Annotated in this window: 62 protein-coding genes, 1 tRNA gene, 1 pseudogene and 1 riboswitch (2 of these 65 running past the window's edge); of the genes and pseudogenes, 19 read left to right on the forward strand and 45 right to left on the reverse strand. The window is 44.2% G+C overall.

Annotation, left to right across the window (positions count from 1 at the left end; genetic code table 11):
• The 4 genes from SNR28_RS15570 to SNR28_RS15585 all read left to right on the forward strand — a co-directional run.
• A protein-coding gene (locus SNR28_RS15570) for a CFI-box-CTERM domain-containing protein (RefSeq protein WP_375753582.1) crosses the window boundary here: on the forward strand, positions 1–809 show its 3' portion. 256 nt of this gene lie to the left of the window's left edge; 809 of the gene's 1,065 nt are visible here — the last part of the coding sequence; the start codon falls outside the window, past its left edge; its stop codon occupies positions 807–809.
• Positions 806–1,639: a tetratricopeptide repeat protein gene (locus tag SNR28_RS15575; RefSeq protein ID WP_375753583.1), complete on the forward strand. Its 834-nt coding sequence runs from the start codon at positions 806–808 to the stop codon at positions 1,637–1,639. The genes SNR28_RS15570 and SNR28_RS15575 overlap by 4 nt, the downstream gene beginning before the upstream one ends.
• 204 nt (positions 1,640–1,843) lie before the next feature.
• Positions 1,844–2,341 (forward strand): hypothetical protein, encoded by a 498-nt coding sequence (locus tag SNR28_RS15580; protein ID WP_375753584.1) that lies wholly within the window; start codon positions 1,844–1,846, stop codon positions 2,339–2,341.
• Positions 2,338–3,387, forward strand: coding sequence for a KTSC domain-containing protein (locus SNR28_RS15585; protein ID WP_375753585.1), 1,050 nt, complete (start codon positions 2,338–2,340; stop codon positions 3,385–3,387). Before SNR28_RS15580 ends, SNR28_RS15585 begins: the two co-directional genes overlap by 4 nt.
• Positions 3,388–3,439: 52 nt before the next feature.
• On the opposite strand, the gene SNR28_RS15590 is transcribed toward SNR28_RS15585, so the two are convergent.
• Complete coding sequence (locus tag SNR28_RS15590; protein ID WP_375753586.1) at positions 3,440–4,408, reverse strand: nucleoside hydrolase; 969 nt, start codon at positions 4,406–4,408, stop codon at positions 3,440–3,442.
• Positions 4,409–4,590: 182 nt separating this feature from the next.
• Between SNR28_RS15590 and SNR28_RS15595 the strand changes: the two genes are divergently transcribed.
• A complete protein-coding gene (locus SNR28_RS15595) occupies positions 4,591–4,731 on the forward strand; it encodes a hypothetical protein (protein ID WP_375753587.1) in 141 nt (46 codons plus the stop codon).
• 2 nt (positions 4,732–4,733) lie between these two features.
• On the opposite strand, the gene SNR28_RS15600 is transcribed toward SNR28_RS15595, so the two are convergent.
• The 12 genes from SNR28_RS15600 to SNR28_RS15655 form a co-directional block, all read right to left on the reverse strand.
• On the reverse strand, positions 4,734–5,864 hold the full coding sequence (locus tag SNR28_RS15600) for an HNH endonuclease (RefSeq protein ID WP_375753588.1): 1,131 nt from the start codon (positions 5,862–5,864) through the stop codon (positions 4,734–4,736).
• Between the two features lie 3 nt (positions 5,865–5,867).
• Positions 5,868–6,476, reverse strand: a complete 609-nt coding sequence (locus tag SNR28_RS15605) for a class I SAM-dependent methyltransferase (RefSeq protein WP_375753589.1) — start codon at positions 6,474–6,476, stop codon at positions 5,868–5,870.
• A gap of 88 nt (positions 6,477–6,564) precedes the next feature.
• Entirely contained in the window at positions 6,565–7,035 is a 471-nt protein-coding gene (locus tag SNR28_RS15610; RefSeq protein ID WP_375753590.1) for a GNAT family N-acetyltransferase, read from the reverse strand.
• A gap of 28 nt (positions 7,036–7,063) precedes the next feature.
• Positions 7,064–7,576, reverse strand: coding sequence for a GNAT family N-acetyltransferase (locus tag SNR28_RS15615; RefSeq protein ID WP_375753591.1), 513 nt, complete (start codon positions 7,574–7,576; stop codon positions 7,064–7,066).
• Positions 7,577–7,617: 41 nt separating this feature from the next.
• Positions 7,618–8,175 (reverse strand): nucleotidyltransferase family protein, encoded by a 558-nt coding sequence (locus tag SNR28_RS15620; RefSeq protein WP_375753592.1) that lies wholly within the window; start codon positions 8,173–8,175, stop codon positions 7,618–7,620.
• A 3-nt stretch (positions 8,176–8,178) separates the two neighbouring features.
• Positions 8,179–8,595, reverse strand: a complete 417-nt coding sequence (locus SNR28_RS15625; protein ID WP_375754099.1) for a GNAT family N-acetyltransferase — start codon at positions 8,593–8,595, stop codon at positions 8,179–8,181.
• Between the two features lie 39 nt (positions 8,596–8,634).
• A complete protein-coding gene (locus SNR28_RS15630; protein ID WP_375753593.1) occupies positions 8,635–9,429 on the reverse strand; it encodes a class I SAM-dependent methyltransferase in 795 nt (264 codons plus the stop codon).
• A 59-nt stretch (positions 9,430–9,488) separates the two neighbouring features.
• The gene (locus SNR28_RS15635) at positions 9,489–9,776 is read right to left on the reverse strand and encodes a hypothetical protein (RefSeq protein WP_375753594.1); all 288 of its coding nucleotides are present in this window, start codon (positions 9,774–9,776) and stop codon (positions 9,489–9,491) included.
• 158 nt (positions 9,777–9,934) lie between these two features.
• Entirely contained in the window at positions 9,935–10,285 is a 351-nt protein-coding gene (locus tag SNR28_RS15640) for an SH3 domain-containing protein (RefSeq protein ID WP_375753595.1), read from the reverse strand.
• 4 nt (positions 10,286–10,289) lie between these two features.
• Complete coding sequence (locus tag SNR28_RS15645) at positions 10,290–10,676, reverse strand: DUF4440 domain-containing protein (RefSeq protein WP_375753596.1); 387 nt, start codon at positions 10,674–10,676, stop codon at positions 10,290–10,292.
• 36 nt (positions 10,677–10,712) lie between these two features.
• On the reverse strand, positions 10,713–11,489 hold the full coding sequence (locus SNR28_RS15650; protein WP_375753597.1) for a class I SAM-dependent methyltransferase: 777 nt from the start codon (positions 11,487–11,489) through the stop codon (positions 10,713–10,715).
• A gap of 17 nt (positions 11,490–11,506) precedes the next feature.
• A complete protein-coding gene (locus SNR28_RS15655; protein ID WP_375753598.1) occupies positions 11,507–11,932 on the reverse strand; it encodes a VOC family protein in 426 nt (141 codons plus the stop codon).
• Between the two features lie 193 nt (positions 11,933–12,125).
• Here SNR28_RS15655 and SNR28_RS15660 point away from each other — a divergent pair, with 193 nt between their 5' ends.
• Positions 12,126–12,560 (forward strand): ribonuclease HI, encoded by a 435-nt coding sequence (locus SNR28_RS15660; RefSeq protein ID WP_375753599.1) that lies wholly within the window; start codon positions 12,126–12,128, stop codon positions 12,558–12,560.
• A gap of 23 nt (positions 12,561–12,583) precedes the next feature.
• On the opposite strand, the gene SNR28_RS15665 is transcribed toward SNR28_RS15660, so the two are convergent.
• Positions 12,584–13,501: a LysR family transcriptional regulator gene (locus SNR28_RS15665; RefSeq protein ID WP_375753600.1), complete on the reverse strand. Its 918-nt coding sequence runs from the start codon at positions 13,499–13,501 to the stop codon at positions 12,584–12,586.
• A 117-nt stretch (positions 13,502–13,618) separates the two neighbouring features.
• Between SNR28_RS15665 and SNR28_RS15670 the strand changes: the two genes are divergently transcribed.
• Together SNR28_RS15670 and SNR28_RS15675 are read left to right on the forward strand one after the other, a co-directional pair.
• Positions 13,619–14,542 carry an SDR family NAD(P)-dependent oxidoreductase gene (locus SNR28_RS15670; RefSeq protein ID WP_375753601.1) on the forward strand — a complete coding sequence of 308 codons (924 nt, stop codon included), beginning with the start codon at positions 13,619–13,621 and terminating at the stop codon, positions 14,540–14,542.
• A gap of 29 nt (positions 14,543–14,571) precedes the next feature.
• Positions 14,572–14,946 (forward strand): DUF4345 family protein, encoded by a 375-nt coding sequence (locus tag SNR28_RS15675; protein WP_375753602.1) that lies wholly within the window; start codon positions 14,572–14,574, stop codon positions 14,944–14,946.
• 103 nt (positions 14,947–15,049) lie between these two features.
• On the opposite strand, the gene SNR28_RS15680 is transcribed toward SNR28_RS15675, so the two are convergent.
• From SNR28_RS15680 to ribB, 5 genes and pseudogenes are all read right to left on the reverse strand, one after another.
• Positions 15,050–15,907 carry a substrate-binding periplasmic protein gene (locus SNR28_RS15680; protein ID WP_375753603.1) on the reverse strand — a complete coding sequence of 286 codons (858 nt, stop codon included), beginning with the start codon at positions 15,905–15,907 and terminating at the stop codon, positions 15,050–15,052.
• Positions 15,908–16,132: 225 nt separating this feature from the next.
• Positions 16,133–16,666, reverse strand: a pseudogene (locus SNR28_RS15685) (adenylate kinase).
• A 16-nt stretch (positions 16,667–16,682) separates the two neighbouring features.
• A complete protein-coding gene (locus tag SNR28_RS15690) occupies positions 16,683–17,390 on the reverse strand; it encodes a Fic family protein (RefSeq protein WP_375753604.1) in 708 nt (235 codons plus the stop codon).
• A gap of 96 nt (positions 17,391–17,486) precedes the next feature.
• A tRNA-Ser gene (locus SNR28_RS15695) sits at positions 17,487–17,574 on the reverse strand.
• Between the two features lie 135 nt (positions 17,575–17,709).
• Positions 17,710–18,366: a 3,4-dihydroxy-2-butanone-4-phosphate synthase gene (gene ribB / locus SNR28_RS15700; protein ID WP_375753605.1), complete on the reverse strand. Its 657-nt coding sequence runs from the start codon at positions 18,364–18,366 to the stop codon at positions 17,710–17,712.
• Between the two features lie 108 nt (positions 18,367–18,474).
• Positions 18,475–18,626: riboswitch (FMN riboswitch) on the reverse strand.
• A gap of 130 nt (positions 18,627–18,756) precedes the next feature.
• Here ribB and SNR28_RS15705 point away from each other — a divergent pair.
• A complete protein-coding gene (locus tag SNR28_RS15705; protein ID WP_375753606.1) occupies positions 18,757–20,283 on the forward strand; it encodes a DUF2235 domain-containing protein in 1,527 nt (508 codons plus the stop codon).
• A gap of 328 nt (positions 20,284–20,611) precedes the next feature.
• Here SNR28_RS15705 and SNR28_RS15710 read toward each other — a convergent pair whose 3' ends face one another.
• Together SNR28_RS15710 and SNR28_RS15715 are read right to left on the reverse strand one after the other, a co-directional pair.
• Positions 20,612–21,370: an MBL fold metallo-hydrolase gene (locus SNR28_RS15710; protein WP_375753607.1), complete on the reverse strand. Its 759-nt coding sequence runs from the start codon at positions 21,368–21,370 to the stop codon at positions 20,612–20,614.
• A gap of 123 nt (positions 21,371–21,493) precedes the next feature.
• Positions 21,494–21,853 carry a DoxX family protein gene (locus SNR28_RS15715; protein WP_375753608.1) on the reverse strand — a complete coding sequence of 120 codons (360 nt, stop codon included), beginning with the start codon at positions 21,851–21,853 and terminating at the stop codon, positions 21,494–21,496.
• 79 nt (positions 21,854–21,932) lie between these two features.
• Between SNR28_RS15715 and SNR28_RS15720 the strand changes: the two genes are divergently transcribed.
• A complete protein-coding gene (locus SNR28_RS15720) occupies positions 21,933–22,844 on the forward strand; it encodes a LysR family transcriptional regulator (RefSeq protein WP_375753609.1) in 912 nt (303 codons plus the stop codon).
• Here SNR28_RS15720 and SNR28_RS15725 read toward each other — a convergent pair.
• On the reverse strand, positions 22,841–23,953 hold the full coding sequence (locus tag SNR28_RS15725) for a tetratricopeptide repeat protein (protein ID WP_375753610.1): 1,113 nt from the start codon (positions 23,951–23,953) through the stop codon (positions 22,841–22,843). The genes SNR28_RS15720 and SNR28_RS15725 overlap by 4 nt on opposite strands.
• 231 nt (positions 23,954–24,184) lie before the next feature.
• On the opposite strand from SNR28_RS15725, the gene SNR28_RS15730 reads away from it, so the two are divergent.
• The 3 genes from SNR28_RS15730 (at position 24,185) to SNR28_RS15740 (ending at position 27,081) form a co-directional block, all read left to right on the forward strand.
• Positions 24,185–25,048, forward strand: coding sequence for a helix-turn-helix domain-containing protein (locus tag SNR28_RS15730; RefSeq protein ID WP_375753611.1), 864 nt, complete (start codon positions 24,185–24,187; stop codon positions 25,046–25,048).
• Between the two features lie 177 nt (positions 25,049–25,225).
• The gene (locus SNR28_RS15735; protein ID WP_375753612.1) at positions 25,226–26,773 is read left to right on the forward strand and encodes a reductive dehalogenase; all 1,548 of its coding nucleotides are present in this window, start codon (positions 25,226–25,228) and stop codon (positions 26,771–26,773) included.
• Entirely contained in the window at positions 26,773–27,081 is a 309-nt protein-coding gene (locus SNR28_RS15740; protein WP_375753613.1) for a hypothetical protein, read from the forward strand. Before SNR28_RS15735 ends, SNR28_RS15740 begins: the two co-directional genes overlap by 1 nt.
• A gap of 63 nt (positions 27,082–27,144) precedes the next feature.
• Here the strand turns inward: SNR28_RS15740 and SNR28_RS15745 are convergent, their stop codons facing one another.
• The 16 genes from SNR28_RS15745 to hpaH all read right to left on the reverse strand — a co-directional run bounded on the left by SNR28_RS15745 (position 27,145) and on the right by hpaH (position 42,159).
• Positions 27,145–28,017, reverse strand: coding sequence for a helix-turn-helix transcriptional regulator (locus SNR28_RS15745; RefSeq protein ID WP_375753614.1), 873 nt, complete (start codon positions 28,015–28,017; stop codon positions 27,145–27,147).
• An 83-nt stretch (positions 28,018–28,100) separates the two neighbouring features.
• Entirely contained in the window at positions 28,101–28,409 is a 309-nt protein-coding gene (locus tag SNR28_RS15750; protein ID WP_375753615.1) for a hypothetical protein, read from the reverse strand.
• Positions 28,409–29,923 carry a reductive dehalogenase gene (locus SNR28_RS15755; protein WP_375753616.1) on the reverse strand — a complete coding sequence of 505 codons (1,515 nt, stop codon included), beginning with the start codon at positions 29,921–29,923 and terminating at the stop codon, positions 28,409–28,411. The genes SNR28_RS15750 and SNR28_RS15755 overlap by 1 nt, the downstream gene beginning before the upstream one ends.
• Positions 29,924–29,938: 15 nt before the next feature.
• On the reverse strand, positions 29,939–31,042 hold the full coding sequence (locus SNR28_RS15760) for a tetratricopeptide repeat protein (RefSeq protein WP_375753617.1): 1,104 nt from the start codon (positions 31,040–31,042) through the stop codon (positions 29,939–29,941).
• Between the two features lie 212 nt (positions 31,043–31,254).
• The gene (locus tag SNR28_RS15765) at positions 31,255–31,914 is read right to left on the reverse strand and encodes a nitroreductase family protein (protein WP_375753618.1); all 660 of its coding nucleotides are present in this window, start codon (positions 31,912–31,914) and stop codon (positions 31,255–31,257) included.
• A 190-nt stretch (positions 31,915–32,104) separates the two neighbouring features.
• On the reverse strand, positions 32,105–32,734 hold the full coding sequence (locus SNR28_RS15770; protein ID WP_375753619.1) for a class I SAM-dependent methyltransferase: 630 nt from the start codon (positions 32,732–32,734) through the stop codon (positions 32,105–32,107).
• 220 nt (positions 32,735–32,954) lie between these two features.
• Positions 32,955–34,406, reverse strand: a complete 1,452-nt coding sequence (locus SNR28_RS15775; RefSeq protein WP_375753620.1) for an NAD-dependent succinate-semialdehyde dehydrogenase — start codon at positions 34,404–34,406, stop codon at positions 32,955–32,957.
• A 41-nt stretch (positions 34,407–34,447) separates the two neighbouring features.
• On the reverse strand, positions 34,448–35,656 hold the full coding sequence (locus SNR28_RS15780; protein WP_375753621.1) for a multidrug effflux MFS transporter: 1,209 nt from the start codon (positions 35,654–35,656) through the stop codon (positions 34,448–34,450).
• Positions 35,657–35,659: 3 nt separating this feature from the next.
• Complete coding sequence (locus SNR28_RS15785) at positions 35,660–36,097, reverse strand: heme-binding protein (protein WP_375753622.1); 438 nt, start codon at positions 36,095–36,097, stop codon at positions 35,660–35,662.
• A gap of 2 nt (positions 36,098–36,099) precedes the next feature.
• Positions 36,100–36,951, reverse strand: coding sequence for a 3,4-dihydroxyphenylacetate 2,3-dioxygenase (gene hpaD / locus SNR28_RS15790; RefSeq protein ID WP_375753623.1), 852 nt, complete (start codon positions 36,949–36,951; stop codon positions 36,100–36,102).
• Between the two features lie 70 nt (positions 36,952–37,021).
• Complete coding sequence (locus SNR28_RS15795) at positions 37,022–37,411, reverse strand: 5-carboxymethyl-2-hydroxymuconate Delta-isomerase (RefSeq protein ID WP_375753624.1); 390 nt, start codon at positions 37,409–37,411, stop codon at positions 37,022–37,024.
• Between the two features lie 87 nt (positions 37,412–37,498).
• Positions 37,499–39,019 (reverse strand): 5-carboxymethyl-2-hydroxymuconate semialdehyde dehydrogenase, encoded by a 1,521-nt coding sequence (hpaE, locus tag SNR28_RS15800; protein WP_375753625.1) that lies wholly within the window; start codon positions 39,017–39,019, stop codon positions 37,499–37,501.
• 13 nt (positions 39,020–39,032) lie between these two features.
• On the reverse strand, positions 39,033–39,803 hold the full coding sequence (locus SNR28_RS15805) for a fumarylacetoacetate hydrolase family protein (protein ID WP_375753626.1): 771 nt from the start codon (positions 39,801–39,803) through the stop codon (positions 39,033–39,035).
• A gap of 2 nt (positions 39,804–39,805) precedes the next feature.
• Positions 39,806–40,471, reverse strand: a complete 666-nt coding sequence (locus tag SNR28_RS15810) for a fumarylacetoacetate hydrolase family protein (RefSeq protein WP_375753627.1) — start codon at positions 40,469–40,471, stop codon at positions 39,806–39,808.
• 48 nt (positions 40,472–40,519) lie between these two features.
• Positions 40,520–41,323 carry a 4-hydroxy-2-oxoheptanedioate aldolase gene (gene hpaI, locus SNR28_RS15815; protein WP_375753628.1) on the reverse strand — a complete coding sequence of 268 codons (804 nt, stop codon included), beginning with the start codon at positions 41,321–41,323 and terminating at the stop codon, positions 40,520–40,522.
• 11 nt (positions 41,324–41,334) lie between these two features.
• A complete protein-coding gene (hpaH, locus tag SNR28_RS15820; protein WP_375753629.1) occupies positions 41,335–42,159 on the reverse strand; it encodes a 2-oxo-hept-4-ene-1,7-dioate hydratase in 825 nt (274 codons plus the stop codon).
• Between the two features lie 419 nt (positions 42,160–42,578).
• On the opposite strand from hpaH, the gene hpaC reads away from it, so the two are divergent.
• The 4 genes from hpaC (at position 42,579) to deoC (ending at position 46,082) form a co-directional block, all read left to right on the forward strand.
• Entirely contained in the window at positions 42,579–43,091 is a 513-nt protein-coding gene (hpaC, locus tag SNR28_RS15825) for a 4-hydroxyphenylacetate 3-monooxygenase, reductase component (RefSeq protein WP_375753630.1), read from the forward strand.
• Between the two features lie 162 nt (positions 43,092–43,253).
• The gene (locus SNR28_RS15830) at positions 43,254–44,156 is read left to right on the forward strand and encodes a LysR family transcriptional regulator (RefSeq protein WP_375753631.1); all 903 of its coding nucleotides are present in this window, start codon (positions 43,254–43,256) and stop codon (positions 44,154–44,156) included.
• A gap of 49 nt (positions 44,157–44,205) precedes the next feature.
• Positions 44,206–45,138 carry a LysR family transcriptional regulator gene (locus SNR28_RS15835; RefSeq protein ID WP_375753632.1) on the forward strand — a complete coding sequence of 311 codons (933 nt, stop codon included), beginning with the start codon at positions 44,206–44,208 and terminating at the stop codon, positions 45,136–45,138.
• Positions 45,139–45,305: 167 nt separating this feature from the next.
• Positions 45,306–46,082, forward strand: a complete 777-nt coding sequence (deoC, locus tag SNR28_RS15840; RefSeq protein WP_375753633.1) for a deoxyribose-phosphate aldolase — start codon at positions 45,306–45,308, stop codon at positions 46,080–46,082.
• Positions 46,083–46,184: 102 nt separating this feature from the next.
• On the opposite strand, the gene SNR28_RS15845 is transcribed toward deoC, so the two are convergent.
• From SNR28_RS15845 to SNR28_RS15855, 3 genes are all read right to left on the reverse strand, one after another.
• Positions 46,185–49,019 carry an FAD-linked oxidase C-terminal domain-containing protein gene (locus tag SNR28_RS15845; protein WP_375753634.1) on the reverse strand — a complete coding sequence of 945 codons (2,835 nt, stop codon included), beginning with the start codon at positions 49,017–49,019 and terminating at the stop codon, positions 46,185–46,187.
• A 186-nt stretch (positions 49,020–49,205) separates the two neighbouring features.
• A complete protein-coding gene (locus SNR28_RS15850; RefSeq protein WP_375753635.1) occupies positions 49,206–50,558 on the reverse strand; it encodes a diguanylate cyclase in 1,353 nt (450 codons plus the stop codon).
• Between the two features lie 78 nt (positions 50,559–50,636).
• On the reverse strand, positions 50,637–51,515 hold the full coding sequence (locus SNR28_RS15855) for a LysR family transcriptional regulator (protein ID WP_375753636.1): 879 nt from the start codon (positions 51,513–51,515) through the stop codon (positions 50,637–50,639).
• Between the two features lie 145 nt (positions 51,516–51,660).
• On the opposite strand from SNR28_RS15855, the gene SNR28_RS15860 reads away from it, so the two are divergent.
• Both SNR28_RS15860 and SNR28_RS15865 read left to right on the forward strand, forming a co-directional pair.
• A complete protein-coding gene (locus tag SNR28_RS15860) occupies positions 51,661–52,629 on the forward strand; it encodes a haloalkane dehalogenase (protein WP_375753637.1) in 969 nt (322 codons plus the stop codon).
• Between the two features lie 28 nt (positions 52,630–52,657).
• Entirely contained in the window at positions 52,658–53,278 is a 621-nt protein-coding gene (locus SNR28_RS15865; RefSeq protein ID WP_375753638.1) for a short chain dehydrogenase, read from the forward strand.
• A 57-nt stretch (positions 53,279–53,335) separates the two neighbouring features.
• On the opposite strand, the gene SNR28_RS15870 is transcribed toward SNR28_RS15865, so the two are convergent.
• From SNR28_RS15870 to SNR28_RS15885, 4 genes are all read right to left on the reverse strand, one after another.
• On the reverse strand, positions 53,336–53,791 hold the full coding sequence (locus SNR28_RS15870; protein ID WP_375753639.1) for a prepilin-type N-terminal cleavage/methylation domain-containing protein: 456 nt from the start codon (positions 53,789–53,791) through the stop codon (positions 53,336–53,338).
• Between the two features lie 123 nt (positions 53,792–53,914).
• Positions 53,915–54,565 carry a cupin domain-containing protein gene (locus SNR28_RS15875; protein ID WP_375753640.1) on the reverse strand — a complete coding sequence of 217 codons (651 nt, stop codon included), beginning with the start codon at positions 54,563–54,565 and terminating at the stop codon, positions 53,915–53,917.
• Positions 54,566–54,591: 26 nt separating this feature from the next.
• On the reverse strand, positions 54,592–55,377 hold the full coding sequence (locus SNR28_RS15880) for an alpha/beta fold hydrolase (RefSeq protein ID WP_375753641.1): 786 nt from the start codon (positions 55,375–55,377) through the stop codon (positions 54,592–54,594).
• Between the two features lie 152 nt (positions 55,378–55,529).
• On the reverse strand, positions 55,530–55,860 hold the 3' end of the coding sequence (locus tag SNR28_RS15885; protein ID WP_375753642.1) for a TRAP transporter large permease. Its footprint extends 968 nt past the window's final position; 331 of the gene's 1,299 nt are visible here — the last part of the coding sequence; its start codon lies off the right edge, out of view; its stop codon occupies positions 55,530–55,532.

Consider the following 55,860-nt stretch of genomic DNA (forward strand, 5'->3'; position numbering starts at 1 on the left):
TCTCAGATACCTTTCCCATCTTCGATCTTAAGGCTGAGTTCACTGTTAAATTTGAACTGGTTGTAGAAGCTGTTCCTCACTATATTCAGTTCAACGATACCTACTACGAAGTGAACAGCGTTGATGATGTTCATGTGTATAAAAAACTGGTTGGGCCGAATGAGTACGCCGATGCTGATATTCAGATTGAGCTCAGCAGAGGTAGCACCAAACATAAGATGAAGCTGACTCAGGGGGATTGGGGAACAGACGCCTTCCTGATTTTATCTGAAAGTGCTGCGAATAAGTTCTTAGGCTATGGTAGCGATCCGGTTTATGTCACCTTGCTAATTGATGGTAAGTCTGTTGTGTCACGTCGATACGACTGTAACGGTATTATGTCGGCATACTCAATGGCGAAAGATGCGTACGACAAAGAAAATGCCAAAGCAGATGCAGGCAAGTGTGAGCCCGAAGGATGTTTCCTGACAACGGCAACATGCGGCAACCTTGGGTTGTCGGATGACTGCTGGGAGCTGGAAACATTAAGAAACTTCCGTGATAACTATATGATGAAAACAGAAGCCGGACAAAAGCAGATTCAGGAGTATTATCAGGTAGCTCCGGCCATTGTCTCCGCGCTGAATCAGGCTAAAAATACGAACGCTCTGTATCTGAAAATGTACTGGCGCTACATCCTTCCATCTGCATTACTTATCAAGCTTGGAATGAAAAAACAGGCGCACCAGAAATACATGGAATTGCTTAAATGGGTGAAACACCACTCGAATCAGACGATAAATGGAAGCAATCAGGGAGCGATATCATGAAGAGAACCATTCTGGCACTAATTGTCGCATCACTCAGCTTTTCTGCATTTTCATCGGATGAGAAGGTCACCGTTTCCAAGTGGAAAGGAACAGAGGCGGTAACCAGCTCAATAAAAACCATCGAGGGTGTCAAGCATGAACAGAAGTTGTACACCACTATCTTGAACATCGATTCAATCAATAAAGGCATTGATAAAGCGAACAGCTCATTCCCGAAGGTTTACCTCTACTTCACCGGTGAAAGACACGGAGAATATACTCAGCCACTAGATGCGTGTAATCGTTCCGATTTCAGAGCCAAAGATGGCCACTATGGCACTAGAGAAAACTGGGATATTGGCGGAACGACAATCGGCATGTATACCGAGTGTTACTACTCAAAACAATCGATGAGTTGGATTGCAGCGGGCACGCCACTGACTACAGATGGTCAGGCATACCTTTATAAGACCTTCAAAGAATCAGCGGTTCCCGTTGGTGTGAAAAGAAACGACAAACAGTGGATGGAAGCCAGTGCTTCGGGTTTTTCAAAGGCCTGGGCATCCCGAGTGGCTGAAATTACCAAAGCCGCAGAAAAGGGTAACTCCGGAGCGATGTTCGCTCTGGGATACGGTTACTTCAATGTAGAAAAGAACAGCAAAAAAGCATCGCCATGGTTCTTAAAATCCGCAAGGGCAGGAGTGGTTGTCGGACAGGAGTGGATGGGACACATCTACCTGAATGGTTTGGGTGTAAAACAGGACAAATCCAATGCCGCTTACTGGTTCCAGAAAGCCGCAGAGCAGGGCAGCCAATTTGCTAAGGATAAGTTGATTGAGCTAGCTCAGTAGCTCTAACTCAAAATAATTTCTATTCAATTTAACGTCGCCGCAACGGGCGACGTTTTTTGTCTGTTTATCTTCGGGGCAGATTAATTCTAGGTTTTGATATTTATTCTTTTCGTCTCTTCTCACCAGTTCTCAGAAAATAATCACGCTTATTAAGAACACTTATTTCTCACTATAGAAACTCCATAAAGTAAGCTGGAGCGCGAGATGAAGAAAAAATATCTACTATTACTGGTTTCTATTTTAACGTTAGCAGGTTGTGATGACGATTTACCACCTGATCCGGGACCGCCCGGAACTGAAACCCTAGAGGGTATTGATTCAGATGGCGATGGTGTAAGAGATGATGTTCAGCGATATATACACCAGAACTACCTAGGGAAAGATGACCGCGATGCACTTAAAAGCTTAGCCATTTCTTATCAAAAAGCGATCATATTGCATGAGAATGAAGAAGAATCATTAAACCAGTGGAGCTATACTTCTCGCTCCATTCATTGTTTGTTTGAAGTAGATGTAGAAACAGCGCATATAAAAATACGAGAGCTTCGTAGTGAAGTTTTGAACACGCGAGCGAGAGTAGAAGCTTATTTTCGATCTCAAAAGCATTTATCAGGACGAACATTTTCAGTTGCAGATATCGAAGACAGTAAAGCCATTTGTAATGGTGAGCTACCTGCTTCAAAGGTTAGGGAGCTACCATGATTAGAATCATAACATGTGTGTTGCTATTGACTATTCCTAGGCTCAGTGTTGCATCGGAGTGTTTTGATAATAACGTAGGTACTAAGGTCTTTTACGCTAATGGCATGTTTAACGTATCTTCTGATATATATGCCAGTATTGCTGAGCTAAATAGACAGTTAGGTTATCGAGGATATAAGTTTGAGATTGACGCATCCTACAACCAAAGCGAAGTGTGGTATCAACAGTTAGTAGAAGTCTTTGCACACAAAAATATCGATAACTGGAGCTTTTTCTGGCAATACCTGAATGGAATAATTGAAGCGCCAGACTGGTTTCAGGAGGCAATTCAGGATATATCAGCGAACTCCCACGGAGTTATAAATGACAGTGATTTGGCAGCATACGTTGGAATGTATCGTAAGGCAATAGATGAATGTTATAGAGTCCTAATTGTTGCTCACTCTCAAGGGAATTTTTACGGTAACCATGCTTGGAGTGCAATATATTCAGGACTGACAAAAAATGAGCTTCCACAAACAAAGTTCAAATCTCTTGGGTTACTGTCAGTTGCATCTCCAGCAAGTTACGTCGGTAGCTATCTGCAACAACCAAATGACCATAAATCAATTACTGACTATGTAACGTTAACGAATGACAGAATTATGGTTTTTGTTCGCTTGTTTTTTCCTTCGACGTTGTTGGGAAATATCACGAATAGTCACGATGATCCCGATTTTTGGCACCACAATTTTATAGACTCTTATCTGAGAGGTAACCATAGCGGGCCGAGAATGACGTCGGCTATAACGGAGATAATCGACGAACTTGAACCAATTCTTTTAGGAAGAAGAGAGGTTGAATCATCTTCACTGAAGTCTGCTGGGTATAGCAACTCTACAGAAATCCTGGACGTTGAGTTTGTAAGCGATGGTAGTGTGTATCGGTATTATCAGGTTCCTGAATCTGAATATCGGGGACTTATAGAGGCGGAATCCCATGGACGTTACTTCTATTTTAATATCCGAAGCAAGTACTCTTATCGAAAGCTAATTGAGGGTGTTTAATGCCATAATTAGCGCAATAGGCTCGGATGTAATGCCGAGCCTGTTGAAGGGATTACTTTTTACTGTATTCAATGATCGTTTGACGATAGAGCTCCAGTAGTCTTTTATCTTTAACGTCTACACCGACACGTTGCGAAGCTTTAATACTCCACTCATCATGCATGTATTGACGCTTATCGAACTTCTGGATTGTCATACCTTCTGCCGGGCCGTCTGTGATGACACGAACAGGACCTTCTCGAAATGTAAATAGAGTCGGGTCGATAACATAGGCAATAGCTGAAGGATCGTGGACATGGCAGCCATCCATGCCAACTTTTTCTGAGTAGAATTTTAGATAGTAACGGCTCACATCCCAGATAAATTGGCCAACTTCACCTGCATCATCACGGAGATCATCAAGATACTCTTTAGTGAAGAAGCTCTCTTCGGTTACATCCAATCCGATGATAACCACAGGCCATGAAGCGCCAAACACCATATCTGCAGCGTGTGGGTCGTCATGAATATTTGCTTCAGCAAAAGGGCAGACATTACCTCTGTGGCCGTTCTCACCAAAAGCACCACCCATAATGACCACCTCTTTAACCAGGTTAACGATCTCAGGTTCGGCTTGTAGCGCCAATGCTAGGTTAGTAAGGGGACCAACCGCAACTAAGGTTATTTCATTCGGTTCAGCTTTAACAGCATCAATAATGTATTGGTAAGCAGGGCGAGGATCTGCGACTACATCCAGCTTTTCTGGTGCTTTTACATCACCAAAACCAGCTTCACCATGTACTACGACTGTTGGACCAACCGGTGGCCGAACTAGGGGCTTATCCGTACCCATGACCACATCTGCTTTCATGCCATATTTTTGTTTAAGGTACAGGGCGTTGTGAGTCGCGTTCTCTATCGTCGCATTACCATAAACACAGGTAATCGCCTTTAATTCGATATCCGGATGCGCCTCGGCAAACAAAATTGCCATCGCATCATCAATCCCCGGATCGCTATCTAAGATAATCTTCTTTTTCATGTTTTTTGCTCTTATTAAATTACCGGATAAAGATACGCGAGCAATTGGGAAATAAATGTGACTGGCGTGGCAGGATTCGTTCTAGTAATTTATGTGAGCGTATAAGTGAACTGTATCTGTTTAATTCCAGTTTTCGTTAGGTTAATTTGTAACTCTGTGGCCTGACTATATATGGTAAAACAATGACAAACAGAAACCGTAAACGCTTTATGGAGCTTGGTGCTGAAGAACTGATCGATGCTTTTTTGAATTTTCTGAGCATCTCAAAGAGAAGCATGGTCGAAAAAGCAGTTTCTGGGGTAGATATGAGCAGTAAAAAATAACGCTACAAGCTTCCTTTAAAAAGTTCATATCGATGGTAACGGAGATACGGTTTATGCTCTGGGTAGATAGAGAAAGACATATCTTCGTTTAATCCAATCATTTCAGGATCTTCCAAATAGTCAGAAATTAGAACTTTTCCTGAGTCATCAAATGATATGAACCCAAGATCAAACGCTTTGTCTAAATTTGCTAACAGCAGTAACCCATTGAACTTATCAAGACGCTCTACATTACTTGAGTTTCGCCAAGGCTTTATATGAGAAGCTAGTAATAATTGAGTATTGCTATAGCCAGTGACGGCACAACCACCCCACATGTCAATTAACTTGGTTCTGAAGTGCCCTTGGCCCATTCTTGTATTCACTAAAATGGTTTTTTCTGTATCAGTCAGCTGTTTATCGGACATGACCTGTCGAACATCTGCGTTAATATCTATTTGGGATAAGTCAGCTAAAAACTTATTGTAGTGAGATAGAGCGGCACTATACATTCCTTTACCTTTGTGATCTCTAATCTTAAAAGTTTCCAGTTGTCGGGCTGTCTTCTCGTATTGAATGAACTGGTGATAAGATTTTATGTCTGTGAGTGGTTCGTTGATTTCACCTGCTTCGAATAGCCAGTTCGAAATCGAACCACGAACCGCACCAAGGTAGTTTTTAGCAGTTTTATCCGTTTTACCTATATCTATTAACCACCTATGGTAAAGAGATGCTAAGTCGGACAAATTGGTAACAAGTGCATCTTTTAGCTCATTAGACACGATTGGACTTTTCATAAACTCAAAAAGATCAGTGTCTAAGTAAGCATGAGCTATAGCTTTTCGAGAGTAGCGACTGATATTAATTTCTTCAAACCCATCTTCATATGACAAGTGCCAAAATCCTTCACTGCGCAGGTGGAAAAACGGGTTTTCAGGTGTGTTTTTGTCTCTTCCTTGAGCAAAGCTCTTGAAGTGAAATGAGAACCTTTCTCTCAGTGGGTTGTTAAGCTCAATTTTGTTTGTTGGGATAACGCCACTGCTTATAAGATCCATTACAGCTAGCAACATGCACACTTTGTGAGGACTCTTTTTACCACCAGAACTGTTCATATTTAAGTTTTGGAACTTGTCCAAATAATAATCAAGAGACACAATTTACCCCTCAGCAGGACTGGCTTTGCTTAATACTACAGTCTTCCATTTGATTTCATTTCTTTGAAACGAATCTTCATCAGTAGAAACATGATTGACTAAAAGCCCAACCTTGAGGCAGAGTTCTTCTAGCTCTGTTACTGAGACTCCGAAGGTTTCACGACCATCATCGAACTCGCCGTAGCGCAATGTAATCACCAATCTTCCTTTGTCTGACAAAAGTTCAGAAATATTAACTATTGCTTTTGGTCGTTGATGTACTGGAACGTGCTGCCAAATCGCTGACAGAACAACCAAGTCAAATAGTTGCGAAAGTTGTTTTACCGATTCTAAAGTAGGTAGAGAGTCGTCAATCCAAGTAAGTTTATTTGAACAGTCTTTCTGCCCTATATGACGTAGCGTTTTTGAAGGCTCAACCGCAACGACTGAGCACCCTTGAGCAATATACCAGCGAGCATCTCTCCCTGAACCCGCACCTACATCAAGTACAGTATCACCGGACTCAGGCCAATATTTTTTCCACGAGGAGTGAACCGATTCAAAAGAAACGGAGTTGTATTGGTCAGCAAGTTGCTGAGCATTTTTATCGTAAAAAGAAGATGTTGCGGACATAATCCAAACCATATACTAACCTGTTTAGATGATATATGGATTGGACTAATAAGGCGAGAGGGAGCTATAGGGAAATGTTAAGGTTAACTCATTCAACCAAATACTTCTGCCAATGCAGTAACCCTTTCAGTACTACCTGATGGTCCTCAAAGCCGCATCTTGAGTAGAGCTTTTGTGCTGAATGGTTGTCGTCGTCGACTTCTAGGGTGATTTTGAGATAGTCATTCTCTCTAGCGAATGCTTCAACCCCTTTTAAAAGTACTTTGCCGTAGCCTTTGCCACGATATGCTTCAGAGATCATAAAGTCGTGGATGTTGAGTACTTTTTTACAACGGTAGGAAGAAAAGGACTCAAAACATACGGCAAAGCCTGCTGGCTTTTCTCCTAGATAGGCGATAAAACCAATGAAGTAGAGGAGTTCGCAGAGTTTTTCTACGATGTTTTCTTTGATATTGGCATCCGCATTTGAACTGTATTCGACAAACAGCTTTTGCATATCGCTGCGCTGCTGGTGGCTTTCTATGTCTAGCCGGAACACTTTCGGTTTGACTTCTGACATTGGTTTTCTCGGTATAAGATTTTTAAAATTAGGTGCGCTTTATAGACATGGTAATCAAATCATCGCTGTCGTAAAGTCTGGTGGAAGTAGGGTGCATGCCAAGCTTTTCCAACAGTTTTGCCGAGGGAAGATTTTCTGTTACCGCGACACCATAAATCTCATTCAGATTGGTGTTATCAAAGGTAAAATCAAGAGCCGCTTTTGCGGCTTCTAGTGCATAGCCCTTGCCCTGGCTCTCAGGAGTCAGAGCATAGCGAATATCGTTCAAGCCTTTATTGGGTATCGTTTCTACTCCAGCATAGCCAATCTTGGTGTTCGGAGAATCGGCCAGGGGAACAATAAAAGTGCCGTAGCCTTTGTTCCAATGTGCAATTTTATCTTGCACATAGTTAGCAATGTATTCCTCGCTAAACGGTTTTCCACCGGGGAGGTATCGTGTGGTTTCTGGGCTCATCAAAAGCGCTTTGTAGATATCCAGATCGTCGGTTGTCACTGGTGTCAGAATAAGGCGTTCAGTTGTTAGTACTATCGGTGTGTTCATTATTATTTGGACTGTATTTTTACTGTTGTTTGATCGTTATCTTAGCTGACAATAGTGAGGTTAGGCCATGTTGCCAGCCAGTCCTTTGAGTGGACACGAAGATTAAACACTTCTAGCTTTCGTCTAGGGTTGTGAGTGACTTGCATAGCAAACAAAGACTCAAAACCAAATGCTGAAATACATTCAAATTGGTTTTGGTTGATTTTCCGTACAGCCAATGCTGTTTCTTTTTCGGGCCAATAGCCTATCGCATCAAGGGTACTATTGTAGGGCTTGTCACCATTTCGGGTATGCATGAAAGCCTGATTTCGAACCTGCCAATTGTACTTAGGGGCAATTGAATGAAGTTTGGTTTCGTATTCTTGATATTTGTCTTTTTGTTGTTCGGATGCATCAAAGTAAATCACATCGATGTCATTCAACGGTGTAGGTGTGGTTTTACTATGCAGATGATCCCAAACCAGATTCCGAACAAAACCTGCAGCGATAAAGCATTGGGGGAGATTTAACTGGGCTATCGTGTTTAGCGCTTGTAGCCTGAACGGATCCTGAAGAAGCAGCTCATGGATTTTTCGCTCGTAATGCGAGGTTGCAATCATCTATTAAATATTCTGGTTGTCTGATGCATTGAAAGAGTACATGCGGACTTCGTCACGAGGGTACCAGCCGAGGGACTGATAAAACTCTTGTGCGTTAATATTGTCGTTCGCCACGAACAAGTGAGTTTTGGATATGCCGTTACTCTCCAGAGCTTCTATAGCTCGATTTATCAATTGCTTACCAATACCATTACCACGCACCGATTTATGAACGGCAAGGTGTTGGACGTAACCTCTACGGCCATCGGTTCCTACTAAAATCGCACCAGTAATTGTCTGTGAGTTCTCTGCGACATAACTTAATCCTGGATTAAGTTTGAGATAGCGTTCGATACTTTCTCTTGAGTCAGCGTCCCTCAGTAGCATCGCTTCTGTTGTGGACCAGAGCTTTATTACCTGATCGTAGTCACTGATGGTCATTTCTCGAATGTTGATGTCCATATCGATTTTGTGGTGTCCTTAGATTCGCGTTGCAATAATAAGTCCGTGATTACTTGAACCTAACAAAGAAGACTCGTCACAGGTTTGTAAATGGTTTTGAAGCCAGGTGTCATATTGTGCTGGAGTAAAATGGTTTACACCATTAGCTATGTATCTGGAGAATCCGTCGGTTGCCAAATGCCTTATTGGTTCGAAGCCATTTTGAATTATCAGAGACTCAATTTCAGCAGGAGAAGAAAAATAACCGACTCTGAAAAAGCTATCGGCATCTGAGTCTGAAACCAGTCCAGTTTCCAATAATTCACTTAAGACTTCGGGTTTGATTAGCTTAGGAAACTTTTGAGCGAACATACCAGCCACGAAGAAACGGGATATATAGGCAACCGCCACTATGCCTCCGGGTTTCACAATGCGCTTGGCCTCTTGCATAGCCTGATGTCGCTCTTCTTCGGTTTGAAGGTGATACAAGGGGCCGAGAATGACGCAAACGTCTTGAGAGGAATCGGCTACGAATGGAACAGAGCAGGCGTTCCCCTGAAAGAGTTTGATATCAAGTTGAGCATCTTTTGCTTTTTGTGAGAGGATTTTTACTTGTTCAGGGGCAAGTTCCACCGCTGTGACATCGCAGCCCATTTGAGCAAATTTTAATGAGTAACGACCAGTTGCCGCACCAAGTTCGCAAACGCGTTTCCCCGGTTGGAGGTAGTTGCCTAAAACATGCATCGTAGTGTCGTATTCAAGCTGTGCGATGTACTGGCGAGTCAGACGGCTATCTTCGTCGGCTCCCGTATATTGTGCGATCAGTTCTTCCATTAAATGATTCCGATATTAATATATTTAATAGGGCTCTCTTAGTAACCCTCGATAGTGTTTTAGTTCGATGCTTTTTTGCGAACCCATTTTGACAGTGCCATCAACGCACCAAACAAAACGCACATGAGGTTTCCTTTGGCTTGCTCCTGAGTAACGCGAGAGAAATCTCGATTGTATTTTTTCACCGCTTCTTTGGGATTTTCTGCCGTAATCGGGTGGCCATCTAATTCGAAGTTTTGTTCTAGTAAGGCTTGCTTATCTTGCAAGTAATCCTCTGCACTCATATCAAGATAAGTAAAGTCTGCGGTTTGGTTATGCGGAAAAGTAAAGAACTGGTACTTAGGCATATGGCTCTCCCCTTGTACAGTTAACTAAAGATAAATTATCTATATATCAATAAATTAACTAGTTTAATAAATGTATATTAATTAGTTATGGGAGAGAAAGGAACTGTAATCTTATATTTCAAGATGGCTTGTTTTTTCGTCAATATAGCAAGTGCTTTCTACAACACCTTTTGGAGATGATTTAAGGGAGCCCAGGCAGAGTTATCAGATTCGCCTTCTTTCGTTCCCCAGATCCACCCATTAAGCGAGTATTCTGCTATTAGGGTTTCACCCAAAGCAAGATGATGTTCTTTCGCGTAGTAGTCCTGATTGGTAACCGCTTGTTCGCCTTCAATGTCTAAGATTTGTTTGGGTACCCAGCCTTGTTTACCTATGCCTTTACAGTTCACCCAATTAGGCCATGGACCATTGGGATCGGATTGTTCAACGACTTTGAGTACTTCGCCTTTTTCAATTTTAATTGGGTGTTCGGGAGCATCGTTATAAGGGTCGATAACTTTGTATTTCATTTACTTAATAATCCTTTTCTTTAGTGAGTACGAATGGTTTACAAGGTGTTCCTTGATGGTATCGCATTTGCCATCCAGCCTCGTTATTAACCCAAATAGAAGAGCGTTTAGAGAATAGAGATACATTTCCAGCATCGTCAATCCATGCTGTGTTATACAAAAGAAGGTAAACGGACTGTTCAAGCTCTATCGCGTTGTAGCCCTGCGAATGGATGTGTCCTGTACTAGGTTCTTCTGCTGCCATCATTTCCACTATCATTGGATAATCGAAGCTTTCACCAGATTTCCCGACTTCATAAAAATCTGGGCTCAGTAATCGCGCTACTTCCTGCTTGTTTTTCCTGACCTCAAATTGGTGCAGTGCTTTTTCCTGCTGGATTAAGATATCCATCTAACCATCTCCTTCATTAAGCTTATTGGCAAAGATCTATTTATATCCGATGCATACGAAATCTTGTCCAAGGATAGGTTCCGACTCCAATAGCTCAGAAACTCGTAAGATTTTGTCCTGAGCCGCAGGATCTAAGAGCGTGTTTTCTATGTCTGGAAGCATCCAGATAGGGCTTACCACTCCTTTCGCGTTAATATTTATGAAATTAGATTCCGCTACTTCCTGCTCTAACTCATTAGGTAAATGAAAGTGCCAACCCGGTTCCTTATCTCTGTAGCCACTGGATACCTCTGTGCGGATTATTTTGAAGTAGTCATCATCCAAAATTTTTCCGGTGTGAATACCATAATTAATCCCGGCATATCTGTTTATAGCGAATGCAAACAAAACGCCACCATTCCGCAATACTCGGTAAGCTTCTTTAAGAACTTTTAGACGCTCATTCCTCTTTGTTATGTGATAGAGCGGCCCATGAATAATGACAGCATCAAAAGAGTGATCTTCAAAATTCAGTTTGCGAGCGTCTCCTACATGATATCCGCTTAAGTTGATGCCTTGCTCGAAACTTATTTGTTGAGCTTTGCTGATATGAGAAGGAACAATGTCGAGTAAATGAACATGGTGTCCATTTTTAGCCAGCTCGAAAGAGTAGGTGCCAGTGGCTCCACCGATATCAAGAACGTTTTGTTTAGGTGTTAAGTACTGTTTAAGAACCTGAAGAGTGCGCTTGTGTTGAATCGTGCCGAATCCGTCAAGGTGACGCTCGTGCTCATTAAACTGATTTGTATAATATTCAATAACTTCGCTACTCATTTCAGTCCTCTCATTCGTTAATAGTCCGTTCTTTTGGCCATAGGATGTTCTGGATTTAACTGGAGTAAGTCCCAGAGGTTGCCATAGAGATCTTCAAAGACGGCAACGGTGCCATAGTCTTGTTCTTTTGGTTCCCGGATAAACTTAATGCCAATAGAGCGCATACGTTCATAGTCGCGCCAGAAATCATCCGTGTTGAGAAACAGAAAAACGCGTCCACCGGCCTGATTTCCAATGAAGTCGTGCTGTTCTGGTTTAGAAGCCTTGGCTAACAGCAGAGCGACGCCTTGTGAGTTTGGTGGTGCAACAACGACCCAGTGTTTGTCTTGTTCAGGCTGATAGGTATCTTCAATCAGCTCGAACTTCAGTTTGTCCACATAGAACTCGATGGCTTCGTCATAATCTTTTACTACCAAAGCGATGTGTACGATGTTTTGCTTCATTGGGCGCTACCTTTCTTCTAAGAATTCAAAACAGTATAAGGCAAAATTGTAGGTAGCAAGCAATTAATTAATCACATTTATATCAATGCTTTACAATGTGGTTTCCTCTTGCTAGTTTTCTCCATCAGTTGTTGCATGTGTTGATTTAAATCATTCGGTTTAATACAGAGCAACAGGAAAGGGTTTCCTTGATATGAGAGCAGTTACCAAGGCTATTGGTTCAGATTTAACGGTCAATGTGTACACCTATGGATATTGTTGCGAGACGAGTAGCACTGGCGGATGGGGATATGTTTTAGTCTCTGGTGAACACTATGTTGAAAAAACCGGTGTGCAGCAACAGACCACACCAACACAGATAGAGCTCAAAGCTGCAGTGAATGCTTTAGAAGACGTTTTGGTCAGGTATCCGGATAGTCAGGTTATTGTCCGCACCGATAGTCAGTATGTTGTTGATGGTATAAACGGGAAATTATCAGTGAACCAATTATCCGATCAAACTAAGGAACTATGGACTCAGTTAGATGAGTTAAATCAAATACTCGATGCAACCTGGGTATTCACGCAAGCACAAGAAAACGATCAAGAAGCGGGATTGTCTGAGCCGCTAGATGTTGAAGTTGCGTAAAATGTCGCTTGCGAGAATTTGGGCTATTTTGCCACCGTGCCCGTAACCCAGAACTCATTTCGTCTTTCCTGAATACGCTCAGCCAAAAAATCAACAAAACAGCGAATACGTGCAGTTCGACGCAAATCTCGATGGAGGAGGAGCCAGATACTTCGGTAAGGGAGCGGTTTTTGAAAAGGGGCTCGAATAAGGTCTGGATGCCGGTCACCAAGATTGCAGGCAAGATAGGCCATTCCTAAACCTGAAGCTGCAAGGGACACAAGCGGGACTAACTCGGATACCCGATGTTTTAGTTCAGCTTTAGGATAGTAGCTTTCCATAAGCCATTTTGCCGTTACATCATCTTCTGGTTCATGCCAGCCAATGAAGTTTAACCCCTCACCTTCATTGTCTTTAATACGTTGTGCGTATTCTCTAGTGCAGTAAGCCGCTTGTGACATCTGAACCAGTCTGCGTCCTACCACATCATCAGTAACTTCATTGGCAACCCGCAGAGATACATCAGCTTCCCTACGGGTAAGATCCGCGATGTCATTTCCAAAACTCAGATTGAGTATGATGTCAGGGTAGCGCTCTGAAAATGCGGCTAAATCATCCATTATGGAAGTCATCGCCATACCGTGAGGCATCGATACATATACGGTGCCGGAAGGTTCCGCATCCCTGCCGACAATCATACGTGACGCTGAGGTCATCTCCTCTTCAACTCGCTCAGCATAAGGCAACAGTTCTTCACCGAGTTGCGTCAGCACTAACCCCTGTTTTGAGCGGTCAAACAAACGGGTGCCAATACGCTCTTCCATTATGGATAGCCGTCTTGTCAATGTGGTGTGATTGACATGGATGCTTTCTGCTCCACCACGAATGGTTCCAGATCGAACGACCGCCAGAAAGAATTTCAAATTGTCCCAGTTAAACGCATGGCTTTCGTTACCTGACATTTAATTCACCTTGTGGTTCAAAATTGACACATTGTGTCCACTTTTACCTATATACAAAGCAATTTTCAACCATGCTAATTTGTCTGCACGTGATGAGTCACACTACTGGAGAAAGAGATGAATACGATTCGAACCGTTCTAATCACTGGTGCGAATGCAGGGTTGGGATATGAAGCAGCAAGGCAGTTAGCTAAACAAGAAGGTATTAAAAAGATCTACCTCGGTTGTCGTAATCTTGCGAAAGCTGAAGCTGCTAAAGCAAAACTGATTAGGGAAACAGGTAAACACATCTTCCATATCATACTAATGGATGTGTCGGATTCAGGTTTGGTGAGAAATGCTGTGAGCAAGTTCACCAGTCCGATTGATGCAGTTGTACTTAACGCTGGTGGAACAGGAGGTCAGACACCAAACAAACTGACCAACGATGGAGTAACCAACATTTTTGCATCTAACGTTCTGGGTCATGCTGTGTTAGTTGATGAGCTAATCAAACGTCAGCTTGTCACTTCTACCATCCTTTACGCAGGTTCTGAAACAGCACGAGGTATTCCTAAAATGGGGGTTGCTAAGCCAGAGCTCAGTAATAAGTCTATTGAAGAATTTTCCTCTGTCGCTAACGGGAGTAAGTTTGGGCCAAAAGCTGACCCGCTGGATATCTACGGTACGATAAAGCTGATGGGGGCACTATGGATGGCTTCTATGTCAAGGCAACACCCACATATCCGGTTTATCACGATGAGTCCTGGAGGAACAACAGGGACCAACGGTATGGACGATTTGCCGTTTGGGAAAAAACTGTTCTTCAAGTACATCGGTGGTCTGTTTATGCCGATGATTGGAATGATGCACAGCGTAGAAAAAGGGGCAAGACGATATTTGGACGGTTTATTTGATCCTCGTTTCGAAACCGGAAGATTCTATGCAAGTCATCAGGGGTCACCAACAGGTCCAGTAGTTGATCAGGTCACCATTGAGCCGACAATCGATAACATCATTGCTCAAGACAATGCCCGTCTTGCCATTCAACAGTTTTCATAGAACCGCAGATAACTTATAGGGAGAAAATTATGGAACTTACTATACAAATACTTGTAGGGTTGGTGACTCTGATGCTTCTGGGACTTGGATTAATGTCCATGTTCGCACCCAACAAAATGCTCGCCAATTTTTCTGTGGAACCGATAGGAATCTCGGGGCTAAATACCATTCGCTCAGTCATTGGCGGGTTGTTTTTGGCTAGCGTAGCAATACTCGTTATCAGTCAGATGACAGGGCAAACAATGGGTTATCTCGCTGTTGCTATTTTGATGGCTGCTATTGCAGTAGGACGTGTTGTAGGGCTCGTAATGGATGGATTTGAGAAAGCGGTTGTTCCGCCACTTCTATTGGAGCTGGTTATCGCTTCGATATTAGTGGCCGCGCATTCCCAACTTATATCCTGAGTATTATCGAACTATTAAAATAAAAGTTAGAGAGCCGAACAGGCTCTCGGACTTGTAAATATATCCAAATTTCAGTCATAGTATTTATTCAAAAAAGACTTGTTTACTTCGAATGGCTACTCTCTTTTCTGTTTGGGCTAAACCTAACCAAATAAGGGAAAGTACCTTCATCATAGTGCGAGTAAACCGCTTCAAAATAGCCATCTTCTTTCATTTCAGCCATCGCGCGATCGAGCTTTTTCACGTATTCAAGGGGAACGGTTTCTTTGTTAAATAGCAAGTAGGTAGGCCAGGTCAAAACCTGAAAATTTTCTCCGGGCTTAGAGCTTAGCTTGACGATATCTATCTGATCTTCAAAGCCGTGACGTTTAATGTAAGACATCACTGGCATGTAGTCGCCCACAAACATGTCCATACGTTTTCCAAGTAGCATATCGACACTTTGTTTCGTAGATTTGGTGTATTCAACACGCGCAAACTTATTATGATCGATGGCTTGGCGAAAACTTCCTGAGCCATATAAATATCCGAGTCGTATGCCTATAGATTTGCTTTTAACGTTGCTAAAATCAGAGTTTACGGTAAATGCCTCTTCACGCCTCTTGAACAGATAGTAGCTTTGCAGAATTAATACGCACTCGCCATAACGCCCCCATACCTTCCGCGCATCATTTACTCCGGCATTAAAGAGGATATCAGCCCGTCCTGCTTCCGCTTTGAAAACGGCTCTACTCCATGGAAGGAACTCAAATTCAACATTTAAATGAGCTCTTCTTGTCGCCTCGTTGATAAGGTCTATGGCAATGCCTCTGGGTTCTCCATTGTGCAAAAACTCATAGGGAGGATAATCCAAAGTAACAGCATTTAAGGTGCGTTCAGAGGCTGGAGTGCTAATGGCCGTAAGGAGTACGCTCAAAACAATTGACAATTTTACGAGCCGAAAACAGGTGGCTTGCTCCATACCTTCCTCCTTTAACACAATACCTAATCTCTACCTTCTAACCTCAGATAAAGATTATTGCTGGCACATCGAACGACTAAACACAGTTACATCGCGATGGATATGGGTTAGCAATTATGTCTACGAAGAGAAGGTGTTTTTGGATCACAATTTGTTCTAAAGCGGGTTCTCCAACTCTAATCGATCAGAATTGCTTTCCGTTTACTACAAAGGAATTGTCCTTTTTTACTTTAATTGCTCGCTGATGAATTTCTTCGCCATTCTGGGACTGGTAATACGAACAAAAGTAATATGGCTATACTTTGGATCTTCGAACATGTCCAGATAGCGCGTGCGATTACTCTTGTATGTTTTTAGTGTCCAAATAATGATGGAGTCCTTACTGAAGAATGATTTACTAAAAGTTTCCACATTCCCAGTATCAGGCCATATTTCCTTTTTGGTTACGGATCTTACAAAGGCCCTTTTTAAAGCTTGGGACAGCGTTCTGGGGAAGGAGTAATCTAACCAAATAACCGTATCGACTTCAGCCCATTTGATCGGTCTGGTCCGGTTGTAGTTCCCATCAAGAACCCATTCAGGCTTAGATAGTTGGTTTTCCAGCTTGGCAAAAAACTCATCATCCGGACTTTCTGTCCAGTCTGGCTTCCAGAATAGGGCATCCATTTCCAGGTGAGGTTAGTTAAGTTTATGGGCCAGCATGCGGCTAAATGTGCTTTTACCGCTCCCACTAGTGCCGACGACGTTTATTTTTTTCATAGTGTATATGTAACTATTAAACACCAAGCTCCATCTTAAAATTAAGCGCTATTTTGTTGTCTAAACAGCTACGCAAAAACTTGTTCATAGGTTCCATATTGTTAGTGGCGTAGAACTCCAGCATAAGAGTATTGAATTCTTGTTGACGTTTTGCAGGTACATTAATGATCGGGAAGCCTGCAGATAAGAGGATCGCATTCATCATAAATCGGCCAGTTCTTTTATTTACATCCCAGAAGAACTGAGCTCTAGCCATCTGTAGGAAAGCAGTGATTGCTTTGTCGTATATATCACTCTGACTTTCAACTAGCTTTTGCATCTCTTGCCACTTGGAATCAAGATCATCTGGAGCGGGTGGTTCATAATCGGAACCGGTGATGGAGACGTATCCGGTTCTGAAAGCTCCCCAGACAAGAGCTTCTTCTTGACCTGCTATATTGTGAAACTTAAGTGCCGCTTCCTTAGTGAATTCAAAAGATCCATCGAGCACCTCTTCGAATATAGCTTTCCAGGTTTTTGCCTGGTTCATCGCCATATTTTGGTCGCTAATTCGGTGCCCACCAACTGTGATTCCATCAAGGATTGTCTGCACTTCAGGTAAGGTCATTGCAACCCCTTCTAAATTTACAGCATCATACACAAGTGAAGGTACGTCTCTTTTTGCCAACTGAATGGCTAGGCGAACGTTAGGTTTCATATTCCAGTGCAGATCTTGTTGGTTCATCGTTGCTTCTCATGAATTTTTAGCGGCCAATAACTAATCAGTTTACCGTTTTGCAGATACAAAAAAAGACGCATTATGCGTCTTTTTTCTAAGATATGGCGGTGAGGGAGGGATTCGAACCCTCGATACGTTGCCGTATACACACTTTCCAGGCGTGCTCCTTCAGCCACTCGGACACCTCACCAAATTTTGATTTTTGTTACCACCTTGGGCAACGAGGCGCTAATTTAATGATTCTGATGGCTTAGGTCAAGGGTAAATCTTCGAAAAACGCCTCTTTAAGTGCTAATTGGTTATTTAATAGCTGTTTAGCACCATTTTATGCCGTTTTCTGCATCATCTGATTGCGGTAAAAGGCAATATCCTCGATGGTCAGAACAGGCATATCGTGCGCTTTGGCAAAAGTGACGATTTCTGGGGTTTTCGCCATTGTCCCGTCTGGGTTGGTTAGCTCGCATAGTAAACCCGCTGGCATAAGCCCGGAAAGCTTCATTAAATCAACCGTACCCTCTGTGTGTCCGCGGCGTTCAAGAACGCCACCTGGGCGAGCACGAAGAGGGAATACATGGCCAGGACGTGCTAAATCGCTTGGCTTAGCATCAGGGTTGATGGCTGTTTTTACAGTTGTGCAACGGTCTTGCGCCGATACTCCCGTTGTTACGCCAACCTTAGCTTCGATAGTCACGGTAAAGGCAGTTTGGTTTGCGCTATCGTTATTTACTACCATTGGAGGCAGGTCTAGTAGATTCGCTTGCTCATCGGTCAGGCATAGGCAAACAATGCCGCTGCACTCACGGATCATCAGCGCCATCTGAGCAGGGGTAAGGTGTTCGGCTGAGTATATGATGTCGCCTTCATTTTCGCGGTCTTCATCATCTAAAAGCATAACGCCATTGCCTTTTTGAAGTGCAAGTAAAGCGTTTTCTACACGAGTGATAGGGTCGCCAAATTCGGCAAATAGTGAGGTCTGATTCATGGTTACTCCATATATTGATACCAGAATCAGGGCTGTTTCTTGAGGGATAAAACACAAAGCAAAATGCACCAGTCTCCGGGCGCAAGAACGCCTTAGAATCTGGTGTGTTTCCATTCTCTCTCATCCGGACTATAACCGTCGGCTCTGGCATCTCACCAGATCTGCTGACCTCGACGAATCGAGCGCTCGCGGGCTTATCACTAAAACAAAAATAGGGATATACCGCCGGTGGGGAATTTCGCCCCGCCCTGAGAATTTATACAAAATAGTGTATGTCCAAGTTTTGGACGCGCTAAGAGTAATATAAATCTTTGTTTTTAGCCATTGTTCACACCTAAATTCTGATAGCTGTCTACCTTCAAGATAGTCATCAGCAAAAGGACGTGAACAATGGCAAATTTACTTGTGTGTTGTGATGGAACCTGGAATGCAAAAGACAATCAAGATGATGGGGTTTATGCGCCCACCAATGTCAGGCAGCTATTCAATTGTTTAAAAGAGATTTCGGGCGAACAGGAGACCCGGTACCAGGCTGGAGTAGGAACAGGTAACATTCTCGACAAAGTGTTGGGTGGTGCCCTTGGTGTGGGTGTTAGTGAAGATATTCGGGATTGTTATCAATGGTTATGTGATAAATACCAGCCGGGAGACAGAATTTTCTTGTTTGGTTTTAGCCGGGGTGCATTTTCTGCCCGAAGTCTGGGTGGAATGATTTGTCGATATGGTTTGGCTGATTTTTCTGTTTGTGATGCAACTGAAAGGGAAGAGGTTGTCAGCGAAATCTATTCAAAAGGCTATCGCGAGGAAGGCTCGAAAGAGATGTTGATGGCCCTCGATATGAACATAGAGTTTCATCCAAACTCTGATAAGGTTTTTTTCATAGGAGTTTGGGATACGGTTGGTGCTTTAGGGGTGCCAGACGATAAAGCTATTTCGGATCTGTTTGACGATCCCAAAAAATACGCTTTTCATGACACAAGTCTGAGCCCATCTATCCAATATGCACGGCAGGCATTAGCGATTGATGAGAAGCGTGGTAGCTTTTCACCAACTTTGTGGATTAAAGATGATGAGAATAGTACATCGGATCTCGTTCAGAAGTGGTTCCCAGGTGTTCATTGTGATGTTGGTGGCGGTTACAAAGAGAGTGGGCTGTCTGATGGTGCACTATTGTGGATGCTGGAAGAGATCAAAGAGGCAGCTCCTGATATAGAGTGGCATGAGAACCTGACTGACCAGATTGCGCCGAATTACAAAGCGACATTGCACGATTCACATACTGGAGCCATGAAGGCTCTAATCACTTCTCCTCGTTCCATTCCGGATATTCAACATCACCAGAATCAGTTCCACTTTTCTGCGTTAAGAAGACATAGCGATCCTCCTCGGGCATACGGCCAGTATCTCCAGACAAGAACATTGGTTCCGGGAGACAAATTAACTTTAGATATATACGCCCGGCACCAGCATTACTGGACAGGTATATATCTGTCCAAAGGTAAAACTTATCGCTTTAAAGCTGATGGTGCGTGGGCTGATTCAACCATCATCTGTGGGCCGCAAGGGGAGGGCAGTGACGGCTTTAACGCTCAGGAAATTCTACGTTCGGTTGGCACTTTGATTGGCAAAGTCGAAACCACCATATTTCAGGAATTGCTTGGAAGAGAAAACGCTAATTTTATCGGAAGTAAAAGGCATGACGAATGTCCTTGGTTCTGTCTGATGGGTGCGATAGCCAATGGAGGGAATCCCGATAAAGACGGTACAGCGTCGCCTATGGAGTCATTTATGATTGGTGAAGAAAAGGTGTATACCGTTAAAAAATCTGGCTACCTCTACTGCTACGCCAACGATGCTTGGGCGTTTTATGCCAACAATCGAGGCTATATTACGCTTGAGATAGAAGAGCAGGAATAAGTCTGGAAGCGATGTAGGTTCATCGTCTAATAAGAAAGAAGGGGAGGTAATTAAATACCTCCCCTTGGTGTTTTCGGCTCGTAGAATCGAAAACAAAGATGAGATACATACTGGCCAGTTAATCGGGGCTGCCTTCCCCTATCAAATTACTGTTGTTTTGGAGTTAAGAAGAAAACAGGTCAGTATTTTAAATTTTAACCGGCAGATATGCTCTACATCATGCCTCGGTTCAACAAAGCGTTCATGACGCGCTTTATCTCCCACGAAGCAAAAAAGGATATGCTTTTTCAAGCGGATAAATTATATCCCACTTTGTTTTCGACTTGTATTACTTAGTTCTAATAAGTTTGATTATTTGTCTGGTTTTATGTTTTGTTGCTCGCCAGTGTGTTGTTGGCCTGCGCGGTATTGATTGCATCAAATAATCCAGGTCTTCGTCGTTGAGTTGAACCTCTCCTGAATGAGCAAGCCAAAGCGATTCCGGTTCGTAACTCAATACTTTTTCTAACGAACGACGGTAGTTGTTGAGATAGAAAATAGGAAAGGGAGGGACATACTTGCCTTTTACAGTCACCATCAGGTCTGCAACGTAGATGCGGTTGCTAGGGATATGTAATAGAGACAAATCTCTGTCTGTGTGGCCTGGGGTTTCCAATATTTGCCATTCTTCGAATCCGGGAAGCAGTTCTTCGTCGCGCAAACGGATATCCGGTTTTAACCATGGCGAATAGTAGAGCATGATGGGCTTCTTTTTCTTTCTTTTGGCGACCCACCTTGCCAAACACAAATCGGTGAAATACATCAACCAGCCATCCACGCCTCGATACCAGTGATGTTCATGTTTAGACGTGACGATTTTTGCTCCTGTGAGCTTGCGTAGCGTATGTGCACCACCCGCATGGTCCGGGTGCATATGAGTGACTACAATAAGCTTTAAATCAGATAGAGGACGCTTTAGTTCGTCGCGAATAAACGAGCAGACGTACTCGGTATCCGCACGGCTACAACCGTCAAGGAGCAGTAGTTTATCTTTATATTCAACCAGATATATTGATTGAATATAACCTGAGAGCGTATGTATTTTCATTGAGACTGACATTCATTATTATTTTCTGTCTGCTCAGTATAGACACAATTTAACTGGATCGACCAGTTACAAGAACAGCATCCCCATAGATTTCCCTATGAAGATGCTGTTGGAAAGGCTTAACTAAAACGGAGCGTATACCAGATATAGCACTAGCGCTGACAGTGTTGCTGTGACCATGGCTGCTGCTCCCTCTTTCGGAGTATCGTAACGAAGGTGGAAGAAAATAGCGCCCAAAGATGGGCCCAGTAACGCAAGCACACCGAGTAAGCCCACAAGCGTTCCATAAAACCAGATAGCGATGGCACCGAAACATTCCATTAGCCCAATCACGAACAGAATTTGGCGATTAAATCCGTAACTGTGCATATAGTTCATCTGGGTTTCAAAAATCATCTTTTGCCAACCAAGGATTTTGATCGAACTTGCAAATAAGAAAAATGCAGACAACAAGCCTGTCATTGTGTAGAGAACAACATTCATGATTAATACTCCTGACTTGGTTGGTTAAAGTCTAGGGAGTTCGCTATATTAATGGAAATGGTTGTTACTGATTTTAATTATGAATGAAATTAATATTTCAAAAGTCGATCTTAATCTGCTCAGGTCATTAGATGTGCTGCTAGATGAGTTACACGTTGGCCGGGCCGCCAAAAGAATGAATGTTACTCAGTCAGCGATGAGCCATACATTGTCTAGGCTGAGAACAACCTTTGACGACCCGTTATTCATCCGCACAGCAAAAGGGTTGGAGCCTACTTCTCGTGCACTGGAGCTCTCTGAAAAACTTCGTTTTATTCTTGGTGAAATAGATACATTGCTTAGTCCCAAAAAGCTGGATATCACTCAGGTGAAGGCACGTTTTTGTATTCAGACACATGACTTTGTTGTCACCTCATACCTCTCTTCGATTCTGAGGAAAATGAAAAAGGAAGCCCCCAACATAATCTTTGATTTGCAGCTACTCAATGCTGAGGCATACGAGAAGCTTGATGCAGGAAAACTGGATATGATAATTGGTGCGGGCCTTTCCGCGAACCCTCGCCTGATTCAGAAAAGATTGTTGGATGAACCTCTGGTATGCCTGCTTGATGATCAGCATCCGGCTCTTAATGACTGGTGTATCGAAACGATCTTTCTTTATCCCCACGTTAAATCGAGCTTGATAGAAGACAAAGACGATCCTGTAGCCCTGTTCTGCAAAGACAACGGAATATCTGAGAGAAAAGTCGGCTTGTATACGGAGTCTCTTAATTCGCAGATATCGTTGATTTCCGGTACAGACCTAATTGCATTTCTGCCTGCATCTATAGCAGCGCTGGGTGCAAAGGTATACGGCCTAGCTAGCCAACCAAGTACGTTTCCTTTACCGGATGTGAGTATACGAGCACTTTGGCATGAGAGGCATCAGAATGACCCTGTTCATCAATGGGTTAGAAACAGGATCAGTGAGGAGTTTGAAGCTTTTCGTTAGTTCACATTTACGTTCGAAAGAACAATAGACTGCTGCTGATTCACTTTCTCAAATTGTTCATGGTAAGTATTAGAGTAGTACTCCGAGGTCTGTTTAAGTTGATTCATAACAACTTCTGCTTTAGGCCACTGTTTAGTGTGAAAGTAGGACAAAAATAGCTGTTCTAAACACCAATGGTTGTGCGGGTCAGTTTTTAGTAAACGAAGCAGGACATCCTGAATCTCTTTCCATTTTTCGGCGACAGCCAGAGCTTGAGCCAAGATAGCAACCACACTCATATCATCTGGGTGAACCTCCAGATACTTGCTTAAGCTCATGATGGCTGCTTCAGGTTGGTTGTTTTGCAGAGCACACAAACCAGAAAGCCTATCGAGTTCGGGAGAGTTTATCTGGTTCTGAGTGGCCAGATTCAACCAGATAAGCGCTTCTTCTGGTCGCTCCAACGCAAGCAGGGAAGATATCGCGGTTATGTAGCAAGGCGCTATTGACGAGTCCAGGTCGCGTGCTTTTTGACAGGCCGTTAATGCATCTTCAAATCGACTCTCCTGATAATGGCAACCAGCAATGCTTTGCCAAACAGGTGCGAATCCGGGTGATTTCCCAGCGCTCTGATTGAAGAGTTCAAGTGCTAAGTCCGCGTTGCCACTGTAGAGCTGGCAATATGCTAAATGGTACAAAGGCAAACCGCTATCAGGCAGCAATTTGCTTGCCTCGTGAAACGCTAACTCCGCTTGCTGCGCCTCTCCCATTCTTTGGAGCGCGATGCCTTGTTTTATTTCCAGCTCTCCCTTGGGAAATAGACCGCCATGATGGTTAAGTAAACTCATACAGAGCTGGCAAAGATTTACGGAAAGAAAGAGATCATACAAAAACTCGGCTTGTTCTAATTTCAGTGCAGGCTTTTTGAGGGCATCACTCATTACAGAGCTAAACACTTCGTGTTCTACCCAATCGATATATTCTGTGGTCTGATTCGGGGTTTCAGAAAACTGATTTTTCATAAACATTACGCGTTGGTTTAACGCTTCGGTAATTGTGTCTATAGAAGGGAAAGCGGACGTTTTCTGCTGAGTAAAATTAAGAAGATCAATCCATTTATTGCTGATCATTTTTCACACATTCATTAATAGGCTGGTGGCTTCAGATTATTGGAAAGCGGTTGTGGTAAACAGGTGAAGTAGGGAATGAAAATGATGATTTTGGGAATATCTTCTATATTTCCGATTTTTACCATTTCACGTCAGTTATCGACCTGTTGACAGGTTGAACTATGGGTCAAAATAAACCGACTTAAGTACCAATCGTATCATTTTCAATAGTAGTAAGAGTGAACAACAAAAATGATGGCACCGGATAATATCGTTAGTCTGGATATGCATTCTATGCGGGATGATATGGATTTTGCTGTTTTTAAAATAAGCGAGCTTGCGACAAGACGAGATGAAAACAGTGTTATTAAACCTCATCGGATTAATTTTGATGCGTTGATTTTTATTCAGCAAGGAACAGGTCGTCACCATATCGATTATAAGGTTTATCACTATCAGCCAGGCACGGTCATTTCCGTTGCGAAATATCAGGTTCATTACTTTGATAATAATCCTGAGCTAGAGGGTTGCGTGGTAATCTTTAACGATCAGGTGTTCAGTACGGGTAAAGATGACTTAGTTCAGGATAGGATCCGTCAGGCGATGGATTCGATCAACTGCATGACATTAGAGTGTTCAGATTATCAGTCCTATATCGATACGCTAAAACAGGAATTACCCAGGAAGGGCCTGATAAGCCGGGAAGTTATTCGTTCTCTGCTCAGAGCATTATTGTTGAATACCCTAGTTAAATATTATGACTCATTGGAGCACCACAGTAGTCAGGACTCACGTCATTTTCGGCGTTTAAAGTATGTTCTCGAAAACCATTTTCATCAGACCCACAAAGCGGCTGATTATGCCAATATGATTGGTGTATGCAGTAAAAGCTTAAACTTAATATCAAAAAAGCATACCGGGAAAACGGCCAAACAATTAATTGATGATCGTGTCCTGTTAGAATTAAAGCGTCGCTTGGCCTTTAGTCAGGATTCTATTTACGATATTTCTCTTCAACTTGGTTTTAAAGAAGCGACCAATATGACCAAGTTTTTCCGTCGACATACAGATGTGACACCCAAAGAATTTCGTCAACTTTGCCGACATAATTTATAGCCAGCCACTGTTATATTTCCTCATCCGGCACAAACACAAATTGGTTTCTTTTTTACCAGTTTGTGTTTTGTTTCAGTCTGTAGACCAGCCAGCACTCAATGAATAATTGATGACATTCAGAACGTAATAAAACGCTTACGTTCTTTATTTCATAATAACAATGAGTGGAGCAATGATATGGAAAAAGAGGATGAGAAAACCTCTCAGGTGTCAGATCAATCGCGCCGTGACTTCCTGAAGTTTGGTAGTGCCACAGCAGCAGTGGCCACTGTCGGAGCTTCGATGGGAGCTGGTTTTATCGCGGGGCGAGATCCCGATGCAAACGTAGGGTGGGGAAGAACGGAAGCGGGTAAAGATCAGTTCTTCGACCGAAAACCCTTTGAGGTAGATGTCGCCCCGACATTAGAGTTAGTAGGCAAGGCAGAACGACCTGCGTGGGGGGACTGGCTGTTTAACCGACGTGGTGTGCTGAAAGAGCTGATAGCTGATGGCTTTGATATTACGAACAGCAACTGGACAGATATTCCAGAGCCTAAAACCCGCGCTTACTATGAAAAATACCCTGATCGCTGGCCGAAAATGCAGGGCGCGATTATGCAAATGGCCGCCCATGCAGACAATACCAGACCTCAGTTTGATCGTTATGCACTTGCCTGGGCTTATGACCGTTCTTTCTTAACTGCGCTCGCGACAAGTCAGTTTCCACCACGACCACAGGGACACCCTGATGTCGAGGATTTCAAACTGATCGGTAATGTCGCCGATAAACAAGTAGAGTTTCAGTCGCCAGCACACGCCTCCAAGCTAATTAAACAAATGGCGTACAAATACGGTATGAGTTTGTGCACCATCGCTAAGTTTGATGAACGTTTTATGGTTAAAAACATGATGCGCGGTATGCCGGGTGGAAGTCAGGATTGGGATGAGTCGGTACCTAAGCATTGGAAGAACGTGATCATCTTCGGTGTGCCGATGAACTGGGACCCAATGTACGCAGCTGCTGGCTACTCAACATCATTTGATGCTTACTGGCGTTGTCAGCAGGCTACAGGTTTAATGGCGGCATTTTTGGGGCAGCTAGGTTACGCTGCGCGTCCTCAATGGCCGGGAAATGATTACGAAATTATGGTCCCTCCACTTGCCGCAGCATCTGGCATGGGTGAGATAGGTCGGGGCGGAACATTGATTACTCCGGAAGTGGGTACCAACATCCGACTTGCTGCGGTCATCACTAACCTGGATCTTGAAGCCGACAAACCGATTGATATCGGCGTTAAACATTTCTGCGAGGAGTGCAAGATATGTGCGGATACTTGTCCAAGTGGTTCCATCAGTAGCGCAGATAAGCCCGATGTTGTTTCCCGGGGCTTCCGTAAGTACGACTTTAATCAGGACAGTTGCTATGAATTCTGGAACACAGCATCAACAGCTGATGGTCTGGGATGTCGGATTTGTGTCGCAGTTTGTCCATATACCAGGAAAAACAACTGGATGCATGTCCTGGTGAAGGAGGCAGACCCTCGCGATCCTACCGGCCTGACTCGCAAAGCGTTATTAGCCATGCAACATAATTTCTTCTACTACCCGGATGCGCAGGATTTCCACCCTGAATGGACCGGTGGCAAGTTCGCAGGCTATCACCAGCCACCAGAGTGGTTAAGAAGCGAAAACTATCTGAAAGTGAAGAAAACCTGGGAATACGACGGCAACTGGGAGGGAATCTGATGTTTCCACAATCAACAATATTTGATCCAATTTTCTGGATGGTACTTGGAGCACTGCAAGTGCTGGTATTTGTAGGGGCCAGAGTGTGGGCGAAAGAGCTGGGTATTCCCATGAACTGGTGGAAATGGGGAGTAACAGCCATTTGGTACTTGAGCTTTATGCTAACCATCGCAGGTGCTTTTACTCTTTTAGGGGAAAACGAGGGCAATGCAGGTTGGTATTTCCTTGGTTTTGTCGGCACGATCTTAATTGTACTGGGTGCTATTTGGGGCAGGGTACTATTAGTGTTGAAAGCAAAAGTGGTATAGTTATTACTTCTCAGACAGCAAAAAGCCGCAGTTTCCCAACTGCGGCTTAGTTAAATTATAAAGTTACTTTCTATTCAAACCTACCTTACACAACTGCCGAAATTCTTTTGGTGAGATTGCAGTGTGGCGTTTAAAGAACTTAGTCATATTCGTCGCTTCGTTAAAACCAAGCTCATGAGCGACTTCCACAATGGATAACTGGCTGTAAGCCAGCAGGCGCTTTGCTTCTGTAAGAACACGTTCATCGAGTAGCTCTTTTGTGCTGCAACTTGCGTTATCCTTTGCCAGCCGGTTGATTTGTTTAACACTTTTATTTAGAGCGGAGGCTATTTCAGAGGTCGTTGGTCTTTCAGCAAAATGTTCATCAATGTAGTTCTTAATACGATAGAAATCTTTTTGGCCAGCGGGCGCTCGTTCATTCAGTTCTTTTTTATAGTTGGGCACGACCGATTTAAGAATGATTGCTCTGAGCAGGTTTCGAATAATCTCCCGTTGAAACTCTGATTCCGATTCAAACTCTTTTACCATTTGCTCAAAAAGAATATCGACGGCTTCACCAGCGTCTTGTACAACGTTGTTTTCGTTAAGTGCGGCTAGCATTAGGTCGGCATAACTCTCTTGTGCGTTCAGGTTTAGCATCTCAGCGTTAAAAGGCAGAACATAACCTTCAACCGAGAGCTCTCTGGTAAATGCATGGATCTGATTTTGCCCTACAGTAAGTAGCGTGCCGGGTCGAAGGCGATACATTTTGTGCTCAATATAATGAATGCCTTCACCTTCGGTAATATATATCAGAGCGTTAAAGTTAAGGCGATGGGGCTCAGAAACTACGTCTACCTGCATCAGCTTATACAGTTCCGATATCCGGTATATAAACGGATTGGTTAAAGTGACGTCTGCATCGAGTTTTTGAACGGGAATATCTTGTTTACCCATAATCTTATCTTTTTGTTTCGTTTGAATATCTCAAGCCATAAAACAGTTTGTTTATGGCTTGATTTTATTGGCCAATCTGTTGGTTATGCTGACTTAGGTTTTAGCATGATAAATACCCTAAGTATAATCGCACCACCGATTATTAGCCCTGTACCCGAGAATCCCAGAAAGTACCAGCCAGCAGCCCCCTCGTTCTCGCCAAGCAAGGTAAAGCCTCCTGCTATCGAAAGCAGTAATGAGAACCACCATCCACCGGCAATGGTCCATTTCCACAAGTTCATCTCCAACTGATATTGCTTAGCCCATTGATTAGCGCCTGCAAAAATAAGTACCTGCAGCGCTCCGAATGCCATCCAGAAAAGTGGGTCGAGTATTGTTGATTGTGGAAACATTAGATGCCCTCCCAGTTGCCGTCATATTCCCAGGTTTTTTCTACCTTCAGGTAGTTTTCACTGCGCAACCACTCTGGTGGTTGATGGTATCCAGCGAATCGGCCACCATTCCACTTGCCGTGATATGCCTCGGCTTCTGGGTAGTAGAAGAAATTGTGCTGCATCGCGAGTAATGATTTACGAGTCAGGCCTGTTGGATCGCGTGGGTCGGTCTCTTTGACGATGGCGTGAATCCAGTTGTTTTTACGTGTATATGGGCAGACAGCGATACAGACACGACAACCCATCGCGGTCTCTGTTGGTCCGGAACGCCACATTTTCCAACAAGCATCCTGATTAAAGGCGTATTTGCGGTAACCACGTACTACAGTATCTGGTTTGTCAGCTTTACTTATTGCGCCACTCGGACAGGCATCCGCGCATATTTTGCATTCTTCACAGAAGTGGCCCACCTTGGTATCGATTGGCATGTCTGGTTCAAGTTCCAGATCGGTAATCACAGCAGCCGGTCGAATATTAGGTCCAAGCTCTGGAGTAAGCAGAACTCCGTTTCTCGCCGCTTCTCCCATACCTGCCAGAATGGCTAATGGAGGCAGAACGATTTCATATTCGGAACCTGGCCATTGAGGTCTTGCTGCGTATCCCAGCTCGCCCAAAAATGCAGCCATCAGTCCTGCTGCATTTTTGGCTCTGAAGTAACCATCATAGGAGGTAGAGTAACCAATAGCAGCGTACATTGGGTCCCAGTTCATAGGCGTGCCAAAAATAACGACATATTTCCAGTGTTTCGGAATACTGTCATCCCATTCAGGCATACCACGCATAGTGTTTTTGAACACAAAGTTTGGGTCAACTTTCGCAATTCCAACAATGCTCATCCCAAACTTGAACGCCATTTTCTTGATGAGTTCCGAAGCGTGCTTTGGTGATTTGAACTCTTGTTTCGTATCCTTTACCCATTGGAAGTCCACCTCGTCCGGATGGCCTTTGGGTTTTGGTGGAAAGTCGCTATACACACCTTTCAAATAGGCGGCAGAGTAGGCCCACCCCAGTGCAAACTGATCTCTGTGCGACTCGATATTTTGTCCATGTCGAACTTCTTGAGTGAAAGATTCCAACATATCCTTCCAACGTTCAGGATAACGAGAATAGTATTCTCGAACTCTTTCGTCAGGAATATCCTGCCAGTTTTCAGTTGGTGTCCACCCTTTTTTCATCGCTTTATACAAAGCAGGGACTCGATGAAACAGGAAATCTTGCCACTCAGGGCGGGTGAGGTTGCCTTCGACTTTAAGAGTAGGTGCAACGTCTACACGAAACGGTTCGCGGTTAAAGAACATATCTTTCCCCGCTTCGGTTCGTCCCCAGCCAACATTAGCATCAGGATCTCGCCCAAGCACAAATCCAGCACCCGCTGCAGAACCAACAGCGGTCGTGGCTGCAGCAGCTCCTCCAAGTTTAAGGAAATCTCGCCGTGATGTATCGGCGATGCCTTGTTCAGATTGTTTTTTCACAGTTGCTTCCTCTGATTAATTTAACTCAACAACATCGAGATTTAGTTTTTGATTAATTAGGTTTATTTGTTCTCGATAAGTAACTTTGTAATGGGCTGCCAGCTTGTTTAGGTCGACCATGACCAACTGAGCGTTTTGCCATTGGCTGGTGTGGAAATACGCAAGAAATAGGTGCTCAAGACACCATTCGTCATAGGGCTCAAGGGTGAGAAGCTGTTTTAGATCTGACTCCATTTCCTGATATAAACCGAGTTCAGATTTCAAACGAGCACGGATACTCAGTACGTCAAAGCTTTCTGGCTTGGCCTCGAGATAGTGGTCTAAGGCTTCAAGCGCCTCTTCTAATCGGCCATTTTGATGTGCGGTAATCCCGGCTAACCTTACAAGTTCTATAGAGGTCACCTGGTGTTGAAATGCCCGGTTAACCCAGTTGTCGGCTTGCTCTTTTTCACCTAGAGCTAGATAAGCGCTGATTGCAGTGATGTAAGTGGCGGCTAAAGTTTGTTCCTGCTGATAGGCTTGCTCAGCATAGTCTGTGGCTTTTTCAAATTGCCGTTCCTGATAATAAAGTCCGGCAAGATTCTGGTATCCACCAATAAAAGTAGGGGCGACTTCGATGCTTTTAAGAAAGCAGTTTTTCGCCTGTTCAGTGTCACTTAGATGCAGATAAACAAAGCCCAGATAGCAGTGAGCTAACCCTGAGTCAGGATGGTGTTCAATGGTTTCCTCAAACATCTGCTTAGCTAAGTCATAATCGCCAAGCTGTTGATAGGCTAACCCGCTCATTTGAGCTATGTCGTCTTTGGATAAAAGCGCTTTGTTACTGTTGACTACCGCCAGCGATAATTGACCCAATTGAGCAGCCAGAGTGGTATCAAATAAAAAACTGACTTGCTCATGGTTCAGCTCAGAGTTTTGTATAGTGTCAGCCATCACCATGGTAAACGCTTCGCTTTCTAGCCAGTCTAGCTGTTCACGATTAAGCGGTTTTCTATCTGATTTGAACTGGACTTTCAGCGAGTCCAAACGCTTGCTCAGTAACGGTTCAATGTCTTTTGGAAAGACTTCGATTTGTTCGTTGATATGTTGGTAGAGTTCAAGCCACTTATTGCTAATCATTATTAACTACTTAATCAGGAATTTGTCAGTAGTCTGAATGTCAACGGCAGTGGTAGAAAGGTTGCTATCTACCCAAAAAAGGTAGCTTTATACCCATTCTGTAGATGAATGATTTAGATCAATTCTGTAGATGTATCCCGGTTTACGTCTCTTTAAACGCAAAAAGGCCAGGGCAATACCCTGACCTTACTGTTTAATCTGTAATTGTTTACTTATAGGACAGTAAACACATCCTCTACCGCCAGACGTGCTTTTGGTGCACCGTGGTTATAGTCGTCACCATCTTTGTGATAACCAATCGCCAGTGCAACGTCACATACGTAACCGTCTAGTTCTTCTTTAAAGATCTCACCGATCAGTTCGGAGTCAACACCTTCCATTGTCGTAGAATCGATACCCATACGAGCCAGAACGTGAAGCGCATTACCCAGAGCGATATAAGTCTGAGCTTTGGTCCAGTAGCCGTTATAGCCTGTCTCATCAGTGTTTAGGTCAGCAAACATAAACGCGCCGTTAAGCATGTTATCGTACATATCCGCTGGCAGATGGCCTGAAGTCACTTCCGCATCAACTACTTTCTTGTAGTGTTCTTTAGTAAAGCGCGGGTTGTAGGCAAACAGAATCGTATGCGACGCTTCTTTTGCATGTGGCTGATTAAACTCAAACTTGTTCGCAAAGGTATCGTGGAAACGCTGTTTCGCTTCGTCGCTCTCAATAACAATAAACTTCCATGGTTGAGAGTTGATAGAAGAAGCAGAAAGCGTGATCGCCTGTTTAACCACTTCCATATCTTCGGCAGATACTCGCTTGCTTGCATCATACTTTTTTGCAGTGTAACGGTTATTTAGATCTTTAATGATTGGATGTGACATGACCTTCTCCACGCGATTTGTTTAATAAGATTCAATCAATTCAGTTGATGGAGAGGATTATGCAGTGACTTGTTTGGGAGTTCGATGTCCAAAAATCCCAATGACTTTGGAAATAAATTCAATAATTCGGTTTTTTATGGGGGAAATTAACCAAATTATCGGAAGTGACTTTTACAGTTAGGGGGCAGAATTACTCTGCCTTTTTAGCAACAGTGAAGACGCTAATCCCCTTGGGACCATGTTGCCATTGGTTCTCAATGGTGAAGCCTGCTTGTTCAAGCTCGCGATTTAGCTCTGCCACTTTCATTACGTGGATATCCGGCAAGAAACCCAGTAACTTACCAATGGGCGCGATCCATTTAATCAGCCCATAGATGGAGTTCCCCAGACAAACAGTGCTTGTTACAAACACACCTCCAGGTTTTAAAGTCCGAAACGTTTCATCCAATACAGCCTTTCTGTCTGGTAGTAAATGAACCACATTTAAACCCAAAACCGCATCCATACTCGATGCGTCAAGGTTAAGTTGTTCCAGCGCTCCATGGTGGAATGTAACGTTCTCAATATTGGCTTCTTCTGCTCGCGCGCGTCCGATATTAATCATGTTTTCTGAAATATCGACGGCATCGATGTGGCTCACATGAGGTGCATGCAGAATAGCAGTAGAGCCTGTTCCACAGCCAAACTCTAATATGCGGGAGTCAGGGGTAAAATAAGACTGAGTTTCAGCCAACTTTTTTTGATAGTTCTCTTCATCCCTGATAGGCATTTGGGAATACTTCTTCGCGAGCTTATCCCAGAATTTTTCTGAACGGTTCATTATGACTTCCTTGTTGCTAATTATTTTAGTTCACCAACTGAACTTACTTGAGGTGTATAGGATGTGCTTGATGCAGCAACATGCTATCACTCAGTATTTATTAAGGATACGTAACTGAATTATGCGGTTAGCGGAATCAAGCATATCCTATGCGCCATTCTGACACGAAACAAAAAAGGCAGCACCCAATGATGCTGCCCAATAAAACTAGGAGAGGCTACTACTTCAGTCCACCCATCAGCATATATTTCGTCTCAAGGAACTCTTCAAGTCCAATATAAGAACCTTCACGTCCCAGGCCAGACTCCTTCACACCGCCAAACGGTGCAACGGTCGTAGAGATAATGCCTTCGTTTATGCCTACAATGCCAGTTTCCAGCACTTCACCCACCTTCCATGCACGCGCAAGAGATTGAGTGTAAACGTAAGATGAAAGGCCAAACTCAGTATCGTTAGCGCGTTCAATCACTTCATCTTCGGTTGAGAACTTAAACAGCGGAGCCATCGGGCCAAACGTCTCTTCGGAGGCAACCAGCATATCGTCCGTTACGCCTGTCAAAACATGGGGCACAAACAAACGGCTTCCTTCTTCAGGTAACGTACCGTATTTAACTACCGCACCTTTAGCGCAAGCATCCTCAATGTGCTGCTTGACCTTGTTGACGGCGGCATCGTTCACCAGAGGGCCAATCTTCACGCCCGGCTCGAAACCGTCACCCACCTTAAGTTCCGCTACTTTTGCCGTCAGCTTTTGAGCAAATTCATCGTAAACACCTTCCTGAACAAAGATGCGGTTAGCACAGACACAGGTTTGACCTGCGTTACGGAACTTAGCAATAAGCGCACCGTCCACAGCCGCATCGATATCCGCATCATCAAACACAATAAACGGCGCGTTACCGCCCAACTCAAGAGAAAGCTTTTTCACTGTGCTGGCAGACTGCTGCATCAGGATCTTACCCACATTGGTTGAGCCAGTGAAAGAGAGTTTTCGTACTGCTTTGCTTTCAGTCAGCACTTTACCGATCTCGATCGCATCGCCAGTGATAACGCTAAACAGACCTTTTGGCAGGCCAGCTCGCTCGCCAAGTTCTGCCAACGCCAGCGCCGTATAAGGAGTTTCAGGTGCAGGCTTTAGGATTACTGGGCATCCAGCCGCGAAAGCCGGGCCACATTTACGAGTGATCATTGCTGCCGGGAAGTTCCACGGTGTAATTGCGGCAACAACGCCAATTGGTTCCTTGGTTGCAAGAATGCGAGCATCACCCTTGTGTGTAGGAATAATGTCGCCATAAGCGCGGCGTGCTTCTTCTGCAAACCACTCCACAAAGCTCGCTGCGTAAGCGACTTCACCTTTTGCTTCAGGGTGGGGCTTGCCTTGCTCAGTAGTCATGATGGTTGCAAGATCATCCGCGTTTTCCATCATCAGTTCATACCAGCGACGGAGTACCTTAGAACGGTGTTCAGCGGTCTCTTTCTTCCAGGATTTAAAAGCGACTTGAGCATCTTCAATCGCCTGAAGTGTTTCTTTTGCACCTAGGTTTGGCACGGTTCCGATTACGCTGCCATCAGATGGGTTAGTGATTTCTGTGCAACTGCCGTTGTCAGCGTCCACCCACTGACCGGATAAGTAACATTGTTGTCTGAAAAGGGTATTGTCGTTGAGCTTCATTGTGATTATTCCTTATATAAACGGCCGCTTCCTTAAACTTATCAGCTGTTTGTTAATGCTGTATCTTCGTCCGGCTTCATTAATTGATAGTGACTATAAAGATAGAGTGTCAATGAGATGATGCCAAACAGTACCAGATAAACAGGCAGCAATGTGGCACCTAAACTTTCAACCGATGCAGCAACAAGCTGAGCCATGGCAGCACCTAACAGTAATTGGATAAAACCAAGCAGACCGGATGCGGATGCGCGATTATCCGGTACCGCTGAAATGGATAGTGATTGCAGGTGAGGCTGACTGATGCCTCGTCCAAACGTAAACATAGCCATGGTCAGAAACAGGGACTCGTAAGTGACTTCTGAAAAGAGTATTCCACCCAGCATCATAAGTGCGCCCAGTAACGATAAGCTGTGACCGGCTATCACCATTGAAGAGTGTGTTAAGCGTGCAGCGAGTCGGGCGCTAACGAAGCTTCCCGCCATAAAACCAAGCGCGACAAACAGAAACCAGAATCCGTAAGCGGTAAGATCGTAGCCAATTTCATTTGCCGCAATAAATGGCGCGCAGGTAACGAAAGAGAAAAAGCCGCAGGCGATCAAAGTGCTGGATACTGACAAGTTCACATAGAGCTTGTTAGCCAGCAGTGTTTTGTAGGTGCCAAAGAAAGATCGTCTCTTTTTTTCTCCGGTCTCTTTCAATGAAAAAGGGTATTGAAGAAATACGCCCATCCAGACGATAAAAGCCATCAGCATTGGCAGATAAAAAACAGAGTGCCAGCCCAACATTTCGGCTGAAACGCCGCCAACGGTTGGCGCGATTGCCTGAGATGTCGCGACACCCATGGTGATATAACTCAGCTTTTCTACCGCTTTATCAGAAGGGTAGAGGTCAACCAGAATGCTGCGTGCCAACATCATCCCAATACATCCACCGGCAGCCTGCATGATACGACTGAGCAGTATCAGCTCGACGCTGGTGGCAAAAATACCAACCACACCGCCAATAATATGCAGGCCAAATCCCGCCAGAAGGATAGGACGTTTGCCCCATCGGTCTGCAATTGGACCACCGAACAGTTGTCCGATAGCAAGTGTTGCTAGGTAGAGTGTGAAACTAAGCTGGATGACGTTGCTGGATGCTGAGAACTCTTCCGCCAGTGTCGGCATAATTGGTGCGACAATATTCAGGGCGACAGGGCTAACCATCGCCATGAGTATTAAAAACAGGGTAAGAAGTGTGTCTCTGCTCATAATCTATCGCTGAACAGATGCAACAAGATCATTGAAGCGCTTTAGCCCAGCTTCTGCACAAGCCATATCTTCTCTTTCGCTGGCACCGGAGATACCAATTGCTCCAACTACTTCGTCATTAACAAAAAGTGGAATGCCACCACCAAAGGTGACTATTCTAGGCTGGTGGGCAAGAGAGCTAAGAAGGTGAGGTTTAGCAGAAAGCCGGTGTTCCCAGTTTGCTGTTGGGAAGCCAAAGCTAACCGCTGTGTATGCCTTATCCTGAGAAATTGCGGTGCAGGGTAGCGCAGCATCATTTATTCTGAGCTGCGCTAAAGGGTTTCCGTGTTTGTCCAGCACTGATACGCAGACCTTGAGCTGATTGCTTTCTGCATATTCTGCTGATGCAAGGACTATCTGGTGAGCCAGTTTCCAGTCAATACTGGTATCAGTGATGAGCATAATTACACCTCAAACAGTACGTTAACCTGACCTGTACCTGAGCTTGGGAAATATGGGCTTACGATGCGGCCTTTGCCTTTGTATTTATCCCAGCCAAGAGCACCAAACAACATTGCGGTGTCGTGCATGCCGCCCTCACCGTCACACTTCTCTGCGTAGTCAGGCAGGATTTCAAGGAAGGTTTCAATTTCACCGTTCTCCCACATCTCTAGAACGCGCATGTCCATCTGACGGTTAAACTCTTTAGAGATGGTAAAAGTACCGTTATTGTCAGCGTACTCTTCGTTTGGCCAGATGCGGTGAGAAAGTGAGCCGGATGCCAGAAGCATTACGCGACTGTCGCTCGCTTCAATTGCTTCGCGGATGGCTTCACCCAGTCTGCGAGAAGACTCAAGGCTATGAACTGTACATAGGGCCGCAACAGAAACTACCTTGAAGCCTTTGTCTTCATTCATATAACGCATTGGTACCAGCGTACCGTATTCAAGAGCAAGAGAATCCACCTGATGAGAAAGGGTAAATACGCCTTTTTCAGTGGCAACGTCGGCAATCAGGTTACCCAGTTGAGGGTTGCCTTCGTACGCGTACGGAAGATCTTTAATGAAATGCGGGAATTCATTACTGGTAAACATACCTTCGAAATGGCTGTTCGCATTGATGTGGTATCCCGCATTGATCAACCAGTGCGTGTCCAGAACAACGACAGTATCGACGTTCTTCTCACGCGCGATTTGTGCGATCTCTTTATGCCCGTCAATGGCATGTTGGCGACAGCCATGAAGTTTGCCTGGCTGTTCAGACATCAGCATGGTAGGGACATGTGTAATTTTTGCAGCAACAACAAGTTCACCCATTGTGCCTCTCCTTGTCAGTTATCAGATTATTTCTACGTTTAGCTATTGGCTTATGACATAGCTCCGCGACTTATTTCTTCGCTTTCAGCTTCTCGTGGATATTGTTCTTTTTATAGTTCAGCGTTGGATGCAGCTCGGTTAATTCAAAACCTATGCTGAGATAACGCCTGTTAAAAATTGGGTCCAGAAAGCCAGTAAATGCCTCAAAGATGCTATCTCCGGCCTGCTTCAGAACTTCTTCAGGACGGCCACTACCAACTTTTGTCGTCAGATGAATAAAAGCGTTTTCCGGATCACCTTCCGCAACGCGAAAATGCTCACAGCGGATTGCACGGCTACGAATGCCTCCTAAAGGAAACACTCCGGTTGAGACCGCGGTTTCGTTCAGGGTCTTCAGTAGCTCTGGTAAATCCAGTTCATCTTCAATATTGGCAGAGTATTCAACAATCAAATGGGGCATTTCACTTCCTTAGCTGTTTTGTTCTACAGGTAAAAAAGAAGAACCGGGACCAAAAGGGAAACAAAACGTCCCGGTTCACTCTACTATCTACTTACCTAAAACTGGCACTTTGTGCGTATCAAAGGCGATACAAACGTTCTTCGTTTCCATATAGAAATCGAAGCTCCAGTCACCACCATCACGGCCGATACCGGACATCTTCACACCACCAAATGGCGATGGCAGGTTACGGTTGTTTTCAGAGTTAACCCAAACCATGCCAGCTTCTACGCTGTGTGCCATTCTTAGTGAACGACCCGTGTCAGTCGTCCAGATGTATGCCGCTAAGCCGTAGTCAGTGTCGTTTGCGATTTGAACTGCTTGCTCTTCAGTTTCGAACTCGATGGCTGTCAGTACAGGGCCAAAGATCTCTTCACGAGCGATACGCATAGTGTTGTCTGCTTCTGTAAACAGGGTCGGAGTCAGGAAGTTACCATCGTATAGGTCGGTAATCTTCTTGCCACCTACGGCAACTGTCGCGCCATCTTCCTGAGCGGCTGTTACATAGCTTAGTACCTTCTCGTAATGAGTTTTGTGTACCAGCGGGCCAACTTCGGTTTCTGGATCCAGTGGGTGACCAACCTTAATGTTTGCAACGCGCTCTTTCAGTGCAGCAATGAACTTATCTTTGATGCCTGACTGAATAAGCAGACGGCTTGAGCTAGTACAGCGCTGACCATTCAGGCTGTAAATCATAAACACAACTGCATCCAGAGAACGCTCAAAGTCCGCATCATCAAATACGATGACCGGGTTCTTACCACCAAGCTCGAAGTGCGCACGTTTTAGTGTGTCCGCAGCTTGCTTCTGGATCATTGAGCCAGTGACTGTCTCACCCACAAAGGCGATTGCTTTGATAGCATCGTGCTGAGTCAGCTCTTTACCGGCAACTTCACCAAAGCCGTTAATCATGTTCCAAACACCCGGAGGCAGACCTGCTTCCTGCGCACATTCTGCAAGGATAGCGGCTGATAGTGGGCTGAATTCCGCTGGTTTGTGAACCACAGTACAGCCTGCTGCCAATGCTGGAGCAATCTTCCATGTGGAAAGCATGAAAGGTGTGTTCCATGGGGTAATGACAGCGACAGGGCCGATTGGAGAACGAACGGTAAAGTTGGTGTGCTGATCTTGTTGAAGAGCCAGACCGTTACGCGCTTCAGGTGCTTTATCTGCGAAGAAGCGGAAGTTCGCTGCACCACGAACCGCCGCCTGACGCATAAAGCGTAGTGGCTGACCACAATCTGATGATTCCACCATAGCGATTTCTTCAGCGCGTGCTTCGATTTTGTCAGCTAGCTTGTGAAGAATGGCTTTACGCTTCGCGCCGCTCATTGCCGCCCATTCTTTTTGCGCTGCTTGTGCAGCAAGACATGCGGTATCCACATCTTCTTTTGTTGCTTTAACTACCTGACCAAGAGACTGGCTGTCCGTTGGTGACGTGTTTTCAAAAGTGACACCTTCGCTACCTAGTGTCCATTCGCCATTGATGTAATGACCCAGCGTGTTTTCCTTAAAACGGGCAAGGTAGGTTGACGCTTTATCAATATTGTTTTGAAGTTCCTGACTCATAATCCCATCCTTTTTAGTAATCTTTTCCGTAAAACTCTTGTTCAGATACCATGTGTGTTTCCAGCGTACCGACACCTTCGATAGAGCAGTGAACCACATCACCTGGTTGCATGTCTTTCAGTCCTTTCGGTGTACCTGTTGCAATCAAATCCCCTGGCTTCAGGGTCATGATCTTACTTAGATATTCGATTAGGAATGGCACATCAAAAATCATGTCTGCTGTTGTACCTTCCTGAGTCACTTCACCATTCACTTTGGTTTCCAGCTTCAGGTTACTGATATCCGGTAACTCATCTTTAGATACAATCCATGGGCCGATAGGGCATAGTGAGTCGCGGCTCTTCACTCGCAGGTTAGGGCGGTAGTAGTTCTCCAGATAGTCGCGAATCGCAAAGTCATTACAGATGGTGTAACCCTGAACATAATCCATCGCCTCTTCGCGCGAGATGTTTTTGCCTTCTTTACCGATCACCGCGACAAGCTCACACTCGTAATGCATAAACTCGATATCATCCGGGCGGTAAGAGTTCTCTTTGTGGCCTGTTAGCGTATTGGCACCTTTGATAAATACCAATGGCTCTTTTGGTGGTTCGAACGCCAGTTCAGAAGCGTGGTCGGCGTAGTTAAGGCCCAGAGCAAAAATGGTTCCCGGACTTTCTACCGGGCTTAACCAGGTTACTTCGCTTTCATTGAGAGTCTGACCATCGTTTGTCACCAGCTCGTTGTTTTGGTTGATGGTGATGTCGTAAGTCTTTTCCTGAAAGAGTACGCGTGCTGTTTTCATGATTACTCTCCCTTGACCTGGTTGTTTAATGTAAGAAGACTATTTGCTTGGCAAATAAGGTTAGAGCTGATTTTGTCACCTGGATTTAGAGGGATTCGCTCGCCAGGGAAGCCAACTGCAATCACATCACCTTCTTCCAGCGTCATAATGCGAGAAATCGTGCTGATTAACTGCTCGATGCTTCTTTCAAGGTCGCTCACTTTCAGGTTACGTTGTGACGTTCCGTTCACTAGGGTCTCCACTGCTAGTTCGCCAACAGAAGAGATGTCTGACAGTGGAACTGCGTTTTGTGCAATCGGCGCAGAACCGTCAAGACACTTGCCTTTGATGTCCGGGCGGTAATAACTGGTTTCAGGAAGGGAGAAGTCATGAACCAGAGTCAAACCACTGACTGACTCAAGTGCTTGCTCTTCTGATACACGGCAGCAACGCTGACCGATAACCACACCGATACTTGCCCCAACCACAAGAGGCTGAAAATCAGAGGGCAGTTCAATCTCAGCATCGTCAGCAGCCCAGGTATTGTGCGTTTTAAAGTAAAGCACAGGCTGTGTCGGTGCGTTGAGATAAGGTTTTTCGTTAAACGTTTCTTTCAGGTTATCCAGCTGTGCTTTGTCGTTGAGCGCGACACAGACCAGTTTCCCTTTTACTAATTGATTTGTATTCATCAGAAATCCTTCCTGAATGCTTATAAATTGTTTTTGTTGAGACGGACGTTAATATCCGCTTGATGCTGACTGAGTTTGCTGGCTTTTATTTTTTACTTTATTTGCCAGCTGTTCTGCTCCTAATCGTAGAAGTAAGGTGTCGACGCCAACGCCAACGAACTTAGTTCCAGATTCTGCATAGTGTTGTGCTTTTTCCAGATTGAGCGACAAGATGCCTGAAGCTTTGCCTGATTTTTGAATGACAGACATTCCCCATTCGATTTTTGCAGCCACTTCTGGATGATCAGGGTTACCAACGTGTCCCATTGCTCCTGAAAGATCAGATGGTCCAATAAAGACGCCGTCTACACCCTCAACCTGTACGATCTCTTCAAGATTTTCCATCGCTTCCAACGTTTCAACCTGAACCAGAAGGCAGATCTCTTCGTTTGCTTTTTTCAGGTACTCTGGCACCTTGTTCCAGCGCGCAGCACGGGCTAGAGAGCTGCCCATTCCACGAATGCCTTCTGGTGGATATCGAACCGCTTTAACCAGTTCTCTTGCTTCTTCCGCTGTGTTCACCATCGGGATTAACAGAGTCTGAGCACCGATATCCAGCAGTCGCTTGATGGTTGCGACATTGCCATCTTCAGGTCTGACGATAGGGGACACGTCGTATGGCGCCATTGCGTGAAGATGATGCATGGTGGTTTTTAGCTCAAACGGGGCATGTTCACCATCGATCAAAAGCCAGTCGAATCCTGCGCCTGCACAGATCTCTGCACAGGTGCTATCAGGTAAACCAAGCCATAAGCCCCAGAGTGGCTGATCGCCTTTTAGTGCTTTCTTAAACTTATTCTCAGGCAGCATCATATTTGGGTTCCCTATACAAACTTCACTGAGATTCCGCCCAGAGGGCCGAAGTCTGCGTGTATGGTGTCACCGGCTTTTACTGCTACTGGTCGTGTGAACGAACCTGCCAGGATTACCTGACCCGGCTCAAGGCCGATTCCGTGTGGAGCAAAGCGCTTACATACCCAGCGAATTCCGTTTGCAGGATGACCAAGTACACCTGCAGCAAGCCCGGTTTCTTCAATCTGGCCGTTTAGATACAGCATGGCTCCGGCCCAACGTAAATCTTGTTCCGTTGGTTTAATAGGGCGCCCGCCCATGACGATGCCGCCGTTGGCCGCGTTATCAGAGATAGTGTCGTAAACTTTGCGTGTGTAGCCTGTTTCTGGGTCGGTACGATGGCAGCGGGCAGCAATCAGTTCTAACGCTGGCACCACGTAGTCTGTTGCGTTGAGTACATCAAAGATGGTGATGTCTTCACCCTGAAGAGGCTTATTTAGAATAAATGCCAGTTCTACTTCGATGCGTGGATCCAGGAAATCGTCCGCTACGATATGCGCGCCATCTTCATAGAACATATCGTCAAGCAGCACACCGTAGTCTGGCTGATCGATGTTAGAAGCCATCTGCATCGCGCGGGACGTCAATCCAATCTTATATCCTTTTACTTCTGCACCTTCTGCTATTTTGCGTTCTACCCATTTTTTCTGGATAGCGTACGCATCATCCATATCCATTTCTGGATATCTCAGAGTGAGGGCAGGGATCTGACAACGTTCTTTTTCCGCTATATAAAGTTGTTCCGCAGCTTGTTCTATTTGTTCTGGCGATAGCATAAAGTGACCTTCCTTTGTCATTAACCTTCTGTTTACATTCTTGGTTGAAAGCAAAACGAACTAATTAAGATGTTAAGTATAATAATTAACATATTAATTAAATGCCAGTAGTTTTTTGTTTACATATTTTTGACTTAAACGTAATAAAAATAGAGGGTTATGGGAATTTTTCCTGTTAGTTAAGACATAAAGTTGTTTATTTATTAACTAATTTGAGGCTTTGATCACAAAAAATTTAAACTATGTAAAATTACACTCTTTCATTAGTGCAAGTGGTGCGTTGATTAGTGCAATGGTTGTTCCTTTAGGCTATGAATATAAATAGATCTTGGATATTTGACTGACTCGTGAAAAGTGCAAGTGTTCCATTTTTTCGTCTATGTTCAAGTGTGTTTGTTATGTGGAAAATTAACATCACATTAACAGTGAGGGATAACAAAATGTCGAACCAACCTTTATTCAGAGATGCGATGGCGAACCTGGCTGCGGCTGTAAATATCATTACAACTGGCGGTGAAGCAGGGACTATTGGCCTGACTGCAACAGCTGTTTGTTCGGTAACGGATTCACCAGCAACAGTGATGGTTTGTGTAAACCGAAAGAGCGCATCAAATGAGATTATGAAAACCAACGGCAATGTCTGTATTAACGTATGTGCCGCTGAGCATCAGCAGATGTCTTTAGACTTTGCAGGCATGACAGATATGACGATGGAAGAGCGTTTTGCAAACCCGGCATGGAGCAAGAACGAGAAGGGTGTTCCTGTACTTTCTGGCTGTTTGGCAAGCTTAGAAGGTCATGTGTCTGACGTTGCTGAAGTTGGTACCCATACTGTATTTTTCGTAGAAATTGATAACATTGAAGTGACCAAGTACAAAGATGGATTGGTTTACTTTGCCCGTGAATTTAAGCAGGTTGAAGGCGAAAAACAAAAAGAAGAACAAGTAGCTTAATCTGCCTCCGCGAAAAACACATAAAGCCCTCGTTTGATTTAGGCGAGGGCTTTTTGTATGTCTGTTCAAGAAAAGATATATAGAGACTATTCTGGTTATTGCTTTAAGGTTCAGCCGTTTTATTATTGTCATATAGAAATAATTAATAGATTGGCTTTTACCATGATTAACAATATCAACCTTGCCGATATTCGCTCTTTTGTACTTATCGCCCAGCTTGGCAACTTCACTAAAGCGGCTGAAGCACTTTCAGTTTCCCGTTCCCATGTTTCTCGTCAGATCAGTAGCTTAGAATCTCAAATGGGTGTGACCCTACTTACCCGAACCACTCGTACGTTGAGTCTTACCCTTGCAGGAGAGCGGTTTTACAAGCAGTGTGAGAAGGCGCTGAATGGCATCGATCAGGCGCTTATTGCTGCAGTGGATGATACCGAAGAGGTTAGGGGACTGATTCGTATAAACTGTGTTGGTGGCTATATAGGCGAGGAAATCATCTCTCGTTATGTGGCTGATTTTATGTCTCTGTATCCTCTGGTTCAGATTAGCCTCGATTTTAGCAGTCACCGGGTGGATCTTATTCAAGATGAGTTTGATATTGCCTTTCGAATGGGCGAGTTAGAAGACTCAGGCTTTGTTGCTAAGAGATTAATGGATATTGAAATCGTTACTCTGGCCAGTCCTGAATATATTCAAAAATACGGAAACCCGGAACATCCGAAAGAGCTGAGCCAGCACCGTTGCCTGACTGGTTCTGTGAAGAGATGGAGTTTCCAATACGTAGCAGATAACAGTGAGCATTCTGATGTCAATGTTGATGGCCAACTCGTATGCAAAAATGGCCATGCATTGGTTACTGGCGCGTTGTCAGGGAATGGGATTATTCGTGTTCCCTTAATGTACTGCAGTGATGATGTAAAGAAAGGAAAGCTCACTCGGATTCTACCTGACTGGGAAATACCAAAAGTTCTATTCTCCGCGATATATCATAAGGATAAATATCAGCCGATACGTCTAAGAACGTTTATCGAATTTGTGAAAAAGCGATTTGAAGAGGAAATCAGGTAATTGACGTGTTTAAAATACGATTAATGACTGAACATAGGATGAAAAAAACATGCAGCAGTTAGCCAGCCAGATGGTAATTTTTCATATACTGGAAACAGAGGGGAGTTTTACCAAAGCTGCGGAAAAGCTGGGTGTATCCACTTCTCATGTTAGTAAACAGCTCAATATTCTCGAAGCAGAGCTCAGTGTTCAGTTGGTTCAGAGAACGACTCGGACTCTGAAACTGACAGAAGAAGGTAAGCGATTCGCAAACCATTGTGCGAAGATTTATGAATCTATCCGGAACGCAGAAGCCGAAATGAAGGATGCCAGAGGAGAGATATCAGGGACAGTTAAACTCGCGATGTCTCGGTCGTTTGGAGCGTTGCATGTTATTCCCGTTTTGGATAAGCTTCAGGAAAAATATCCTCAGTTATACCTAGAGGTGACCTTATGTGACCATAAAGTAGACATGCTTGAAGAAGAAGTAGACCTCTGGATTACAACGCATGAAAGTATTTCGGAAGGATATATTGCTCAGCGCATCGCTGATACAAGATTTGTGGTTTGCGCCTCTCCGGAATATCTTAATTCACATTCAAAACCCGAACATCCAAATGATTTGCGCAACCACAACTGCGTGATTTACCAAAGTAAAACTCGCAGTTATTCGAGTTGGTCATTTAGGCATGGTAACGATCAGATAGAAATCCAAGCCAGTGGAAACTACAAAGTAGACCTAAGTGAAGCAGTCAGAGATGCTGTTATAGCTGGGCATGGGATAGGATACATAGCAACTTATCTGCTGACTGATGAGTTTGAAAAAGGCAAACTTATACAACTTTTACCGGAATGGAAGACTACAATGACTCTTCCTGCATATGCTGTTTACCCAAGAAAAAAACACTTGCCGCTCAGATTGAGCATCATAGTCGAATTTCTTAAAGACTATATCGGCTGCCCACCGTATTGGGATCGTGCGCTGAAACAATGGATAAAATAGAGCATTTTTTCCTACTGGAAAATATCCTTATCTGAATCACTCTTTTTCTCTTGGCAAAATCTGTCTATTTTAGCCACATCGCTATCAAATACCTTCAGTTCTAACCATTAAGGTTCAACGTGCTGAGGTGTTATTTCAGAAACTAAGCAGAGCTTCAGGAGATAAATATGAGTGATCTAAAATCAGCCGCTTTAAGAGCGCTCAAGCTGATGGATCTAACCACCCTTAATGATGACGATACAGAGCAGAAAGTTGCTCAGTTATGTCATTCCGCAAAGACAGAGGTAGGTAACACTGCTGCAATTTGTATCTATCCACGCTTCATACCTGCCGCGAGGAAGGTACTATCGCAACAAGGTACATCAGATGTACGCATCGCGACAGTCACAAATTTTCCGCACGGAAATGACGACATAGAAATCGCAGTAGCGGAAACTAAAGCCGCTATCGCTTATGGTGCAGATGAAGTCGATGTTGTTTTCCCTTATCGAGCACTTATGGCCGGGAATGAACAGGTTGGCTTAGAACTGGTTCAACAATGTAAGGCGGCTTGTGGTGACATCTTACTTAAGGTCATCATTGAAACAGGTGAGTTGAAGACAGAATCACTGATTAAGCGAGCTTCTGAGTTATCCATTCAAGGTGGTGCTGATTTTATCAAAACCTCTACAGGAAAAGTGAAAGTGAATGCTACTCCTGAATATGCACGAATGATGCTGGAAGTGATTCGTGATATGGGTGTGTCGGATACCGTCGGCTTTAAACCAGCCGGCGGTGTTCGTAGTGCAGAAGATGCAGCCGAGTATCTCTTAATGGCTGATGATATTCTAGGTGCAGGGTGGGCTGATAAGAATCATTATCGCTTTGGGGCCTCCAGTCTTCTGACTAGTCTACTGAATGCTTTAGAGCTGACTGAAGAGAAAGCGGATCTTACCGCATACTGATTAGTTGTATAGAAAAATTGCGTAGACAGGATGACAGCTGAAAAAAAGCCCTCACATTATATGGTGAGGGCTTTGACCATTCAGAAAATTAAGCTGTAACTTTTATCTGTTTCCGGCTTTAGCCTTCGTACAGTCGTCCACTAGGTAAACAATAGACTGATAGTCGATACCTGAATGGTGGCTTAACCCGATTTCACAGGTTCGGCTGGTGGAATAACCACTGTTACAACCTTCAACCTGGGTTGCCAACGTACTTAGAGCCGATTCGTTAAGCTCTGGTGTCGTAAAGCCTTTATCTCCCGCAAAACCACAACAGGTGATCTGGTCTGGCACAACGACATTTGTGCTACACGCTTTCATGACGTCGGTAATTTTTTGCTCCAATCCCATACGTCGAGCAGAGCAGGTGATGTGCAGCGCAACTTTCTCATCTGTCGGATTAAAGTCTAATTTATCCATCATATGTGTATGGATGAACTCGACTGGTTCAAACAGTTTAAGGCGTGCATCCAGATGATCTTTCAACTGAGAGGCGCAAGGACTGGTGTCACAGTAAACTGGGATTTCTCCGTTGTTCGTTGCTTCCAGCAGCATTCTCACGGTATCAATGGCTTTCGCTTCAGCCTGATTAAACATGCCCTTGCTCTTAAATGGCATACCACAACACTGTTCTTTAAGTCCCTGAGGGTAGATAACTTCAAAGCCAGCTTTGCGCAGTAAGCTCTCTGTTTTGTCCACAAGGGATGTCTGCTCTTCGGCTCCGCGAGCCGGGCCCATAGTTCGGCTGGAACAACTCGGAAGATAAACGACTTTTAGCTTGTTATCAGATGCCGAGGCGGCACTGTTCTGTTTTTCAGAAACAATAATCTTAGGCGCTGCCGTTGGCATTTTCGGACTCCAGTAACCTATTTTGTTACCAGAAATCTTACGTGCTGTACGTGTAACTGCGCCCATCGCTTTCGTACCCAGCACTCCGTGGCTCAGGTTAGCAACGCTAAATGCGGCTTTTGCTGCACCAGAAACGGTACCAAAGTTATTCGCTACCCATTCTGCAACATTTTCTTTGTCGGCATGACGATCGTGACGCAGCTGTCGAACAAGATCACCAGTGTTAATTCCTACCGGACAAACAGTCGAACAAAGACCACAACCCGCACAAGTATCAATGGCCATGTAGTCGTATTCATCTGCGAATGCATCATGGTTTTCACCATCTAACAGAGCCAGCTCTCGCTTACCGATGATACGCTGTCTCGGGCTTAGCGTCAGGTTGCGCGAAGGACACATACGCTCACAGAAACCACACTCAATACACTGGTCGACAATGTCGCTGACCGCTTCCATTGGCTTCAGGTTGCTGATGTGAAGCTTCGGATTGTCGGTAATCATTACATCCGGATTTAAGATGCACTCAGGATCGAAAATCTCTTTGATTCTCAGCATCGCCTCGTAGGCTTTATCACCCCACTCTTTGCGCACGTAAGGCGCCATGTTTCGGCCTGTTCCGTGCTCTGCTTTCAGAGAGCCGTCGTACTTATCAACCACAGTGTCACACACTTCATCGATAAAGCGTTCGTATCGATCTATCTCTTCAGAACTACCAAAACCCTGAGAGAAGATAAAGTGAAGGTTACCATCCAAAGCATGGCCGTAGATGACCCCATCATCATAACCGTAGTCCTGCATCAGCTTTTGCAGGTCAGATAGCGCATCAGCAAGAGTTTCAATAGGGAAGGCGACATCTTCAATAAGTGCAGTTGTCCCTTTAGGGCGTGTTGCACCAACTGCTGGGAAAATACCTTTACGAATGTTCCAGTAGGCACCGTACTCCTCTGGCTTGTCGGTAAAGGTTGCCGGAACGACAAGTTCAAGATCGTCTATCTCAGATAAGATTTGATCGATGTGGTTTTCTAGCTCTTCCTGCTCATCCGCTTCAGCCTGTACCAGAATAGCCGTCGCACCTTCAGGAACATCAGCGATGTAATCAGGTACACCATCCATATGTTGAACGGCCTTCATTGCGAAGTAGTCGATCATCTCTGCGGCAGATACAGGTGTTTTGTTCAGTTTGAAGCGGGTAACGGCCACACTTGCAGTACGGATATCCGGGAAAACGATGAAAGCAGAGGCTTTCAAAGGGTACTTACGAATAGTGTTGTGAGTAATCTCGGAGATGAAGCCTAACGTGCCTTCAGAACCAATCATCAGGTGTGCGATCATGTCGATTGGGTCGTCCCACTCAAGTAGTGAACGCAGACCATAACCTGTGGTGTTTTTAATTTCGTACTTACGTAAGATTCTCTGGCTCAGCTCTTTATTGCTGCGTAAGTCATTTGATAGCGCTTCAATGTCAGCAATCATGGTTGCATGACTTTTCTTGAATGCGTCGCGACTTGATTCAGAGCCGGTATCAAGAACAGTACCGTCCAGAAATACAATGCGTGCTGAGTCCATCGCACCATAGGTGTCCATTGAGTTCATACCCGCAGCATTGTTGACGGCGATACCGCCTATGGATGCGGCATCAATGGAAGCGGGCATTGGCGCAAGTTGATAATCAAAAGGGGATAGATAGCGGTTAGCATCGCCGCCCAGTACGCCACTTTGCATACGGATCTTTTTACCACCTTCCAGAATTTCGTAGTCTTTCCAGTCAGGGGTAAGGGAAAGAAGAATAGAATCGGTAATCGTCTGACCCGAAAGGCTGGTACCCGAACCTCTGAAGGTGATCGGAAGTTTCATCTCGCTGGCTAGGGTCATTAGGCGAATGATCTCGTTTTCATTCGCGACTTGTACAATAACTTGTGGAACTAATCGGTAGAAGCTCGCATCTGTGCCGTACGCAAGTTTACGGAGGTAGTCAGTAATGATTCGTTTTTCGGGTATAAATTCAGCAGCTTTGCTAATAAAATCTTGGTAAAGGTCCTGCTTTTGCATCACGTTATCCTGTCAGTGTTAGGCTTGGGCGGAATGCCCTTATGTTTATTATTGTTTATTGACAGGTTAGCAAATCTGAAGGTCTCTAATTAGAATGCTTGAGTGAACTTAATTGTTGCAAAAACATTCTTAATTAGAGGAAGTGTTGTAATTTTTCTACATAATTCGTCGATTTTATTGAAACCATTAATCGGGTTTTGCTCTTTTTTCACGGTACATATCGCTGTCTGCGCGAGAGAGAAGTCCATCTGCTGAGAGTTTTGGATCGTCGTAGACAGCATGGCCTATGCTTACTTCACTAAAGATTCTTTTATCACCAAATTGGCACGGCTGCCCGCTTACAGACTCGCGCACACTTTGTATAACACCGTTAATATCATCGTCTTTAGATAACCGAGGCAGGATAACCAGGAACTCGTCACCACCCATACGGGCAACGATGTCTGATGTACGCAGTGCACCTTTAATTCTGGCTGCGGTTTCAACCAGAACCTTATCGCCAACTGCATGGCCATAGGTATCATTTATGGACTTGAAATCATCAAGGTCAATATTAAGCAGAGTGAAGTCACCGTCCTTTTTCCGCGCATTTTCAACCATCTGTTCCAGGGTGTAGATGAAGTAACGTCTGTTAGGTAGAAGTGTAAGATCATCATGCATCGAGCGATCATGAGCTTTGTGGTAAAAGTAGTAAACGACTATCAGTGAGAGCAGGATAAATACAGTGATGGTGTAGCCGATGATTCTGGAAGCGTGTTTTTCGTAATACGGGATCTGTTCATAAAGCGATTCAAGAGAGATGCCCATTTCCCATGCTCCAGAAGGAAGCACCACCGTTTCACTTGCATATATAGAATCAAAAACAGAGGCTTTGCCCCAGAAAACTTCACCCTGAGACCCCATACCGTCCTTGCCTCTAATAGCAAAATCGTAACGCTTTTCGGTCTCGTAAATACCAGCAGCAGCAAACAGGCTTTCGATGTCGAGTACAACACTGCAGGTTCCCCAATATTCCTTGTTAAAAGGAGGGTCGGTGAAGATAGGTGTGCGTGCAATTAGCCCGATTCCGCCCTGTACCAGATTTACAGGGCCCGCGATAAAAATGGCTTCTTGTTCCCGCGCTTTTTGCACGGTTTTCCATTGAGCGGGAATCGTTCGGAAATCTAATCCTAGCGCAGCTTCATTCCCTTTTAAGGGGTAAACAAACTGAATCACATCGTCAGGTGCTAATCCTATATTTCTCAAGTGATTAGACTTATTGAATAGATCCTTTGCAGCATCGTGCCACTGTTTTTGAGATGAATCAGGAGTGACACTGATGATGGTGGAAAGACTGTTAGCAAAGAAGATATCGGAGTATATGTCTGCTTCCAAATGAGATCGAATAACGAGCAATTCTCTTTGTGCGGCTCTAAGAATTTGATCCTGAGAGAACTTAATTTGCTGGGAGTGTTGATACTCGATTATGGCCACTGCAATCACGGACAAAAGTGCGACAACAAACGCGACAATAAAACGAATCCTTAATGCATACTTCATCGATACCTATTGAGTGTTTTGTTACTTCTATCTACTTAGAATAGACCACATTAATGCCCGTTGTTGTTTTTTCTTTACCTACTCTGAACCGCCATTTCCCAAGGTTTCCGAGAAAAAGTCCCAAATCATCATCCCTACAGGCCCTAATACTTTATTTTTAAGCTTGGCAACATAGATGGGAACTTCCATGGTTTCCTGGTTAGTGAGCTGAATAAGCTGTTTGTTCTTAACTTCATGTGCTACTTCGTGTAGCGGGAGTCTTCCCCAACCTAAGCCACTATTAATCAAAAACTTTTTGGTGTTGTGGTCAGAAACATACCATTGCAGGCCGTCTTTAAGAATGCCGGTATCTTTACTACTTTTGTAAGAAGACCTAACGACAATTTGTGGATACTGCAGCAGTTCAGATTGGCTAATGCTCTTCTTGTCGGCAATAGGGAACTTATCAGAAATAAAAATGGGCAGAACACAATGTTCTATATGACGATACTGAACATTATCATCCTGTTGCAGTCCTGCGTAGATACCCAGGTCAACAACATCATCGAGCAACATTCGTTCTCCGGACGCTGTTTCAATATTTAGATGAACAATGGTTTTGGGAAATTCCTGTTTTAACTGATGTAGTAACAGACTGACTTTTTCGATGGGGAAGATTGCACTAATACTGAGCCTAAACTCGGTTTCTATTTCACTATTCATCTGCTTAGCAAATATATCAAACTCATTTGCTTCATTAAGAAGGTGCTGAATTTTGTTGAGCAGAATTTTGCCGTTCCGGGTAAGTTCGGGTCGATAGCTTTCGCGATTAAACACTTCAACTTGGTAGTACTCTTCTACCTGCTTAACCGAATAGGAAACCGCTGAGCGAGCTTTGAACAGTTTTTCGCTTGCTTTGCGGAAGCTGCCTTCTTTATGTATCACGTCTATTACGTGCAAGTGTTCTAATGCAATCATGGTCTAATAATATGACCAAGATGAACGAAAAGCTATGCTTTTTTAGAGCGTGTTTTTCACTTAAAGTGAGTTTCATCAAAGGCAACCCTTATAGGCAGCGATGTGTCACGGGTGGTCAATTTATTTGAACGATGAGGATTTAACGATGAGCCACGAAGTTCTTAGAACACCAGATAGTGCATTCGAAGGCCTAAAGGACTATCCATTTGCCGCAAACTATATAGAAGTGGAGGGAATGCGCATGCATTACCTCGATGAGGGCAACAAAGACGACAAAGTCATATTCCTGCTGCATGGCCAGCCTTCTTGGAGTTATCTATACCGACACATGGTGCCACTGCTAGTAGATGCTGGGTATCGGGTAATTGCACCAGACTTAATCGGTTTTGGTAAATCAGACAAACCTGTTTCAAGTGACACCCATACCTATGGGAACCATGTTCGCTGGATATCGGATTTTGTCAGACAGCTGAATATCAAAAATGCAGCCGCATTTATGCAGGATTGGGGTGGCATGATCGGGCTAAGGGTTTTAGCTCAGCAACCTGAATGGTTAGAAAGGCTCGTTGTTGCGAACACTGCGTTAGCGGAGATGAAAGGGCTAGAGAAGTTCTTAGTTCCCAAAATATTGAAGTTGATGTCTTCGATTGCGGGTAAGCCTAGCCTGGATAAGTTTGCTTCAAACATCAACTACGGTAACTGGGCCGGTTATTTCAAACATTCAGAAGTACCTGAAATCGGCCGGATAATTCAAACACTCACGACAGCAGAGTTAACTGAAGAAGAAATGCGTGCTTATGATGCGCCATTCCCGACGTCTGAATATTTCGCTGCACCCAGAAAAATGCCTGAAATTGTGGCCTCCGAGTTGGATGATGTGAATTCCGATTGGAACAAACTGAAGAAGTGGGATAAGCCTGTACTTACCTTGTTCAGTGATAAAGACCCGTTCTTAGCCGACCAGGGGTATGACAGAAAATTCCAGTCTAATTTCACAGGAGCAAAAGGGCAGCCTCATTTAACAGTCGAAAATGCCTCTCATTTTTTACAAGAAGATCAATCTGAACAATTAGCGTCCACCATGTTGAACTGGTTAGAACGCACAGAATACTAAGGTCAACAGACCCTAATAAGGAGAAGACATGAAAGTAATCGCTATTGGCGCCAATGGTACGATTGGTCGAGCAGTGGTAAGCCGTTTACAAGAGAATCACGATGTCATTGCTGTGGGTTATAGCAATGGTGAGTATAGGATTGATATAGAGGATATAGCTTCTATTCGAGCCATGTATGAAAAAGTAGGAAAAGTAGATGCGATTGTTAGCATGGTTGGAAATGGAGAGCTAGGCACTTTGAAAGATATGCCTGAATCCGGTTATCGTACAGTGCTTAACAATAAAGTGATGGGGCAGGTGAATCTGGCTCGCATCGGGCTGGAGTACTTGAACGACGGTGGTTCGGTAACGCTTACGTCAGGCCAGGCGTCTAATCATCCCATGCCTCAAACATCTGCTATTGCTATGGGTGTGGCAGCGATAAATGCATTTGTTGGTTCTGCTGCAACAGAGCTAGTTGACGGGAAGAGAATCAATGCGGTAAGCCCTGCTATGGTAAAGGAAACCATGGATCAGTGGGGCATAGATAGCCGTTCAGGCATTCCAGCCAGCGATGTCGCTAGCTATTACGCGGCTTGCATTGAAGGTAGCCACAATGGTGAAGTGCTAGATGCAGTGCTTGGCTCTGCCGACCAACGCTTCAATTAACGTTAATAGAAATAATTGGTCGGTAGTCCGATGATAGAGTAGAGCAGTTCCTGTTCGTTAAGTTTTGCTTAGCGTTATTTCTCCGGTCTGCTCTACATAACGCATTTCGTAGGAAGCTTTTAAAAACGTGTAGATACACTGATTACCTTCTCCGGAACCGGCAATGCTATAAGAGTAATCCTCTTCGCCATAGTCTTGATTGTTTATCAGATTTTTTAGGATGGTATCGCACTCTTGAAGGCTTCCAATGATACGTGGATAACCAAACTTGTTGTAATGTAGTTCGGATATCTTGTCACCCCAACTCGTGGTCGGTACGGGTTCTCCATCGAGTAACCATCGAGAGTGAAACAGTGATACACCAGAGACAGCAGCGCCTTTTACCCCTTTTATCACCACTTCATTAGAATCATCTTGCAGGTTGAGGAACTTGGGAGCGGCCGTAACAGCGAGAATCCCAAGAACGACAATAACAACCACCATCTCTATTAAAGTAAAGCCACGTGCTTTCATTTTGTTGCTCTTATTATATTGCACATATTTCGTGCAATATACGCTTGAGCCGAGCGTATTACAATCAGTTGTTCTGTAAATTATGATCTTGGTATTTATTGATAAATCAAATGTTTAATGTCATTAATCGACGGGTAAGTGACCTGTTTTTACCAGAATTATCGTTTCGTCTTTTACGAATGGTGAGTGACGACTCATATGGGGGCTGCGTAACCAGGTTCCTTTGGGGTAGACTCCGAATTCATCACTGAAATTTCCTGAAAGAACAAGGATCTCTTCACCACCAAAGTGGGCATGTGGTTGAAACTGTTCTCCCTCAGGCCATTTTACGAGAGCAACATGTTCATGTTCAAAATCGTGGAGTGGCATAACTTCCAGGTTTCCTATACCTGGTTGCCAGTGAGTTATTGATGTGTTGACTCTAACCTGCGTAGTGTCATTCGCATCAAATTGGTTTAGCTTCACAAAGAGAACGCAACCTTTTTCACTAAACGGAGCATGCGAACTGCCAGGCGGGTTTCGAATGTAAGTGCCTTCTGGATAGTCTCCGTTTTCGTCTGAAAATACGCCCTCCAGTACATAAATCTCTTCACCTCGCGGATGAGGATGACTTGCGAACTTTGAGCCTGCATCATATCGAACTATACTGGTGGTGTGTCCGGACTCAGCCGCTTCACGTTCAAGGGGCTTTCTCCAGACTCCTTTAGCCGGACTCGCTATCCAATCTTGCTTGTTAGTTTCGATGACCAACTTGTTGTGAAAATCCATATTCATAACGCGCCCTAACTTGTTGAGACCAATTACTGACGTTGTTCAAGTTGCGAAAGCATCTGCAGAATCTCATCAGTAACCAGTTCGGTGTTCTGCCAAAGAACCAAATGTCCTTCTCCCTTTAATACAGAGAGTGTAGCTCCATTTGGAGAAAGTTTTTCATAAGCGAATACGGCATTTCCAAAATACGCTAACTCATCTTCGTTGCCGTGGACGATATCTATAGGAATCTTTAGCACAGACCAATCTTGCCCGGCAATCAAACTCAGTTCCTTTGAAAGCACCATCATTTCTTCATTGGAGTTGTTCATATCAGTGGGCAGTATCCACTTAGCAACCACCGTATCTGCGACTTGGTTGTACCATTTAGGGTGCTCCAACTCTGGATCAAATGCTGAAGCGATGAGTACCATGCCTGCCACTTTTTCGGGTGCCAAGAGTGCCAACTGCAACGCAATAGGGCTGCCTAACGAATGCCCGACGAGTATGTTGTTTTTATCTTCTGAAAGAAATGGGAGGATAGAGCGCGCCTGATTCAGTAAAGAGGTTTCAACGGTTCCCTGATTTACACCGTATCCTAGGCGGTCTACAGATACCATTTCTACTTGACGGTTCAGTTCAGGATGTTCGAGGTAGGCATCGTAAGCTTCTTTATTTCCGGGAGAGCCGTGAATAAAAATGATTCGGTAATTCGAGTCTAAGTTCCCCGTTTTAACGTACGATAGCTCAGTTTGCTCTTCGCTGTTTGCACAGCCGGTTGTGACTGTTAAGGAAAAACAGGCAGGTAGAAACAGTTTTCTCCATATCTTCTTCATACATAATCCGGGTTTCTGATCGCTTTTAGATTAGAAAGGAGAATCAACAGAAATCTTTCGGATGTCAGATAAATACTAGAAAGAAAAAAGCTTTGGGCCGGAACCCAAAGCAAAACACCTCATCAAGAGAAAACGAAACAAAGGGACGACTATTAATACATCATTCCCGGTAACAGCAGAGCAATTGCTGGGAACAATACGATAAGTGCAAGTCTCAGCATATCGGCCACCCAGAATGGGAAGATGCCTTTAAAGATAGTGCCCGTACTGATGTCTTTTACCAAACCGGATAACACAAATACGTTCAATCCGACCGGTGGTGTTATCAAACTGATTTCTGTTACAACTACAACCACAATACCAAACCAGATAGGGTCAAAACCAAGCGACACTACTACCGGGAAGAAAATTGGCACTGTAAGTAGCATCATCGACATACTCTCAAACACACAGCCGAGAATAATGTAGATAAGTAAGATGATA

Origin of the sequence: Vibrio iocasae, from assembly GCF_042245395.1 — a bacterium.
Taxonomy (GTDB): Bacteria; Pseudomonadota; Gammaproteobacteria; order Enterobacterales; family Vibrionaceae; genus Vibrio; species Vibrio iocasae.

Excerpts from the sequence above, each read along its gene's own strand:
- SNR28_RS15735 (WP_375753612.1), top strand. The coding sequence starts at position 25,226 with ATGGAAAAAGAGGATGAGAAAACCTCTCAGGTGTCAGATCAATCGCGC.
- SNR28_RS15760 (WP_375753617.1), bottom strand. The coding sequence starts at position 31,042 with ATGATTAGCAATAAGTGGCTTGAACTCTACCAACATATCAACGAACAA.
- SNR28_RS15650 (WP_375753597.1), bottom strand. The coding sequence starts at position 11,489 with ATGAGTAGCGAAGTTATTGAATATTATACAAATCAGTTTAATGAGCAC.
- SNR28_RS15745 (WP_375753614.1), bottom strand. The coding sequence starts at position 28,017 with ATGGGTAAACAAGATATTCCCGTTCAAAAACTCGATGCAGACGTCACT.
- SNR28_RS15870 (WP_375753639.1), bottom strand. The coding sequence starts at position 53,791 with ATGAAAGCACGTGGCTTTACTTTAATAGAGATGGTGGTTGTTATTGTC.
- SNR28_RS15750 (WP_375753615.1), bottom strand. The coding sequence starts at position 28,409 with ATGTTTCCACAATCAACAATACTCGACCCACTTTTCTGGATGGCATTC.
- SNR28_RS15645 (WP_375753596.1), bottom strand. The coding sequence starts at position 10,676 with ATGGATATCTTAATCCAGCAGGAAAAAGCACTGCACCAATTTGAGGTC.
- SNR28_RS15720 (WP_375753609.1), top strand. The coding sequence starts at position 21,933 with ATGAATGAAATTAATATTTCAAAAGTCGATCTTAATCTGCTCAGGTCA.
- hpaE (WP_375753625.1), bottom strand. The coding sequence starts at position 39,019 with ATGAGTCAGGAACTTCAAAACAATATTGATAAAGCGTCAACCTACCTT.
- SNR28_RS15780 (WP_375753621.1), bottom strand. The coding sequence starts at position 35,656 with ATGAGCAGAGACACACTTCTTACCCTGTTTTTAATACTCATGGCGATG.
- SNR28_RS15610 (WP_375753590.1), bottom strand. The coding sequence starts at position 7,035 with ATGTCAGAAGTCAAACCGAAAGTGTTCCGGCTAGACATAGAAAGCCAC.
- SNR28_RS15580 (WP_375753584.1), top strand. The coding sequence starts at position 1,844 with ATGAAGAAAAAATATCTACTATTACTGGTTTCTATTTTAACGTTAGCA.
- SNR28_RS15795 (WP_375753624.1), bottom strand. The coding sequence starts at position 37,411 with ATGCCCCATTTGATTGTTGAATACTCTGCCAATATTGAAGATGAACTG.
- SNR28_RS15805 (WP_375753626.1), bottom strand. The coding sequence starts at position 39,803 with ATGAAAACAGCACGCGTACTCTTTCAGGAAAAGACTTACGACATCACC.
- SNR28_RS15675 (WP_375753602.1), top strand. The coding sequence starts at position 14,572 with ATGGAACTTACTATACAAATACTTGTAGGGTTGGTGACTCTGATGCTT.
- SNR28_RS15690 (WP_375753604.1), bottom strand. The coding sequence starts at position 17,390 with ATGAACCAACAAGATCTGCACTGGAATATGAAACCTAACGTTCGCCTA.
- SNR28_RS15605 (WP_375753589.1), bottom strand. The coding sequence starts at position 6,476 with ATGTCCGCAACATCTTCTTTTTACGATAAAAATGCTCAGCAACTTGCT.
- SNR28_RS15775 (WP_375753620.1), bottom strand. The coding sequence starts at position 34,406 with ATGAAGCTCAACGACAATACCCTTTTCAGACAACAATGTTACTTATCC.
- SNR28_RS15860 (WP_375753637.1), top strand. The coding sequence starts at position 51,661 with ATGAGCCACGAAGTTCTTAGAACACCAGATAGTGCATTCGAAGGCCTA.
- SNR28_RS15835 (WP_375753632.1), top strand. The coding sequence starts at position 44,206 with ATGCAGCAGTTAGCCAGCCAGATGGTAATTTTTCATATACTGGAAACA.
- SNR28_RS15710 (WP_375753607.1), bottom strand. The coding sequence starts at position 21,370 with ATGAAAATACATACGCTCTCAGGTTATATTCAATCAATATATCTGGTT.
- ribB (WP_375753605.1), bottom strand. The coding sequence starts at position 18,366 with ATGAATCAGACCTCACTATTTGCCGAATTTGGCGACCCTATCACTCGT.
- SNR28_RS15730 (WP_375753611.1), top strand. The coding sequence starts at position 24,185 with ATGATGGCACCGGATAATATCGTTAGTCTGGATATGCATTCTATGCGG.
- deoC (WP_375753633.1), top strand. The coding sequence starts at position 45,306 with ATGAGTGATCTAAAATCAGCCGCTTTAAGAGCGCTCAAGCTGATGGAT.
- SNR28_RS15715 (WP_375753608.1), bottom strand. The coding sequence starts at position 21,853 with ATGAATGTTGTTCTCTACACAATGACAGGCTTGTTGTCTGCATTTTTC.
- SNR28_RS15830 (WP_375753631.1), top strand. The coding sequence starts at position 43,254 with ATGATTAACAATATCAACCTTGCCGATATTCGCTCTTTTGTACTTATC.
- hpaC (WP_375753630.1), top strand. The coding sequence starts at position 42,579 with ATGTCGAACCAACCTTTATTCAGAGATGCGATGGCGAACCTGGCTGCG.
- SNR28_RS15585 (WP_375753585.1), top strand. The coding sequence starts at position 2,338 with ATGATTAGAATCATAACATGTGTGTTGCTATTGACTATTCCTAGGCTC.
- SNR28_RS15625 (WP_375754099.1), bottom strand. The coding sequence starts at position 8,595 with ATGACCATCAGTGACTACGATCAGGTAATAAAGCTCTGGTCCACAACA.
- SNR28_RS15705 (WP_375753606.1), top strand. The coding sequence starts at position 18,757 with ATGGCAAATTTACTTGTGTGTTGTGATGGAACCTGGAATGCAAAAGAC.
- SNR28_RS15630 (WP_375753593.1), bottom strand. The coding sequence starts at position 9,429 with ATGGAAGAACTGATCGCACAATATACGGGAGCCGACGAAGATAGCCGT.
- SNR28_RS15590 (WP_375753586.1), bottom strand. The coding sequence starts at position 4,408 with ATGAAAAAGAAGATTATCTTAGATAGCGATCCGGGGATTGATGATGCG.
- SNR28_RS15575 (WP_375753583.1), top strand. The coding sequence starts at position 806 with ATGAAGAGAACCATTCTGGCACTAATTGTCGCATCACTCAGCTTTTCT.
- SNR28_RS15855 (WP_375753636.1), bottom strand. The coding sequence starts at position 51,515 with ATGATTGCATTAGAACACTTGCACGTAATAGACGTGATACATAAAGAA.
- hpaD (WP_375753623.1), bottom strand. The coding sequence starts at position 36,951 with ATGGGTGAACTTGTTGTTGCTGCAAAAATTACACATGTCCCTACCATG.
- hpaI (WP_375753628.1), bottom strand. The coding sequence starts at position 41,323 with ATGATGCTGCCTGAGAATAAGTTTAAGAAAGCACTAAAAGGCGATCAG.
- SNR28_RS15680 (WP_375753603.1), bottom strand. The coding sequence starts at position 15,907 with ATGGAGCAAGCCACCTGTTTTCGGCTCGTAAAATTGTCAATTGTTTTG.
- SNR28_RS15765 (WP_375753618.1), bottom strand. The coding sequence starts at position 31,914 with ATGTCACATCCAATCATTAAAGATCTAAATAACCGTTACACTGCAAAA.
- SNR28_RS15810 (WP_375753627.1), bottom strand. The coding sequence starts at position 40,471 with ATGAATACAAATCAATTAGTAAAAGGGAAACTGGTCTGTGTCGCGCTC.
- SNR28_RS15655 (WP_375753598.1), bottom strand. The coding sequence starts at position 11,932 with ATGAAGCAAAACATCGTACACATCGCTTTGGTAGTAAAAGATTATGAC.
- SNR28_RS15635 (WP_375753594.1), bottom strand. The coding sequence starts at position 9,776 with ATGCCTAAGTACCAGTTCTTTACTTTTCCGCATAACCAAACCGCAGAC.
- SNR28_RS15740 (WP_375753613.1), top strand. The coding sequence starts at position 26,773 with ATGTTTCCACAATCAACAATATTTGATCCAATTTTCTGGATGGTACTT.
- SNR28_RS15615 (WP_375753591.1), bottom strand. The coding sequence starts at position 7,576 with ATGAACACACCGATAGTACTAACAACTGAACGCCTTATTCTGACACCA.
- SNR28_RS15875 (WP_375753640.1), bottom strand. The coding sequence starts at position 54,565 with ATGAATATGGATTTTCACAACAAGTTGGTCATCGAAACTAACAAGCAA.
- SNR28_RS15850 (WP_375753635.1), bottom strand. The coding sequence starts at position 50,558 with ATGAAGTATGCATTAAGGATTCGTTTTATTGTCGCGTTTGTTGTCGCA.
- SNR28_RS15880 (WP_375753641.1), bottom strand. The coding sequence starts at position 55,377 with ATGAAGAAGATATGGAGAAAACTGTTTCTACCTGCCTGTTTTTCCTTA.
- SNR28_RS15845 (WP_375753634.1), bottom strand. The coding sequence starts at position 49,019 with ATGCAAAAGCAGGACCTTTACCAAGATTTTATTAGCAAAGCTGCTGAA.
- hpaH (WP_375753629.1), bottom strand. The coding sequence starts at position 42,159 with ATGACAAAGGAAGGTCACTTTATGCTATCGCCAGAACAAATAGAACAA.
- SNR28_RS15670 (WP_375753601.1), top strand. The coding sequence starts at position 13,619 with ATGAATACGATTCGAACCGTTCTAATCACTGGTGCGAATGCAGGGTTG.
- SNR28_RS15595 (WP_375753587.1), top strand. The coding sequence starts at position 4,591 with ATGACAAACAGAAACCGTAAACGCTTTATGGAGCTTGGTGCTGAAGAA.
- SNR28_RS15660 (WP_375753599.1), top strand. The coding sequence starts at position 12,126 with ATGAGAGCAGTTACCAAGGCTATTGGTTCAGATTTAACGGTCAATGTG.
- SNR28_RS15785 (WP_375753622.1), bottom strand. The coding sequence starts at position 36,097 with ATGCTCATCACTGATACCAGTATTGACTGGAAACTGGCTCACCAGATA.
- SNR28_RS15865 (WP_375753638.1), top strand. The coding sequence starts at position 52,658 with ATGAAAGTAATCGCTATTGGCGCCAATGGTACGATTGGTCGAGCAGTG.
- SNR28_RS15725 (WP_375753610.1), bottom strand. The coding sequence starts at position 23,953 with ATGATCAGCAATAAATGGATTGATCTTCTTAATTTTACTCAGCAGAAA.
- SNR28_RS15640 (WP_375753595.1), bottom strand. The coding sequence starts at position 10,285 with ATGAAATACAAAGTTATCGACCCTTATAACGATGCTCCCGAACACCCA.
- SNR28_RS15665 (WP_375753600.1), bottom strand. The coding sequence starts at position 13,501 with ATGTCAGGTAACGAAAGCCATGCGTTTAACTGGGACAATTTGAAATTC.
- SNR28_RS15620 (WP_375753592.1), bottom strand. The coding sequence starts at position 8,175 with ATGATTGCAACCTCGCATTACGAGCGAAAAATCCATGAGCTGCTTCTT.
- SNR28_RS15770 (WP_375753619.1), bottom strand. The coding sequence starts at position 32,734 with ATGAACCGTTCAGAAAAATTCTGGGATAAGCTCGCGAAGAAGTATTCC.